General features: G+C 61.4%; 45 protein-coding genes and 1 riboswitch (2 of these 46 only partly in view). Of the genes, 33 read left to right on the top strand and 12 right to left on the bottom strand.

Translation table 11 applies throughout. The annotated features are described in order from the left end of the window. The 3 genes from BLO97_RS07875 to aceE form a co-directional block, all read right to left on the bottom strand. Positions 1 to 163, bottom strand: the 5' end (the start) of a protein-coding gene (locus BLO97_RS07875; RefSeq protein WP_092345497.1) for an alkaline phosphatase D family protein. The gene continues 1229 nt to the left of window position 1, outside the view; the window shows 163 of its 1392 coding nt (coding positions 1–163); its start codon is at positions 161 to 163; its stop codon lies off the left edge, out of view. A 396-nt stretch (positions 164 to 559) separates the two neighbouring features. After that, the gene (gene aceF, locus BLO97_RS07880) at positions 560 to 2200 is read right to left on the bottom strand and encodes a dihydrolipoyllysine-residue acetyltransferase (RefSeq protein WP_092146698.1); all 1641 of its coding nucleotides are present in this window, start codon (positions 2198 to 2200) and stop codon (positions 560 to 562) included. Positions 2201 to 2211: 11 nt separating this feature from the next. After that, positions 2212 to 4857: a pyruvate dehydrogenase (acetyl-transferring), homodimeric type gene (gene aceE, locus BLO97_RS07885; RefSeq protein ID WP_072340037.1), complete on the bottom strand. Its 2646-nt coding sequence runs from the start codon at positions 4855 to 4857 to the stop codon at positions 2212 to 2214. A 382-nt stretch (positions 4858 to 5239) separates the two neighbouring features. On the opposite strand from aceE, the gene glnE reads away from it, so the two are divergent. The 11 genes from glnE to BLO97_RS07940 all read left to right on the top strand — a co-directional run bounded on the left by glnE (position 5240) and on the right by BLO97_RS07940 (position 19914). Next, on the top strand, positions 5240 to 8191 hold the full coding sequence (gene glnE / locus BLO97_RS07890) for a bifunctional [glutamate--ammonia ligase]-adenylyl-L-tyrosine phosphorylase/[glutamate--ammonia-ligase] adenylyltransferase (protein WP_092146696.1): 2952 nt from the start codon (positions 5240 to 5242) through the stop codon (positions 8189 to 8191). A 187-nt stretch (positions 8192 to 8378) separates the two neighbouring features. Beyond that, positions 8379 to 9413 carry a lipopolysaccharide heptosyltransferase II gene (waaF, locus tag BLO97_RS07895; protein ID WP_072340041.1) on the top strand — a complete coding sequence of 345 codons (1035 nt, stop codon included), beginning with the start codon at positions 8379 to 8381 and terminating at the stop codon, positions 9411 to 9413. A 1-nt stretch (position 9414) separates the two neighbouring features. Then, a complete protein-coding gene (waaC, locus tag BLO97_RS07900) occupies positions 9415 to 10473 on the top strand; it encodes a lipopolysaccharide heptosyltransferase I (protein ID WP_063323228.1) in 1059 nt (352 codons plus the stop codon). Then, the gene (locus BLO97_RS07905) at positions 10473 to 11597 is read left to right on the top strand and encodes a glycosyltransferase family 4 protein (protein ID WP_092345499.1); all 1125 of its coding nucleotides are present in this window, start codon (positions 10473 to 10475) and stop codon (positions 11595 to 11597) included. Before waaC ends, BLO97_RS07905 begins: the two co-directional genes overlap by 1 nt. Next, on the top strand, positions 11594 to 12400 hold the full coding sequence (gene rfaP / locus BLO97_RS07910) for a lipopolysaccharide core heptose(I) kinase RfaP (protein ID WP_092345501.1): 807 nt from the start codon (positions 11594 to 11596) through the stop codon (positions 12398 to 12400). The genes BLO97_RS07905 and rfaP overlap by 4 nt, the downstream gene beginning before the upstream one ends. Further along, a complete protein-coding gene (locus BLO97_RS07915; RefSeq protein WP_092146689.1) occupies positions 12400 to 13134 on the top strand; it encodes a lipopolysaccharide kinase InaA family protein in 735 nt (244 codons plus the stop codon). Before rfaP ends, BLO97_RS07915 begins: the two co-directional genes overlap by 1 nt. Then, a complete protein-coding gene (locus BLO97_RS07920) occupies positions 13131 to 13883 on the top strand; it encodes a lipopolysaccharide kinase InaA family protein (RefSeq protein WP_092146687.1) in 753 nt (250 codons plus the stop codon). The genes BLO97_RS07915 and BLO97_RS07920 overlap by 4 nt, the downstream gene beginning before the upstream one ends. Further along, positions 13883 to 15343: a lipopolysaccharide kinase InaA family protein gene (locus tag BLO97_RS07925; RefSeq protein WP_092345503.1), complete on the top strand. Its 1461-nt coding sequence runs from the start codon at positions 13883 to 13885 to the stop codon at positions 15341 to 15343. The genes BLO97_RS07920 and BLO97_RS07925 overlap by 1 nt, the downstream gene beginning before the upstream one ends. 644 nt (positions 15344 to 15987) lie before the next feature. Next, on the top strand, positions 15988 to 17736 hold the full coding sequence (locus BLO97_RS07930; protein WP_053181410.1) for a carbamoyltransferase family protein: 1749 nt from the start codon (positions 15988 to 15990) through the stop codon (positions 17734 to 17736). Next, positions 17729 to 18631 (top strand): glycosyltransferase family 2 protein, encoded by a 903-nt coding sequence (locus BLO97_RS07935; protein WP_092146683.1) that lies wholly within the window; start codon positions 17729 to 17731, stop codon positions 18629 to 18631. The genes BLO97_RS07930 and BLO97_RS07935 overlap by 8 nt, the downstream gene beginning before the upstream one ends. Continuing rightward, on the top strand, positions 18628 to 19914 hold the full coding sequence (locus BLO97_RS07940) for a glycosyltransferase family protein (protein WP_092345504.1): 1287 nt from the start codon (positions 18628 to 18630) through the stop codon (positions 19912 to 19914). The genes BLO97_RS07935 and BLO97_RS07940 overlap by 4 nt, the downstream gene beginning before the upstream one ends. Positions 19915 to 19931: 17 nt before the next feature. On the opposite strand, the gene BLO97_RS07945 is transcribed toward BLO97_RS07940, so the two are convergent. Beyond that, the gene (locus BLO97_RS07945; protein ID WP_092345505.1) at positions 19932 to 20564 is read right to left on the bottom strand and encodes a BUD32 family EKC/KEOPS complex subunit; all 633 of its coding nucleotides are present in this window, start codon (positions 20562 to 20564) and stop codon (positions 19932 to 19934) included. Positions 20565 to 20784: 220 nt separating this feature from the next. Between BLO97_RS07945 and BLO97_RS07950 the strand changes: the two genes are divergently transcribed. The 7 genes from BLO97_RS07950 to hldE all read left to right on the top strand — a co-directional run bounded on the left by BLO97_RS07950 (position 20785) and on the right by hldE (position 29577). Next, positions 20785 to 21891 carry a capsular polysaccharide export protein, LipB/KpsS family gene (locus tag BLO97_RS07950; RefSeq protein ID WP_092146679.1) on the top strand — a complete coding sequence of 369 codons (1107 nt, stop codon included), beginning with the start codon at positions 20785 to 20787 and terminating at the stop codon, positions 21889 to 21891. A 12-nt stretch (positions 21892 to 21903) separates the two neighbouring features. Next, positions 21904 to 23088, top strand: a complete 1185-nt coding sequence (locus tag BLO97_RS07955; RefSeq protein WP_139197659.1) for an O-antigen ligase family protein — start codon at positions 21904 to 21906, stop codon at positions 23086 to 23088. 133 nt (positions 23089 to 23221) lie between these two features. Beyond that, positions 23222 to 25012 carry a lipid A export permease/ATP-binding protein MsbA gene (msbA, locus tag BLO97_RS07960; protein WP_092222392.1) on the top strand — a complete coding sequence of 597 codons (1791 nt, stop codon included), beginning with the start codon at positions 23222 to 23224 and terminating at the stop codon, positions 25010 to 25012. Next, positions 25012 to 25908: a GNAT family N-acetyltransferase gene (locus tag BLO97_RS07965; RefSeq protein WP_092222551.1), complete on the top strand. Its 897-nt coding sequence runs from the start codon at positions 25012 to 25014 to the stop codon at positions 25906 to 25908. The genes msbA and BLO97_RS07965 overlap by 1 nt, the downstream gene beginning before the upstream one ends. A gap of 16 nt (positions 25909 to 25924) precedes the next feature. Continuing rightward, the gene (locus BLO97_RS07970; protein ID WP_092345509.1) at positions 25925 to 27340 is read left to right on the top strand and encodes a PIG-L deacetylase family protein; all 1416 of its coding nucleotides are present in this window, start codon (positions 25925 to 25927) and stop codon (positions 27338 to 27340) included. 121 nt (positions 27341 to 27461) lie between these two features. Then, positions 27462 to 28070: an adenylyl-sulfate kinase gene (cysC, locus tag BLO97_RS07975; protein WP_063323215.1), complete on the top strand. Its 609-nt coding sequence runs from the start codon at positions 27462 to 27464 to the stop codon at positions 28068 to 28070. 85 nt (positions 28071 to 28155) lie between these two features. Next, positions 28156 to 29577, top strand: coding sequence for a bifunctional D-glycero-beta-D-manno-heptose-7-phosphate kinase/D-glycero-beta-D-manno-heptose 1-phosphate adenylyltransferase HldE (gene hldE / locus BLO97_RS07980; protein ID WP_063323214.1), 1422 nt, complete (start codon positions 28156 to 28158; stop codon positions 29575 to 29577). 184 nt (positions 29578 to 29761) lie between these two features. Here hldE and BLO97_RS07985 read toward each other — a convergent pair whose 3' ends face one another. The 4 genes from BLO97_RS07985 to BLO97_RS08000 all read right to left on the bottom strand — a co-directional run bounded on the left by BLO97_RS07985 (position 29762) and on the right by BLO97_RS08000 (position 33300). After that, positions 29762 to 30727 (bottom strand): metal ABC transporter ATPase, encoded by a 966-nt coding sequence (locus BLO97_RS07985; protein WP_092222397.1) that lies wholly within the window; start codon positions 30725 to 30727, stop codon positions 29762 to 29764. 34 nt (positions 30728 to 30761) lie between these two features. After that, positions 30762 to 31574 (bottom strand): aldo/keto reductase, encoded by an 813-nt coding sequence (locus BLO97_RS07990; RefSeq protein ID WP_092146667.1) that lies wholly within the window; start codon positions 31572 to 31574, stop codon positions 30762 to 30764. Further along, a complete protein-coding gene (locus BLO97_RS07995; RefSeq protein ID WP_092146665.1) occupies positions 31571 to 32746 on the bottom strand; it encodes an NAD(P)/FAD-dependent oxidoreductase in 1176 nt (391 codons plus the stop codon). Before BLO97_RS07995 ends, BLO97_RS07990 begins: the two co-directional genes overlap by 4 nt. 221 nt (positions 32747 to 32967) lie before the next feature. Next, positions 32968 to 33300, bottom strand: coding sequence for a DMT family transporter (locus BLO97_RS08000; protein ID WP_046065574.1), 333 nt, complete (start codon positions 33298 to 33300; stop codon positions 32968 to 32970). Between the two features lie 103 nt (positions 33301 to 33403). Here BLO97_RS08000 and BLO97_RS08005 point away from each other — a divergent pair, with 103 nt between their 5' ends. Both BLO97_RS08005 and waaA read left to right on the top strand, forming a co-directional pair. After that, positions 33404 to 34294 carry a LysR family transcriptional regulator gene (locus BLO97_RS08005; RefSeq protein ID WP_092146663.1) on the top strand — a complete coding sequence of 297 codons (891 nt, stop codon included), beginning with the start codon at positions 33404 to 33406 and terminating at the stop codon, positions 34292 to 34294. A gap of 22 nt (positions 34295 to 34316) precedes the next feature. Next, positions 34317 to 35591, top strand: coding sequence for a lipid IV(A) 3-deoxy-D-manno-octulosonic acid transferase (gene waaA, locus BLO97_RS08010; protein ID WP_092222399.1), 1275 nt, complete (start codon positions 34317 to 34319; stop codon positions 35589 to 35591). Positions 35592 to 35784: 193 nt separating this feature from the next. On the opposite strand, the gene BLO97_RS08015 is transcribed toward waaA, so the two are convergent. Then, positions 35785 to 37224: a TolC family outer membrane protein gene (locus tag BLO97_RS08015; RefSeq protein WP_092146659.1), complete on the bottom strand. Its 1440-nt coding sequence runs from the start codon at positions 37222 to 37224 to the stop codon at positions 35785 to 35787. A gap of 154 nt (positions 37225 to 37378) precedes the next feature. Further along, positions 37379 to 37484: riboswitch (TPP riboswitch) on the top strand. 175 nt (positions 37485 to 37659) lie between these two features. Here BLO97_RS08015 and thiC point away from each other — a divergent pair. Then, on the top strand, positions 37660 to 39549 hold the full coding sequence (thiC, locus tag BLO97_RS08020) for a phosphomethylpyrimidine synthase ThiC (RefSeq protein WP_092222401.1): 1890 nt from the start codon (positions 37660 to 37662) through the stop codon (positions 39547 to 39549). Positions 39550 to 39763: 214 nt separating this feature from the next. Next, the gene (gene cytX, locus BLO97_RS08025; protein WP_092146655.1) at positions 39764 to 41056 is read left to right on the top strand and encodes a putative hydroxymethylpyrimidine transporter CytX; all 1293 of its coding nucleotides are present in this window, start codon (positions 39764 to 39766) and stop codon (positions 41054 to 41056) included. Here the strand turns inward: cytX and BLO97_RS08030 are convergent. Further along, a complete protein-coding gene (locus BLO97_RS08030) occupies positions 41025 to 41771 on the bottom strand; it encodes a DUF3298 domain-containing protein (RefSeq protein WP_072340089.1) in 747 nt (248 codons plus the stop codon). The two genes, cytX and BLO97_RS08030, sit on opposite strands and share 32 nt — an antisense overlap. Before the next feature lie 214 nt (positions 41772 to 41985). Between BLO97_RS08030 and BLO97_RS08035 the strand changes: the two genes are divergently transcribed. The 10 genes from BLO97_RS08035 (at position 41986) to BLO97_RS08085 (ending at position 52766) form a co-directional block, all read left to right on the top strand. Then, a complete protein-coding gene (locus tag BLO97_RS08035; protein WP_092146653.1) occupies positions 41986 to 42603 on the top strand; it encodes an NUDIX domain-containing protein in 618 nt (205 codons plus the stop codon). After that, entirely contained in the window at positions 42594 to 43046 is a 453-nt protein-coding gene (locus tag BLO97_RS08040; protein WP_003186471.1) for a DUF1249 domain-containing protein, read from the top strand. The genes BLO97_RS08035 and BLO97_RS08040 overlap by 10 nt, the downstream gene beginning before the upstream one ends. 123 nt (positions 43047 to 43169) lie before the next feature. Further along, positions 43170 to 43985 (top strand): 3',5'-cyclic-AMP phosphodiesterase, encoded by an 816-nt coding sequence (gene cpdA, locus BLO97_RS08045; RefSeq protein WP_092146649.1) that lies wholly within the window; start codon positions 43170 to 43172, stop codon positions 43983 to 43985. 696 nt (positions 43986 to 44681) lie between these two features. Further along, entirely contained in the window at positions 44682 to 45041 is a 360-nt protein-coding gene (locus BLO97_RS08050) for a DUF6124 family protein (protein ID WP_092222411.1), read from the top strand. 510 nt (positions 45042 to 45551) lie between these two features. Next, positions 45552 to 46160 (top strand): YqiA/YcfP family alpha/beta fold hydrolase, encoded by a 609-nt coding sequence (locus BLO97_RS08060; protein ID WP_092222413.1) that lies wholly within the window; start codon positions 45552 to 45554, stop codon positions 46158 to 46160. A gap of 41 nt (positions 46161 to 46201) precedes the next feature. Beyond that, entirely contained in the window at positions 46202 to 48106 is a 1905-nt protein-coding gene (parE, locus tag BLO97_RS08065) for a DNA topoisomerase IV subunit B (RefSeq protein ID WP_063323201.1), read from the top strand. Continuing rightward, on the top strand, positions 48106 to 49092 hold the full coding sequence (locus BLO97_RS08070; protein ID WP_092150863.1) for an esterase-like activity of phytase family protein: 987 nt from the start codon (positions 48106 to 48108) through the stop codon (positions 49090 to 49092). The genes parE and BLO97_RS08070 overlap by 1 nt, the downstream gene beginning before the upstream one ends. Then, positions 49089 to 49607 carry a retropepsin-like aspartic protease family protein gene (locus BLO97_RS08075; RefSeq protein WP_092150866.1) on the top strand — a complete coding sequence of 173 codons (519 nt, stop codon included), beginning with the start codon at positions 49089 to 49091 and terminating at the stop codon, positions 49605 to 49607. The genes BLO97_RS08070 and BLO97_RS08075 overlap by 4 nt, the downstream gene beginning before the upstream one ends. A 10-nt stretch (positions 49608 to 49617) precedes the next feature. Continuing rightward, a complete protein-coding gene (gene parC / locus BLO97_RS08080; RefSeq protein ID WP_072340109.1) occupies positions 49618 to 51882 on the top strand; it encodes a DNA topoisomerase IV subunit A in 2265 nt (754 codons plus the stop codon). A 179-nt stretch (positions 51883 to 52061) separates the two neighbouring features. Beyond that, a complete protein-coding gene (locus BLO97_RS08085) occupies positions 52062 to 52766 on the top strand; it encodes a PqiC family protein (protein WP_063323197.1) in 705 nt (234 codons plus the stop codon). A gap of 394 nt (positions 52767 to 53160) precedes the next feature. Here the strand turns inward: BLO97_RS08085 and BLO97_RS08095 are convergent, their stop codons facing one another. Then, positions 53161 to 54675: an AhpA/YtjB family protein gene (locus tag BLO97_RS08095; protein ID WP_063323196.1), complete on the bottom strand. Its 1515-nt coding sequence runs from the start codon at positions 54673 to 54675 to the stop codon at positions 53161 to 53163. Positions 54676 to 54808: 133 nt separating this feature from the next. On the opposite strand from BLO97_RS08095, the gene serB reads away from it, so the two are divergent. Then, entirely contained in the window at positions 54809 to 56023 is a 1215-nt protein-coding gene (gene serB / locus BLO97_RS08100) for a phosphoserine phosphatase SerB (protein ID WP_003197189.1), read from the top strand. 190 nt (positions 56024 to 56213) lie between these two features. Here the strand turns inward: serB and BLO97_RS08105 are convergent, their stop codons facing one another. Continuing rightward, positions 56214 to 57671, bottom strand: the 3' portion of a protein-coding gene (locus BLO97_RS08105) for a molecular chaperone (protein ID WP_092345513.1). Its footprint extends 300 nt past the window's final position; 1458 of the gene's 1758 nt are visible here — the last part of the coding sequence; its start codon lies off the right edge, out of view; it ends in the stop codon at positions 56214 to 56216.

Here is a 57671-nt window from a genome sequence, read left to right on the forward strand (position 1 = left end):
CCTTCAATTGGACAAAATGCCCTTTCGACCAGCGTGTATCGCCTTGGCGCCGATGGCGAATACCGGCGAATACCCGGTTGTTGTCGCGATCGCCGCGCAGGAATATCCGGGCGTGGTCGGTTGTCGTGTGGCCGACAATGGGGCCAACGGTAGGTTTGAACATATTCGAATCCATTCGAAGTTTCAGCAGTGGGGGCAAACATCAAGTTGCCTTGAGGCTCCGATGCTAAAGCTCGATGCAGGATAAATATTGATCGAGGAGAGGGCGCAAGTTGTGGGTAATGACTAACAGGGGGTGTAGTCATTTCAAGCTTGCGAGGTAGGAAAGTTGCCGCGCTGCCTGATTTTCCGCCATCGCGAGCAAGCTCGCTCCCACAAAGGACTTGTGTTGTCCCTGTGGGAGCAAGCTCGCGATGAGGCCGGGACATCCAGCATCCAGGCAGCCTGTCTGGAATTCCAGGCAAAAAAAGCCCCGCCAAACGGGCGGGGTTGAGGTACGAGCGTGGCGCTCGGAAAACAGTGCTCCGAATGGCCCTCCCCAAGGGAGGGCCGTGCGGTGTTACAGCAGGATGGTGCGGATGTCGCCCAGCAGGTCGCTCAGACGCTTGGTGAAGCGTGCAGCGGCGGCGCCGTTGATCACACGGTGATCGTAGGACAGCGACAGTGGCAGCATCAGTTTCGGCTGGAAGGCCTTGCCGTCCCAGACAGGCTGGATGGTGGCCTTGGAAACACCCAGGATCGCCACTTCCGGCGCGTTGACGATCGGCGTGAAGCCGGTGCCGCCAATGTGGCCGAGGCTGGAGATGGTGAAGCAGGCGCCTTGCATGTCGTCGGCGGTGAGCTTCTTGTTCCGGGCTTTTTCGGCCAGGGCAGCGGCTTCGGCAGCCAGCTGCAAGAGGCTCTTCTGGTCGACGTTGCGGATGACCGGTACCAGCAGGCCTTCCGGGGTGTCGACGGCAAAGCCGATGTGCACGTATTTCTTGCGGATCACAGCCTTGCCACTCGGGGCCAGGGAGGCGTTGAAGTCCGGCAGTTCCTTGAGCAGGTGCGCACAGGCCTTGAGCAGCAGGGGCAGTACGGTCAGCTTCACGCCGGCCTTTTCCGCCACGGCTTTCTGCGCAACGCGGAAAGCTTCCAGCTCGGTGATGTCGGCCTGGTCGAACTGAGTCACGTGCGGGATGTTCAGCCAGCTGCGATGCAGGCTCGACGCGCCGATCTGCATCAGGCGAGTCATGGCCACTTCTTCGGTTTCGCCGAAGCGGCTGAAGTCCACCGCCGGGATCGGCGGGATACCCGCGCCACCGCTGGCGCCTTCGGCCGGTGCGTTCTTGGCCTTCTGCATCATGGCCTTGACGTAGGCTTGCACGTCTTCTTTCAGCACACGACCGTGAGGGCCGCTTGGGCCGACGGCGGACAGCTCGACACCGAACTCACGGGCCAGCTGACGCACCGCAGGGCCGGCGTGCACCTTGGCACCGCTTGGGGCTGGTGCGGCGGCCGGGGCGGGCGCGGCTTCGGCCTTGGCGGCAGGTGCGGCAGCAGCCGGAGCCGGAGCGGCTTCGGTCTTGGCAGCGGGTGCCGCGGCCTGGGCTGGCGCGGCCGGAGCGGCGGCGCCGGCTACTTTCAACTTCAGGATCAGGTCACCGGTGCCGACTTCGTCTTCCAGCTTGATCTCGACGCTTTCCACCACACCGGCGGCCGGCGACGGGATTTCCATGCTGGCCTTGTCGGATTCCAGGGTGATCAGCGACTGGTCGGCTTCGACCGTGTCGCCGGCCTTGACCAACACTTCGATGATCTTGGCCTTGCCCGACGAACCGATGTCCGGAACGTGAATGTCCTGGACCGTGGCCGCCGCAGGCGCAGCAGCCGGAGCGGGAGCCGCCTCGGCAGCCGGTGCCGCGGCGGGCTTTTCAGCCGCCGCCGGGGCCGCTGCAGGCGCTGCCGCTTCAGGTGCCGCAGCGGCGCCCTCGACTTCCAGCTCCAGCAGTTCGTCGCCTTCTTTCAGGCGATCGCCCAGCTTCACTTTCAGGCTCTTGATCACACCGGCCTTCGGCGCAGGCACTTCCATGCTGGCCTTGTCCGATTCAAGTGTCAGGATGCTCTGGTCGGCTTCGATACGGTCGCCGACCTTCACAAACAGTTCAATTACTTCACCTTCACCGCTGCCGATGTCAGGTACGCGAATGAGTTCGCTCACGAAAATTCTCCTCAGCAGTCCAGTGGGTTGCGTTTTTCTGGATCGATGCCGAACTTGGCGATGGCTTCGGCCACCACTTTAGGTTCGATATCGCCACGGTCAGCCAGGGCTTCCAGGGCTGCCAACACAACGAACTTACGGTCGACTTCGAAGAAGTGACGCAGCTTCTTGCGGCTGTCGCTACGGCCGAAACCGTCGGTGCCCAGCACTTTGAATTCCTTGGAAGGAACCCACTGGCGGATCTGCTCGGCGAACAGCTTCATGTAGTCGGTAGACGCGATGACCGGACCTTTGCGGCCGTTCAGGCATTCTTCGACGTAGCTCAGCTTTGGCTTCTGGCCTGGGTGCAGGCGGTTGCTGCGCTCTACGGCCAGGCCGTCGCGACGCAGTTCGTTGAAGCTGGTGACGCTCCAGACGTCGGCGCCGACGTTGAACTCTTCACGCAGGATCTTCGCTGCCTCACGCACTTCGCGCAGGATGGTGCCCGAGCCCATCAACTGGACGTGGTGCGCCGCTTCGCGGGTGTCTTCTTCGAGCAGGTACATGCCCTTGACGATGCCTGCCTCGACACCGGCCGGCATGGCTGGCTGCTGGTAGGACTCGTTCATTACGGTGATGTAGTAGAAGACGTCCTGTTGTTCTTCGGTCATCTTCTTCATGCCGTCCTGGATGATCACCGCCAGCTCGTAGCCATAGGTCGGATCATAGGTGCGGCAGTTCGGGATGGTCCCGGCCAGCATGTGGCTATGGCCGTCTTCGTGCTGCAGGCCTTCACCGTTCAGCGTGGTCCGGCCTGCGGTACCGCCGATCAGGAAGCCGCGGGTACGGCTGTCGCCGGCCGCCCAGGCCAGGTCGCCGATACGCTGGAAGCCGAACATCGAGTAGAAGATGTAGAACGGCAGCATCGGCTGGTTGTGGCTGGAGTACGAAGTACCGGCGGCGATGAAGGAGCTCATGGCACCTGCTTCGTTGATGCCTTCTTCGAGGATCTGGCCCTTCTTGTCTTCGCGGTAGAACATCACCTGGTCTTTATCGACTGGCTCGTAGAGCTGGCCAACGGACGAGTAGATGCCCAACTGGCGGAACATGCCTTCCATACCGAAGGTACGGGCTTCGTCCGGGATGATCGGAACGATGCGCTGGCCGATTTCCTTGTCCTTGACCAGTTGCGCGAGGATCCGCACGAAGGCCATGGTGGTGGAAATTTCACGGTCGCCCGAGCCGTCCAGGATCGCCTTGAGGGTCTCCAGTGGTGGGGTCGGAACGCTGAAGCTCTTGGCGCGACGCTGCGGCACGAAACCGCCCAGTGCGGCACGGCGCTCGGCCAGGTAACGGGCTTCGGCGCTGCCTTCTTCAGGCTTGAAGAACGGCAGGTTTTCCAGCTCGCTGTCCTTGACCGGAATGTCGAAGCGGTCGCGGAACAACTTCAGGCTGTCGACATCGACTTTCTTGGTGTTGTGCGCGGTGTTCTTCGCTTCGCCGGCGCCAGTGCCATAACCCTTGATGGTCTTGGCCAGGATGACGGTTGGTTGTTCCTTGTGGTTGACCGCTTCGTGGTACGCCGCATAGACCTTGTACGGGTCGTGGCCGCCACGGTTGAGTTTCCAGATCTCGTCGTCGGACAAGTCGGCAACCATCGCCTTGAGTTCAGGCGTGTTGAAGAAGTGCTCACGGACGAACGCGCCGTCCTTGGCCTTGTAGTTCTGGTACTCGCCGTCGATGACTTCGTCCATGCGACGTTGCAGGATGCCGTCGACGTCCTTGGCCAGCAGTGGGTCCCAGAAACGGCCCCAGATGACTTTGTTGACGTTCCACTGGGCGCCACGGAACACGCCTTCGAGTTCCTGGATGATCTTGCCGTTGCCGCGAACCGGGCCGTCGAGGCGCTGCAGGTTGCAGTTGATGACGAAGATCAGGTTGTCCAGCTTCTCGCGGCCGGCCAGGGAAATCGCGCCCAGGGATTCTGGCTCGTCGCACTCGCCGTCACCCATGAAGCACCAGACTTTCTGCTTGCCTGGCTGGATGAAGCCACGGGCTTCCAGGTACTTCATGAAGCGTGCCTGGTAGATCGCCTGGATCGGGCCCAGGCCCATGGAAACGGTCGGGAACTGCCAGAAGTCCGGCATCAGCCAAGGGTGCGGGTACGAAGACAGGCCGTTGCCGTCCACTTCCTGGCGGAAGTTGTTCATCTGGTCTTCGGAGATGCGGCCTTCCATGAACGCACGGGCGTAGACGCCTGGCGATGCGTGGCCCTGGAAGTAGATCAGGTCGCCGCCGTGTTCGTCGGTCGGGGCCTGGAAGAAGTAGTTGAAGCCGATGTCATACAGCGTCGCGCTGGAGGCGAAGCTGGAGATGTGACCGCCCAGGTCAGAATCTTTCAGGTTGGTACGCATGACCATGGCCAACGCGTTCCAGCGTACCAGCGAGCGAATGCGGCGTTCCATGAACAGGTCGCCAGGCATGCGTGCTTCGTGGGTAACGGGGATCGTGTTGCGGTACGGCGTGGTGATGGCATAGGGCAGTTGCGAACCGCTGCGGGTTGCGAGTTCGCCCATACGGGTCATCAGATAATGAGCACGGTCTTCGCCTTCTTTGTCGAGAACCGATTCCAGGGCGTCCAGCCATTCCTGGGTTTCGACGGGATCGAGGTCTTGCATGGCTTGCTCCAGGGCGGAAAGGCTACCAGAATCGGTTGCCTGAGTTTGCGACTGGCCTTGTGGGCAGACGATATAAATTCTTGGATTGCCGAAGGTTGTTTCGGCGGCGTGTAGTTTTACTACAAATCGTCGACCGTTTCAGCCTTTCGAATGTATAGACGAGTAGTAAAACTACACATGAGCGGCTTATGGCCCCTCGTTTCGTTGTGAGAATAATCGTTACTGTTGGTCATTAGCCAACTCGTACAGGTAAAAACTTGATGCCGGCTGCCAATAAAATCAGATTTTCAGCTATTTATCATCTTTGTTCGACAGTCGATCAGGTAGTGTATTTGGAAAAAACACTACATCCAGCCTCTCCCGCGCCGATCAAGGATAGACCATGAGCCTGCCCTCGCTTGTCCCAATATCGGAAACGGTGCCGGCCATTCTCCAGTCATTGGTCAGTCGTGCCGAGCAGTCGTTCCGTGCGGTGGTCGCCTTGCTCGACGACGACCACGGGCTGTCGGCCTGGACCCCGCAGCGCTGGGAGGCGTTCAACCGTATTGCCGCCGCCAGCGACTTTGTCATCGAGCAGAGTCTCCGCGACCCGGTAATGCTGCTGGAGCTGGTGCGCAGCGGCGAGCTGGACCGCAGCCTGGCGTCCGGTGAAATGTGCGCGCAGATCGGTGCCGCCGTGCGGGCCGCCGAGACTGAAGAAGAACTGGGCCGCGTCCTGCGCCGCCAGCGAACCCGCCAGCAGGTACGGATCATCTGGCGTGACCTGACCCGCCAGGCCGACCTGGTCCAGACCTGCCGCGACCTCTCGGACATGGCCGACACCTGCATCGACCAGGCCTATCGATGGTTGTACCAGCGCCTCAGCCAGCAATTCGGCACACCCACCGGACGGCGCAGCGGCGAGCCGCAGCAGATGGTCATCCTGGGCATGGGCAAGCTGGGTGCCGTGGAGCTGAACCTGTCGTCGGACATCGATCTGATCTTCGCCTACCCCGAGGGCGGCGAAACCGTTGGCGTCAAGCGACCACTGGATAACCAGGAGTTTTTCATTCGTGTCGGCCAGCGCCTGATCAAGGCCCTGGACCCGATGACCGTCGACGGTTTTGTGTTCCGCGTCGACATGCGCCTGCGCCCCTATGGCTCAGCCGGTGCCCTGGTGCTGAGTTTCAATGCCCTGGAGCAGTATTACCAGGACCAGGGCCGCGACTGGGAACGCTACGCCATGATCAAGGCGCGTGTGGTGGCGGGCGACCAGGTGGCCGGTGCCCAGTTGCTCGACATGCTGCGCCCGTTCGTCTATCGCCGTTACCTGGATTTTTCCGCCATCGAAGCGTTGCGCACCATGAAGCAGCTGATCCAGCAGGAGGTGCGGCGCAAGGGCATGGCCGACAACATCAAGCTGGGCTCGGGCGGCATTCGTGAGGTGGAGTTCATTGCCCAGGCGTTCCAACTGATCCATGGCGGCCGCGACCTGAGCTTGCAGCAGCGTCCGCTGCTCAAGGTGCTGGGGACACTCGAAGGCCAGGGCTATCTGCCGGCCAAGGTGATCGACGAGCTGCGCCAAGGCTATGAATTCCTGCGTTATACCGAACATGCGATCCAGGCCATCGCCGATCGCCAGACCCAGATGTTGCCGGACAACCCGCAGGACCAGGCGCGCATTGCGTTCATGCTGGGTTTTGCCGACTGGTCGGCCTTTCACGAGCAATTGATGTACTGGCGAGGGCGTGTGGCCTGGCATTTCGGCCAGGTCATCGCCGACCCGGATGAAGAGGCGGGTGGCGAGAGCGAAGTCGTGGTGGGCGGTGAATGGTTGCCGTTGTGGGAAGACAGCCAGGATGAAGAGGCGGCGTGTCGTCAGTTGGAGGAGGGTGGCTTCGTCGATGCACCTAAAGCCCTCAAGGCCTTGGCCGCCCTGCGCGGCAGCCCGCAACTGCGCGCCATGCAGCGCCTGGGACGCGAGCGTCTGGATGCCTTCATTCCACGCCTGCTGGCCCAAGCCGTGGAACATGCCGATCCAGACCTGGTGCTGGAGCGGGTGCTGCCCTTGGTCGAAGCGGTAGCCCGCCGCTCGGCCTACCTGGTGTTGTTGACGGAAAACCCTGGCGCCCTGCGCCGTTTGCTGACGTTGTGCGCGGCGAGCCCGTGGATTGCTGAACAAATCACCCGTTTCCCCTTGCTGCTCGATGAATTGCTCAATGAGGGCCGGCTGTTCAAGCCGCCCTTGGCGCCGGAGTTGGCGGCAGAGTTGCGTGAGCGCCTGACGCGCATCCCTGAGGATGACCTTGAGCAACAAATGGAGGCGCTTCGGCATTTCAAGCTGGCGCACCGCCTGCGGGTGGCCGCCTCGGAAATCGCCGGCAGCCTGCCGCTGATGAAAGTCAGCGATTACCTGACCTGGCTGGCCGAGGCGATTCTCGAACAAGTGTTGGCCCTGGCCTGGCGCCAGACGGCCGCCAAGCACGGCGTGCCTTTGCGCACCGATGGCAGTCTGTGCGATCCGGGCTTCATTATTGTCGGTTATGGGAAAGTCGGCGGCCTGGAATTGGGACATGGTTCCGACCTGGACCTGGTGTTCATCCACGATGGCGATCCGCACGCGGAAACCGACGGTCCCAAACCCATCGATGGTGCGCAGTTCTTCACCCGGCTCGGCCAGCGGATCATTCATCTGCTGACCGCGCAGACCAACTCCGGGCAGTTGTATGAAGTGGATATGCGCCTGCGGCCATCCGGGGCGTCGGGGTTGCTGGTCAGTTCGCTCGGGGCGTTTGCCCGTTACCAGGAGAATGAAGCCTGGACCTGGGAGCATCAGGCGTTGGTGCGGGCGCGGGTGCTGGTGGGCAGCCAGGACGTGGGCCAGGCGTTCGAGAAGGTCCGCGGCCAGGTGCTGGGGCGCAAGCGTGACTTGCCGACGCTGCGCCAGGAGGTCAGCGAAATGCGCGCCAAGATGCGCGACAACCTGGGCAGCAAGGTCACCGCCGCCGGAACCGCGCCAAATGCCTTCGAGGCCACGGCGCCCTTCGACCTCAAGCAGGATGCCGGAGGTATCGTCGATATTGAATTTATGGTGCAATACGCGGCTCTGGCGTGGTCCGAGGAACACCCATCGCTGGTGCGCTACACCGATAACATCCGCATTCTGGACGGGTTGCAGGAAGTCGGGCTGATGTCGGCCGAAGATGCCACGCTGTTGCGCGAAGCCTACAAAGCCTATCGCTCCGCCGCTCACCGCCAGGCCTTGCAGAAAGATGCCGGGGTGATCGCAGGCGACCAGTTCGTGGAGGAGCGTCGGCAGGTGCTGCGGATCTGGCGGGAGCTGGGGCTGAGCTGAAGCTTAAAACGTGGGAGCGGGCTTGCTCGCGAAAGCGGAGTGTCAGTCAACTGGGATGTTGAATGTGCCGGCCTCTTCGCGAGCAAGCCTGCTCCCACAGTAGATTGCCGGTTTTTTCGCGACCTGAGCCACAGTGATTCTCGAGGCGGGGAGGCGTAGGCCTCCCCGTAGCGTTTTTGGAAACTACATGAATATTCTGATCGTTGGGCCCAGCTGGGTCGGTGACATGGTGATGGCGCAGACACTGTTCCAGTGCCTGAAACAGCGTCATCCGCAGTGCGAAATCGACGTCCTGGCCCCCGAGTGGAGCCGGCCGATCCTTGAGCGTATGCCCGAGGTACGCAAGGCCTTGAGCTTCCCGCTCGGCCACGGCGTGCTGGAGCTGGCGACCCGTCGGCGCATTGGCAAATCCCTGGCCGGTCAGTACGACCAGGCGATTGTGTTGCCCAATTCGTTGAAATCGGCACTGGTGCCGTTTTTCGCGGGCATCCCCAAGCGCACCGGCTGGCGTGGCGAGTTTCGCTACGGCCTGCTCAACGACGTGCGCACCCTGGACAAAGAGCGCTACCCGCTGATGATCGAGCGCTTCATGGCCTTGGCCTACGAGCCTGGGACCGAGTTGCCCAAGCCGTATCCACGACCGAGCCTGCAGATCGACCCGCTCACCCGCGAAGCGGCGCTGGCCAAGTTCGGCCTGAGCCTGGACCGACCGGTATTGGCCCTGTGTCCGGGGGCCGAGTTCGGTGAGTCCAAGCGCTGGCCGGCCGAGCATTACGCCCAGGTTGCCGAGGCGAAGATTCGCGAAGGCTGGCAGGTCTGGCTGTTCGGCTCGAAAAAAGATCATCCGGTGGGCGAGGACATCCGCTCACGGCTGATCCCGGGCCTTCGGGAAGAGTCGGTAAACCTCAGCGGCGACACGTCCCTGGCCGAGGCCATCGACCTGTTGTCCTGCGCCGATTCGGTGGTCTCCAACGACTCCGGCCTGATGCACGTGGCCGCGGCCCTGAATCGCCCATTGGTGGCGGTCTACGGTTCCACCTCGCCGGGCTTTACGCCACCGTTGGCCGACCAGGTCGAAGTCGTGCGGCTGGGTATCGAGTGCAGTCCGTGCTTCGACCGCACCTGTCGCTTCGGTCATTACAATTGCCTGCGCCAGCTCATGCCATCGTCGGTGAACGAGGCCCTGGAGCGTTTGCAGGGCACACCCGTGGAGGTTCGGTAACTTGCGGGTATTGCTGATCAAGACCTCTTCGCTGGGGGATGTGGTCCACACCCTGCCGGCGCTGACCGACGCGGCGCGGGCGATTCCCGGCATCAAGTTCGATTGGGTGGTGGAAGAAGGCTTTGCCGAAATCCCCACCTGGCACCCGGCCGTGGGCAAAGTCGTTCCGGTAGCGATCCGTCGCTGGCGCAAGAACCTCTGGCAAACCATCAAGAGTGGCGAATGGCGACGCTTCAAGCAGAGCGTGCGGGCCGAAAAGTACGACCTGGTCATCGACGCCCAAGGCCTGCTGAAAAGCGCCTGGCTGACTCGCTACGTCAAGGCTCCGGTGGCCGGTCTGGATAAAAATTCGGCGCGTGAACCCCTGGCGGCGCGCTTTTATTCCCGGCGCCTGGCGGTGGCCCGTGGTCAGCATGCGGTCGAGCGCGTACGGCAGCTGTTTGCCCTGGCGCTGGGGTATGACTTGCCGCAGACGCTGGGTAACTATGGCCTCAACGTCGATCGATTGGTGGAATTGCCACGCCCCTATCCCTACGTGGTGTTCCTGCACGGCACGACCTGGGAGTCCAAGCATTGGCCCGAACTTTACTGGCGCCAGCTCACCGAGCGCATGGGGCAGTTCGGCGTGGTGGTAAAACTGCCGTGGGGCAACCCCGCCGAAAAGGCCCGGGCCGAACGCATCGCCAACGGGTTGCGCAACGCCCTGGTGCTGCCGAAGCTGAACCTCGGCGGCATGGGCAAGGTGCTTGCCGGTGCCCAGGCCTGTGTGGCCGTGGACACCGGTCTCGGTCATCTGGCTGCGGCCCTGGACGTACCGACCATTTCGTTGCTTGGCCCGACCAATCCGGTGCTGACCGGCGCCTACGGCAAGGGCCAGATCCATCTCGCCAGCGATTTCCCCTGTGCGCCTTGCATGCAAAAGCAGTGCACTTACCCACCCACCGCCGAAGATGCCCGGCGGTTTGACCTGAAACGCGAGCAGCCCCTGTGCTTCACGCGTCTGAACCCCGAGCGTGTTGCCAGCCACCTGAGCACGTTATTGGCTGAGGAGTCGCGCTGATGCAATTGGCTTTTGTCCTTTATAAGTACTTCCCCTTCGGTGGCCTGCAGCGTGACTTCATGCGCATCGCCCTGGAGTGCCAGCGACGCGGTCACCAGATCCGCGTCTACACGCTGATTTGGGAAGGTGACGTGCCGCCCGGCTTCGAGGTGCTGGTCGCGCCGGTCAAGGCGCTGTTCAACCATCGTCGTAACGAGAAGCTCAGTGCGTGGATGGAGGCCGACCTGGCCAAGCGCCCGGTGGACCGTTTGATCGGCTTCAACAAAATGCCCGGCCTGGACGTGTACTACGCTGCCGACGGCTGCTTCGAAGACAAAGCGCAGAACCTGCGCAATTCGCTGTACCGGCGCTGGGGCCGCTACCGGCATTTCGCCGAGTACGAGCGGGCGGTGTTCGCCAAGGATGCCAAGACCGACGTGCTGATGATTTCCGAAGTCCAGCAGCCACTGTTCATCAAGCACTACGGCACACCGCTTGAGCGCTTTCACCTGCTGCCGCCGGGCATCGCCCAGGACCGGCGTCGGCCCGCCGACGCCGACGAGATCCGCGCGGCGTTCCGGGCCGAATTCGAACTGGCCGATGACGACCTGCTGCTGGTGCAGATCGGTTCCGGGTTCAAGACCAAGGGCGTGGATCGCAGCCTCAAGGCCCTGGCCGCGCTGCCCGCCGAATTGAGAAAACGCACCCGGTTGTTTGTAATCGGCCAGGACGACCCCAAGGTATTCCAACTGCAGAGCGCCGCACTGGGGCTCGGTGATAATGTGCGGTTCCTCAAGGGGCGCAGCGACATCCCGCGTTTCCTGCTGGGTGCCGACCTGTTGATCCATCCGGCGTACAACGAGAACACCGGCACCGTACTGCTCGAAGCGCTGGTGGCCGGATTGCCGGTGCTGGTCAGCGCGGTGTGTGGGTACGCCCATTACATCGCCGAGGCCGACAGTGGCCTGGTGCTGGACGAGCCGTTCGAACAAGCCCAGCTCACCGAGTATCTGGGCCGCATGTTGAACGATGCCGATGCCCGGACGGCCTGGAGCCGCAACGGTCTGGCCTTCGCCGAGACGGCCGACCTCTACAGCATGCCGCAGCACGCGGCCGATGTGATTTTGGCGGAGCACGCACAATGAAGTTGATGCTGGCCGAACCGTTCAAGAGCCTTTGGGCCGGGCGCGATGCGTTCACCGAAGTCGAAGCGCTCAAGGGCGAGGTCTATCGTGAACTGGAAGCCCGGCGCACCTTGCGCACGGAGGTGGACGGTCGCGGCTTTTTCGTGAAGATCCACCGTGGCATCGGTTGGGGCGAGATCTTCAAGAACTTGTTCACCGCCAAGCTGCCGGTCCTCGGGGCAGGGCAGGAGTGGAAGGCTATCCAGCGTTTGCAGGAGGCTGGCGTGCCGACCATGACCGCTGTCGCCTACGGCGAGAAGGGCAGCAATCCGGCGGACCAGCACTCGTTCATCGTCACCGAAGAGCTGGCGCCGACCGTCAGCCTCGAAGACTTCAGCATCGACTGGGTCAAGCAGCCGCCGCCACCGGCACTCAAGCATGCCCTGATCGCCGAAGTGGCGCGCATGACCGGCATGATGCACCGCGCCGGGGTCAACCATCGCGACTGCTATATCTGCCACTTCCTGCTGCACACCGACAAGCCGGTGACGCCTGCCGACTTCAAGCTTTCGGTGATCGACCTGCACCGTGCCCAGACCCGTCCAGCCATTACCGCTCGCTGGCGCAACAAGGACCTGGCGGCGCTGTATTTCTCGGCGCTGGACATTGGCCTGACCCGGCGCGACAAATTGCGTTTTCTCAAGGGCTATTTCCAGCAGCCGTTGCGCCGGATCCTCGCTGAAGAGGCGTCGCTGCTGGCCTGGCTCGAAGGCAAGGCCAACAAGCTGTATGCCCGCAAGCAGCGATACGGGGACGCGCTCTGATGTCAGGTTGGACACTGGAGCCGGCCTACGCCGACCTGGCGCAGGATTTCGGCAGCCTCGAGGCGGTCTTCGCGTTGCAAGGGGAGCGTTTGACCCGTGATCCGTTGTCAGAGGTGATCCGGGTGCAGCGCAACGGTGTGAATTACTACGTCAAGCGCTACGTCGGGGCGGGCAAGGGCTTGCGCCGTTACCTGGGCAGGCCGCGGGTCAAGTCCGAATGGCAGAACCTCAAGCGCTTCGCCAAGTGGGGCATCCCTACCGCCGAAATCGTCGCCTGGGGCCTGGAGCGAAACGGCGCGGCCTATGCCCGTGGCGCGATGATCACCCGCGAACTGCCGCATACAGAAGACCTCTCGGCGCTGGCCGAGCGTTGCGATCCGAGGCTGGCCGACCGCGCCTGGGTTGAAGGCGTGAGCCGGCAACTGGCCGGTTACACACGGACCATGCACGAGCAGCGCTTCACCCATAATGATCTGAAATGGCGCAACCTGCTGGTCGATGACCAGGCGAAGCTGTTCCTGATCGACTGCCCGAACGGCGACTTCTGGCGCGGCTTCTGGCTCAAGTACCGCATCACCAAGGATTTGGCGTGCCTGGACAAAGTGGCCAAGTATCACTTGTCGGCCACGCAGCGCCTGCGGTTCTACCTGCAATACCGCCAGCGCGACCGGCTCAATGCGTGCGACAAGAAACGCATCCGTCACGTGGTGAGATTTTTCGAGGGGCGTGAATGACTGATTTTCTGGCCGCTGAAGACCGGGCGTTGTTGCAACGTCATGGCCTGGACAGCTTCGAGGCCTTGTGGGCGCGGCAACTGGACGCGGTGGACGTTCCCAACACCTTGGGTGACGGCTGGAGCAGTGTGTTCCGGCTGGACCTGGAGGGGCAGGGCTATTACCTCAAGCGCCAGAGCAATTACCTGACCCGGACCTTGTCCCACCCGTTTGGCGAGCCGAGTTTTTCCCGGGAGTTTCGCAACATCAGCCGATATCGCCAGTTGGGGATTCCGGCCCTGCAAGCGGTGTTCTATGGTCAGCGCAAGGTGAATGGCGAGGTGCGAGCGGTCTTGCTGACCCGAGCCCTGGACGGCTGGGATGACCTGGATTCACTGCTGCGGCGCTGGTCGACCCTGACGGCGGCGCAACGCACCACCATTTTGAAAGCCTGCGGCCAGTTGGCGCGGCGTCTGCACGGCATGCATCAGGTGCACGGTTGTTTCTATCCAAAACACATCTTTCTGCAAGCCAGCGATAGCGGTTACCAGGCGCAATTGATTGATCTGGAAAAGACCCGGCCACTGCTGTTCGGCCTGCGAGATCGGATCAAGGACCTGGAGCCGTTGCTGCGTCGCGCCTCGATCTGGAGTCACGACGAGGTGCGCCAATTGCTGTCTGTTTATCTGGACCAGCCGCTCGACGGAGCGCTGGTCGATAACTGGATGACCCGCCTGACCATCCGGCGCAGCCACAAGGAAGCCCGTTGATGCACTTGTCCGAACTGAAGAACGCCGGCCGCAGTCCCAGCCTGCCCCTGAGCCTGGAGCTGGCCGATGCCGCCGGTCCGGCGAAGTTGCAGCTGCTTTCGCTGTTGCGGGTGTTGCCGGGGCAGCGTTACGTTGGCGCGGGCGTCTGGCGCGGCCGGCCGGTGCTGGCCAAGTTGTTGGTGGGCAGCAAGGCCGCCCGGCATTTTCAACGGGAACTGCAAGGCGTGCGCCTGCTGGCGGAGCAAGGGTTGACGACGCCGCTGTTGCTCGCCGATGGCCTGAAAGAGGGTGAAGGCGGCTGGTTGTTGTTCCAATTGCTCGAAGGCGCCGAGAGCCTGGGGGATGCCTGGAAACAGGTCGAGCACCTGCCATTGCTGGCTGACGAGCAAACGGCGGTATTGGCCGAAGCCCTGGGCGCTATCGCGCAATTGCACAGCAAAGGCCTATGGCAGGAAGACTTGCACCTGGACAATCTGCTGCGGCACGACGGCAAGCTCTACTTGATCGACGGCGCCGGCATCCGTGCTGAAACCCCAGGTCAACCGCTGTCGCGGCAGAAAGTCCTGGAGAACCTGGGAGTGTTTTTCGCTCAGCTTCCCAAAGCCCTCCAGCCGTTCAATGAAGAGCTGTTGGTGCATTACCTGCTAGGCAACGCCGAACACGCGCTGCCCATGGAAGCGCTGCAAAAACAGATCGACAAGGTGCAAGCCTGGCGCCTGAAGGATTTCCTCGCGAAAGTCGGGCGCGAGTGCAGCCTGTTCAGCGTGCAACGCGGGGCGTTTGGCCTGCGGGCGATCCGCCGTGATGAAGAAGCGGCCATGACACCGGTGCTAGAGCAGGCCGATGCATTGCTCGACCAGGGACACCTATTCAAGACCGGCGGCGCGGCCAGTGTCGGCAAAGTCGAGGTGAACGGTCGCACCTTGGTGATCAAGCGCTACAACATCAAGAACTTCGCCCATTGGCTCAAGCGCTTCTGGCGCCCGAGTCGCGCCTGGCATTCCTGGCGCGAAGGCCATCGCCTGGCCTTTCTCGGCATCGCCACGCCCAAGCCCCTGGCTCTGCTGGAAAAGCGTTTCCTGTGGCTGCGTCGCGGTGCTTACCTGGTCACCGAACACCTGACAGGGCCGGACATCATCGAATGCTTCGGCCCTTATGTGCAAAACGGTGACGCCCCCGAGACGGAATTGCTGGCGCTGGATCGCTTGTTCGCGGACCTCATCCGCGAACGCATCAGTCACGGCGACTTCAAGGGCCACAACCTGTTCTGGCAGCAAGACCGCTGGGCGTTGATCGACCTCGACTCGATGTGCCAACACCGCACCCACGCCAGCTTCGCCCAGGCCTACGCCCGTGATCGCGCGCGGTTCATGCGTAATTGGCCGCAGGACAGTGCGTTGTATCGGATGATTGATGGGCGGTTGCCGAAGGACGTCGATACCGCGCCATCTGTCTTGTAACCGGTCACCGTGGCGAGGGAGCTTGCTCCCGCTGGGCTGCGCAGCAGCCCCAAAACCATTCAGCGCGGTGTGCCAGGAAAAAATAGACGGTAGGTCTTGCGGCTGCTGCGCAGCCGAGCGGGAGCAAGCTCCCTCGCCACGGACCGCGTACACCTTCAGGCCGAGAAAGGGGCGGATTCGGGTTTGAAATGGACTGCCGCTATCGGCTATCGCGAGCAAGCTCGCTCCCACAGGTTTTTGTATCGTCTGCAAACATTGTGAGCATCCGCAAACCATGCGGGAGCGAGCTTGCTCGCGATAGCGGTGGTTCAGCTACAGGGATGCTGACCGCACTACGGGGAGGAAGGTTTGGGGGGAGGGGTATTTGCGCTCCAGAAAGCGAAAAGCCCCGATGAAACTCACCGAGGCTTAGACGCCGACCGGGATCTCCCAGTCCATTTGCGTGAAGCCTATGTTGGTGGCCATGGACTGTCAATGAACGCCCGAGCGGCAAAACCCACAAGCTCCCCACTCACCGCTAGAGGCTTAATGCCGCTTTTAAGCTATAATCCCGCCCTTTAGCTGCCCCGTGCCCTGGGCTCGCGGCACATCAATTGTTCGCGGCGCTTGTCGCCCGTATGCAGACATTAAGAGGCTAGACCCCTGTGGCATTGACGATTCTTGGCCTGTCCGGCGCCCTTAGCCATGATCCTTCCGCTGCGTTGTACATTGACGGCAAGCTGATCGCAGCGGCCGAGGAAGAGCGCTTCGTACGCGATAAACATGCAAAGAACCGCATGCCCTACGAGTCGGCGAAGTTCTGCCTGGAGCAGGCCGGTATCAAGCCTTCCGACGTCGATGTAGTGGCGATCCCGTTCGCCCCGATCAGCCTGTTCGGCGAGGCGCGCTGGCACTACGCCAAGCGCTACTGGTACGCCCCGGACCGGGCCCTCGACGCGATCCTGATGGGCAACCGTCGCTACAAGCGCTATCGCCGCAAGATCGTCTGGTGCCTGGAGCAACTGGGCTTCGATCCGAAGAAAATCAAGATCGAGCCGGTCGAGCATCACCTGGCTCACGCCTCCAGTGCCTACCACTGTTCGGGCTTCCAGGAGAAAACCGCGATCCTGGGCATCGACGGCAAGGGCGAATACGCCACGACCTTCTTTGGCTACGGCGAAAACGGCAAGATCCACAAGATCAAGGAATTCTTCGACCCGGACTCCCTGGGCGGCCTGTACGGCGCGATCACCGAGTTCCTCGGCTTTGAAATGCTCGACGGCGAGTTCAAGGTCATGGGCATGGCGCCCTATGGCGATGCCAGCAAGTACGATTTCTCGCGTCTGGCCTCGTTCGAAAACGGCGAACTGGTGATCAACACCGACTACGCCAACGTGATCGGCCTGCGTCGCTATAAAGAGAAGGGCAAGGGTTTTTACTTCTCGCCGAAGCTGATCGAATGGCTCGGCCCGAAACGCGAAGGCGACATCGCCGACGAGCCGTACATTCACTACGCGGCGAGCATGCAAGCGCTGTTCGAGAAGCTCGCGCTCCAGATGATCGACCACTACCTGGGCGACGTGCTCAAGGAAACCGGCAAGCTGGCCTTCGCGGGTGGCTGCGCGTTGAACGTCAAGTTGAACCAGAAAATCATCGCCCGTGACGACGTCAAGGAGCTGTTCGTGCAACCGGCTTCCGGCGACGCCGGTACTGCTGTGGGTGCTGCGGCTTATGTGTCCCACGCCCGTGGCGTACCCGTAGAGAAGATGGAACACGTCTACCTCGGCCCGGCCTACAGCAACGAAGATGTGATCGCTGCATGCGCCCGTCATCCGAGCAAGCCTGCGTGGCGCAAGATCGACAACACCCCCGAGCGCATCGCCAGGATCATGGTCGACGGCAACCCGGTGGCCTGGTTCCAGGGGCGCATGGAGTTTGGCCCGCGGGCCTTGGGCGGTCGTTCGATCATCGGTTGCCCAAGTGCCAGCGGCGTGGCCGATCGCATCAACGAACAGATCAAGTTCCGCGAGCGCTGGAGGCCTTTCTGCCCGTCGATGCTCGACACCGTTGCGCCGCAGATGATCAAGGTCGACCACCCGGCGCCGTTCATGACGTTCACCTTCGAAGTGGCCGAAGAATGGAAAACCCGCGTGCCGGAAGTCGTCCATGAAGACGGCACGTCTCGGGCCCAGGTGCTCAAGCGCGAATACAACCCGCGCTACTACGACATGATGAAGGCCCTGGAAGTCCTGACCGGCAACGGCGTGTCGCTGAACACTTCGCTCAACCGTCGTGGCGAACCGATGATCTGCTCGCCCACCGACGCGCTGAACATGTTCTTCGGTTCCGACCTGCAGTACCTGATCATGGAAGACATCCTGGTGGTCAAAGATGGCGTGGACGCTTATGACTGAGACGTTGATCAGCGTTGTCATCCCTGCTTATAACTACGCCAAGACATTGCCGCGTGCGGTGAACTCTGTTGTGGCGCAGCTGGGAGATGCTCCAGCTGAACTGCTGGTGATCGATGACGGTTCAACTGACGCGACGCCACAAGTGCTGGAACAGCTCCAGGCTGAACATGCGAATTGCTTTCGAGTTCTGCGTAAACCCAATGGTGGTCTATCTTCGGTTCGTAATCGCGGGATCGAGGAGGCACGAGGGCCATACATAATCTTCCTGGATGCCGATGATGAGATGGCTCCAGGCGCGCTGGCTGCGGTGGCCCAACATATCGCCAGTCATCCCGAGAGCCGTTTTATCATTGGTGGGCACTGGTCGGTGTTTGCCGATGGCCGTCGGGTCCAGCATCGCGTAAAACCCTTGCCTGCCACACCGCGCGAACGTGTGCGTGGCTACTTGCTGGACAAGACGGTGACGCTGTCCAACGGTGCCTGCGTGATGCATCGCGATGTGTTTGCGCCGGGCAATTACCCCGAGCACTTGCGTAACGTCGAAGATATCCCGGTGTTTGCCCAGGTGTTGGCGCGTTTCCCGTGCAGCGTTCTCGATCAGCCGCTGGCGTTGATCTATAAGCATGATGACAGTATGCGGCACGACCTCAAGCAAAGCCTGGCGGCGGGCATTGGGATGGTTGACGAGGTGTTTTCCCCTGCGCGCTTACCTGAACTGCAGGACTTGCGCCAGGCTTTCATGGCTCAGCGCTGCCTGTCGTTGTTCCGTGATTGCTACACCGCTGGCGACTATGTCAACGCCAGGGCTTTTTATGTTCAAGCTGTGCGCACCGATATTCGTTCTCTCACGCGTTGGCCCTATACCCGCAAGGCCATTCGGTTGTTGTTCAAATGAGTGCGCCGTTGTCCGGCGAAGGAGTGCTCCAGGTTGATGGATGCTGGGCGCAAAAGGCACGGGAGCTGGATCGTTATCGTTGGAAGTTGCTACGCGAGCGTCATGGTCGCTTTGGCAGCCTGCTGCGCCTGGTTCGTGATGTGCTCGTCGATGTTGCTGTCGGGATACGCGCCAAAGCGTGCTTGAGTGGTTCGGTCGACCCCATGCACTGTGAGGTGCTGTTGCTGCATTCGGCCCCCAAGTCCATGGCATTGCAGCGCAAGAATATTTTGATCGAGGCCCTGCGCGAGCGCGGACACCATCTGAAGGAAGCCGCTTTACGCTCGCCGTCAGATGCTTGCGCGCAGCGAATGCTTGTGGCACCTGCGCAGTCTGTACCGCTGCGATATCTGGTATACGCGGCCCATGCCCAGTGGTTAGTGATGACCTATCAGCCCAAGGTGTTGATCAACGAGCGCAACGGAAGTCTCCATGCGCCATTTCTGCGCCTGGCATTGGCTGAGCGTGGCGCTCGACTGCTGCATCTGGCCCACGCCGCGACGCTGGAGTCTTCTCGGCGGCTGGCGATGAACGACTTTGATTTCTACGGCGTCTTTGGGCGCAGTTCGCTCGTTGCCTTGCAAGAGCGAACCTTGCGGTTTGGGGAGTCGACAGTCGTGCTGGTCGGGTCCTACCTGGTCGATGAAACCTATGATCTGCCTGTCGCCGACCCGGCGCTCCGAACGGTGTTGGTTTTGGGGGTTGGTCCTGATCGGGAGAAAGACTCGGGCTACCAGAACACCTATCAGCTATTGTGCGATTGGGCCGAACGCAATCCGCACTATCGCGTACTGTTCAAGCGTCACCCGCGTAGCAAGGCGCAATTCTGGAGCGCTGCTGCCGAGCGATTGGCCAACGTAGAACTGCTGGATATCACGTGCTCGCTGGCCCAGGCGCTGGCCCAGGCCAGCGTTGTGATCAATATCATGTCCAATGCCGGTATCGAGGCAGGGTTGGCGGGCCGGCCGGTGATCCATGTGAACGCGGGCAGTGATCAGGACATTTTTTCCCATTCGCTTTTTTTTGGACCTCAAGTTCGTGATGAACCTGAATTGTCCCGTCAGTTGCAGGCGCTTGAGTGCGACTACCAGGGGCATGTGGCCCGAGCCCGCCATTTCGCCGATTATCACTTGGTGTACGGTTCTCAGGGATTGGCGAAAACCGTTCAACTAGTCGATAACCTGTTGCACGACGTAGAGCCTGTGCGGGACTTCGAGACCTTCAGGCTGCCTGCAGTCGGTTGACCTCGGGGGTAGATGGCTTAAGCGTTGAGCGCCAGCCTCACTTCCAGTTCATTGCACAGGTGTTGGTGGGTCATGTAGTGCTCCAGGAACTGGTTGTCCTTGAGTAGCCAATCGCGCTCCTGCCGATAGCGCAACATATGCTTGAAATTGCGCAGGCGCAGGCCTTTGCGAAGCGGCTTGCGGTAGGTGCGCAGATCAGCAATGTCGATCAGTCCCAACGTGTTTTGCGGCGTCAATACGACGTTGCCCAGGTGCGCGGAGCGAAAGTAGATGCCGTTCTGATGCAACCGTGCAACGAACTCTCCCAATCGCGCCTGAAGATCCTCATTAGTATCCACGTTCAGCAGTTGACGCAGGGTGTAGCCAGGCAGTGGAGTGTAATGGACGGCATCGCACTTGATGCTGGGGATGCGATAAACCTGGAGAATTTCCGGGCACTCGATGCCGCGTTCGCGCAGCGTTCGGCAGTTATCGGCGAAGCGCTTGGCGTAAGGAGCCCAGAGCGCGGAGGTCAGCAGGCGTTTGCGACGAAACAGCTTGAGTATCGAGCCATCAGTCAGGCGCAGGACTTTATCCCCTTTACCATCGGCTTCGAGAACCTCGGCACCTTCGCGCAGGCTGAGATAACGTGCATGGTCGAGCGTTTGCATCAGTGCTCCAAAAACTGGCCCGATGGATGAGCCGCAGGCTATGTTACCGCAGTGTGCATGCTGCAAAAACAGCTGTGGTATAGTCGCGCCACATTTCAAAGGATCCCGGCGCTGTCCATGGGGTCGCCTGGACTCTGTCACAGAGTGTTGGTTCTGATCCATGTTGCTATTCGCCATGCGTCGGCTGGCGTGTAGGTGCTGCCTATCTTCTGGACACTCCATGACGACAATGCTGTTCATTTCCTTGGCCGCTCATCAAGGCCTTTATTTCAATCGGTTGCTCAACGAAACAGAACTACAAGGCAAAGTAGTTACCCCTTCACAGATGCCTTGGTTCGGGGCGCTCCAGATATCCAGGATCCTTTCTCGCATCGACTGGGAGAGCTTGATCGAAGAGAAATGCGAGGAGCGTCGCGTCAAGAACAAGAGCAATGGTCGGCTTTACCGCCTATTGCTACGTCTTGAACTTTTTGGGATGGCACTGCGGGCCCAGGCTTTGCTCAATCGTGAGCGTCCTGATGCATTGGTATTCTGGAATGGTTCCCATCGCTATTGCCGATTGCTGACGGCGCTGGCCCCGTCGAGTTGCAAGACGTTCTTTTTCGAGAATGGCCTGTTGCCCGATACCACGACGGTGGACCCCAAGGGCGTGAATTACCTGAATGCGGTTCCGCGTGAGGCCGATTTTTACCTCAACTATCCTTACCTCGTGCCTGAAAACCAGGCCGCACCAGTGCTGATCCCCCGTCCGCCTCGTACCACTGGCCCGGCACCCATTGCGCTGCCGCAGCAGTTCGTCTTTGTTCCGTTTCAAGATGACCGAGATAGCCAGGTTCGGCTGTTTTCTCCCTGGATCAGCAACATGCGCGAGATGTTTGCCTTGGGCGAACGACTGGCTAAAGAGACGGGGCTGACAGTGGTGTTCAAGGAGCATCCGTCCAGTCGAGAGACGTATCCAGAACTGCATGAGCGTACCGGTGATCGTGTGCTGTTCGCCAACGGCAACTCTACCCAGCAATTGATTGAGTCCAGTCTTTTTGTGATGACGATCAATTCGACGGTTGGCCTGGAAAGCCTGCTCCTGGGCAGGCCCGTGCTTACCTTGGGCCAAGCGTTTTTCAACATAGAGGGGCTGGTGATGCATGCCGACACCGCTGAACAGGCGGTGGAATTGGCGCGTGCATTCCCGCGATGGCCGCTTGACGAGCAATTAAGACGTAACTTCCTGCACTACCTTAGCGAGCACTATTGCATTAAGGGGGGCTGGAAGAACGCAGATAAAGCTCAGTTGCAACGAGTTGCCGATCGAATGCTGGGGAAAAGTTAAGTGCTGTCAGAAATGAAAAGGTTTATTAGCAAGGATGTCCTGGCGGTGTGGGCATCCATCGGGCTCCTCATTTTGTTATGTGGCCCGTGGGTACTGCCGAGCAACAAACTTTATCACCAGATGTTGATTGTGCTGCTCTGGCTGCCCGCCTTGCTGGCGCTGGTTCATCGGGATTTTCGCCTGTTACTCAAACAGCCGGAGTGCATTTTTTTCCTCTTGTTCGTTGCCTGGACGTTCCTGGTATTGGCGGTCGAGGGGGGCGATAACGTGTTCGGCAAGGTCAAGGTGACATTCTATGTAGCCTTGACCCTGACAGGCGTGTTGCTGGCGGCACAGAACCGCCAATGGCGGCTAGAGTCCATGTTGTTGTACGCATCGATTATCGGTGGTGTTTTTGCGGCCGCTTCTTGGGTGTATTTTTATGGTCTATCCGCGCGGTCTTTGCACTCCCGGGTGATCGCCATCGGCTTATGGAACACCGCGATCATGGCGGCGCACGCGGTGGGCGCCTTGGCAATCATGGGCGCGTTCACACTGCGAACCAGGCGCTTCCCTCCTGTTGTGATGGCGTTGCTGCTGATCCCAGCGATCGGATATGCGCTGTTTCTGGGCTTCAGCCAAACGCGTGGTGTTTGGATCGGCTTGGTCGTCTGTTTTTTCGTTATGGCCGTAGCGCGACCGTCACGCCTGGGAAGCGGCCTGATCCTTCTGGGGGCGTTGGGAGTGGCGTGCATTGCTCTATTCAAACCCGAGATTCTATTGCAGCGTGGCGTCTCTTACCGTCCCGAGCTATGGCGAGGTGGTATTCAGTTGATTCTGGACCACTGGGTAACGGGGTTGGGATTCAATGAGTACCTGATTCCGGTCCCTGAAATAGCGAGGTCCTTCAAGCATCCCCATAACCTCTTTCTGGATACCGGAGTGCGTCTCGGGGTGCCTGGCCTGCTGTTGTTCGGCTGGCTGTGGCTGGCGGCTGGCTGGCGCGGCTGGATTTCGCGAGCCCAGCCGCTGGGTCAAGTGTTGCTGGCACTCTGGGTTTTTTCCGGAGCGTCGTTGCTGACCGATGGCATCGGTCTCTGGCTCAAACCGAACGCCGATTGGTTGATCACTTGGCTGCCGATTGCTTTGAGTATTGTGTTGGCCGCTCGGGGGAGCGCTGAAACCGAACGCTCCACCCAGAGCGTTTCTGTTTCCTGATGCTTATGACGCGAAAGCGAATTGCTATCGCTGTGCTGCCCAGTCGTTCAGTCCTGACTGCGCCGGTGTTGTAATTCGTTCGCTGTTACAATCTACATCTTGTCTCTTTTTTCAAACGTCCGAGGCGCACCGAATGGCCAATTCCGACCAGCAGTCGAGCATGACGATTTACCTGCGGTTGCTGAAATACGTGCTCCCGTACTGGGGTGCTTTCGCCATCAGTATTATCGGTTTCGTGCTGTTCGCATCCAGCCAGCCGATGCTGGCAGACATGCTCAAGCATTTCCTCGACGCGTTGCAGAAGCCCAATGACACTCAGTTCATGGGCGTTTCGCTGGTACTCGGCGTGCCGTTGCTGATCGTGCTCATTGCCGTCTACCAAGGCATAGGCTCATTCCTGGGCAATTACTACCTGGCCAAGGTTGCCCGTGGCGTTGTCCACGACCTGCGTTGCGCCCTCTTCGACAACCTCCTGACCCTGCCCAACCGTTACTTTGACAACCATAACTCCGGCCATCTGATATCCCGTATTACCTATAACGTGACCATGGTCACCGGTGCCGCCACCGATGCGATCAAGGTGGTGATCCGTGAGGGCCTGACGGTGGTGTTCCTGTTCGGTTATTTGCTGTACAGCAACTGGAAGATGACGCTGGTATTGCTGGCGATTCTGCCGGTTATTGCCATTCTGGTGAGTAGCGCGAGCAAGAAATTTCGTAAACAGAGCAAGAAAATCCAGGTGGCGATGGGCGATGTGACCCACGTGGCCTCGGAGACGATCCAGGGCTACCGTGTGGTTCGCAGCTTTGGCGGTGAAAGTTACGAAATCGAACGGTTTCACAAGGCCAGTGCCGATAACATGAACCGCAGCCTGGGTATGACCCGGACCCAGTCGATCTATACGCCGATGTTGCAGTTGGTGATCTACATCGGCATGGCCGTGTTGATGTACCTGGTGCTTTACCTTCGCGGCGACGCTTCTGCCGGCGAATTGGTTGCTTATATCACCGCCGCCGGTTTGTTACCCAAGCCCATCCGTCAGTTGTCGGAAGTCAGCGCCACCATCCAGAAAGGGTTGGCCGCAGCAGATAGCATTTTCGAGCAGCTCGACGAGGAACCGGAAGTCGATACGGGGACCAAGGAGATGGCTCGTGTCAACGGGCGTCTGGAAGTGCGTAACCTGAGCTTTCAGTATCCGGGTACCGAGAAGATCGTGCTCGATGACATTTCCTTTACGGCCGAAGAAGGTCAGATGATTGCTCTGGTGGGGCGTTCGGGCAGCGGAAAGTCGACCTTGGCCAACCTGATCCCGCGTTTCTATCACCATGACCAGGGCCAGATCCTGCTCGATGGTGTGGACGTCGAGCAATACAAGCTTACCAACCTGCGGCGCCACATTGCCCTCGTGACCCAGCAGGTCACTCTGTTCAACGACAGCGTCACTAATAACATCGCTTATGGTGACCTTGCCGATGCGCCGTTCGAATCTGTGCGCAAGGCGGCCGAAGATGCCTACGCCGCCGAGTTCATCGAACAGATGCCTCAGGGGTACGACACGCTGGTGGGCGAAAACGGCGTCCTGCTTTCCGGAGGGCAGCGTCAGCGTCTGGCGATAGCCCGTGCGCTGCTCAAGAACGCACCGTTGTTGATTCTGGATGAGGCGACCTCGGCCCTTGATACCGAGTCCGAGCGCCACATCCAGGCAGCTTTGGATCAAGTGATAAAAGGGCGCACCACGCTGGTGATTGCTCACCGCTTGTCGACTATCGAGAAGGCCGACTTGATCCTGTTGATGGACAAGGGGCGCATCGTCGAGCGCGGTACTCATGCCGAGTTGCTGGCACTCAATGGCTTCTATGCCCGGTTGCACGAGAAAGATTTCGTCGAAGGTGCCGAAGAGGCAGCGAAGGAGTCCTTCGTTTGATTTTGAGTTACTGGCGGTCTTGGCGAGAAAGTGGTTGGACCCCCATTGATGCTGTGGCTTACGCCCAGGCCTGGCAACAGTTTGGCGGCAGTGTGGCAACTCATCCCAATGTGGTCGAGCGCCTGGCCGGGCTTGTAGGTATTCCGGTGCGTTACCTGGGGTGGTTCGTTGACGGGCAATTGTGTGCTGCGATCCCGACCTGGGGACGTCATGTGGCCTTATCCAAGGATGTGCTCAAGCGTGAAGGCAAGCGTGGCATGCTCGATCTTGGCAATGCCGAGGTCATCCTGCCGGTTGCCGAAGACGCTCGGATTCGTGTACGACATCGCATGCGCTATGTGTCCGAGCTCAATGCCCGGAACATGACCGGCCTTGTTGAGCAGCCTGAAGGTTTGGCGCTGGCCCGTGAACCCGAGGAATACAGTAAGAAGTTTCGTTACAACCAACGTCGCGAGCAGCGTTTGTTGGAGGATGCGGGTGGCAGTATCCGGCCTATGCTGGAGCTGAGCGCCAGCGAACAGGCGGCCATCTATGCAGACCTGTTCCAACGCCGCTGGAACTTCGAAGCCCCGGGCAAAAAACATCTGGCTGACGTGTTCGGCCTGATGCGAGAGTTCATGACCGGGTCCTTGATTTACCTGAACGACGAGCCGGTGGCTATTCAGATCCTGTACCGGGTCGAGGCACCCAAGTGGACCAGCCTTGAATACATCAACGGCGGCGTCGACCCGCAGAGTCGCGAGTTCAGTCCTGGCAGCGTGCTCAGTTTCGTCAATACCCAAACCGCTTGGGAGCAGGCCCGCGCCCTGGGCAAGCCGCTGCGTTATTCGTTCGGCCGTGCCGATCGCGAATACAAGGATCGCTGGTGTCACCGGGTTCCGGTCTATCAGGTTTGAGCGAGGGTAAACAGCCATGAGCGGACGCAAACAGCAATTGCTCAAACGCCATCGTCAACGCAAACGCCTGATACTGATTGGCATGTTGCTGGTGGCGTCGGCACTGGGTTTTTTTGTGTCGTGGTGGGCGTCGCCGCTTTTCCTGCTGTTGGGCTGGGTCGCCCACGAGGCCTGGTTTTGCGATCATCTGTTCTATGCTCCGGACGACGACTATCGTTATGACTTCCCTGCAGGCACGCTGCAGTTTTCTGCCATTTTGAACGATGGCCTCTTGCAGGTGGCGGGCGCGTTCAGCGCGGGGCAGACCCTGATTCTGCAAGTGCGGGTCAAAAGCCATTGGTTGGGGCGTTTTTTCGATCCTCAGGTATGGATCGGTGACGATCGCCAGGATCTGGAGCGTGGTGCCGCGGGGGAACGTTTCCTCAATCTGTCCGGACAGGATTCGCTACTGGCAAGCGGCGCCCTGAGAGTGCACGGCCGTTTTTGCAGCCTGGCGTCACAGGCGACCCTTCATGTCCTGAGCAACCCGGACTTTGGCCAGCAACGTTTGCTTATCATTGCTCCTCATGCCGATGATGCCGAACTCGCGGCTTTTGGTCTCTATAGTCGGGCGAGCGATGTGGCCATTGTCACGCTCACCCAGGGTGAAATCGAAGCCGATAACTATCGCGATATGGGCCTGGACATGGCTCAAGCCGCTCGTCTGAAGGGCCGCCTGCGTAGCTGGGACAGCCTGGCGGTACCGCTGTGGGGCGGGGTGGGGCAGCAGCAGTGTGTGCAATTGGGCTACTACTGCCTTCAGTTAGGGGCAATGGCGCAACAACCGGAGCGAAGCTTCGGCTCTCTGGAGTCGGGCGATAGTGATACTCGGGACGTGCGCCGGTTCAACGCCCTGAGTCTGCCCGGTGACGTTGACGGCCAGCCCAGTTGGCGCAACCTGGTGGCCGATCTGGTAGGACTGCTTGAGCATCACCGACCGGACGCGGTAGTGACACCTCATCCCGAACTGGATCCTCACAGCGACCATGTTGCCGCTACTCGCGCCTTGATGGAGGCAATTGAACTCAGTACCTGGCGCCCACGTACCCTGCTGCTGTATGCCAACCACCTGCACGATAACGACCGTTGGCCAATGGGTCCGGCAGGCTATGGTATCGCCTTGCCGCCAGCCATCGAGCCGTTGCCGGCCGATGGCCTATGGAGTCCGCTGCTGGATGCACCAACCCGTATGGACAAGGCGATGGCCTTAGGCATGCAGCACGATTTGCAGGGTCGTCCACCCTTCAAAAGACAGCTGCGGCGAATGATCCAGCGGTTGTTGGCCGGGCGTCGCTGGCCTCGTACCGGGGAGGATGAGTTTTTCCGCAAGGCGGTTCGTCGACATGAGCTTTTCTGGACGCGCCCACTGGATGTGTCGCCAAAGGATGATTAGCGAACCGTCGACATGCGGTGTTCAGCCTATGCTTTGCTCTGGGCAATAAGTCGGTATGCGCGCGATGCAGCGCGGAGGCCGGTAAACCCCCAGGATTTCGATTTCAGGGAGAGACTCGGTTATGGACAGGACGACAAAGATATCGACATCACGGCCGGCTATCGGGCCTTCTGCGTTGACAGTCTCAGCGCAGGCCCGGGCGGCGATCAAATCCCAGCGACCGCGATGTATTTGGCTGACCGGTTTGTCCGGCGCGGGAAAGTCAACATTGGCCAATGCGTTGGAAGTACGCTTGCACGAGCTAGGCCTCCACACCTGCCTCCTTGACGGGGACAACCTGCGCCAGGGGTTATGCAGTGACTTGGGCATGAGTCCCGAGGCGCGCAAGGAAAACATCCGACGAATCGGTGAGGTGGCGCGATTGATGGTCGATGCTGGACTGATCGTCATTGTCGCGGCCATTTCCCCGTTTCGGGCTGACCGTGAGGCCGCACGGCAATTGTTCGCCCCGGACACTTTTCTCGAAGTCTATGTGAGCACGCCTTTTGACGTGTGTGCCAAACGAGATCCAAAAGGACTGTATCGGGAGGCGCGCGCGGGTAGGCTCAAGAATTTCACCGGGCTCGACAGTCCATACGAAGTGCCGCTGACACCCGCTTGCGAAATCGACACCGACAAGCTGGAGCTGGGCCAGGCCTGCGACCGGCTGTGGGCGCTATTGCACGACTAACGCATCCCGTCACCGCCATAGAAGAGCCTTGCGCCAACCCTGTGCTAATATCCCCGCCCTGTTCATTTTGTATGTGGGATGCTCCATGAAGTTGTCCATGCCGCGATTCGATCAAGCCCCTGTATTGGTGGTCGGCGATGTCATGCTCGACCGCTACTGGCATGGCGGTACCTCACGAATTTCCCCTGAGGCGCCGGTACCGGTGGTCAAGGTCGAGCATATCGAGGATCGTCCCGGTGGTGCCGCCAACGTTGCCTTGAACATCGCCGCCCTCGGCGCGCCGGCTTCCCTGGTGGGCGTGACCGGCGACGACGAGGCTGCCGACAGCTTGACCAACAGCCTCAAGGGCGCGGGCGTACGTGCGATATTCCAGCGTGTTGCGCACCAGCCGACCATCGTCAAGCTGCGGGTCATGAGTCGTCACCAGCAACTGTTGCGCATCGATTTCGAAGAGCCGTTCGCCACCGACCCCCTGGCCCTTGGTGCCGAGGTCGACAGCCTGCTCGAAGGCGTCAAGGTCCTGGTGTTGTCGGACTACGGCAAAGGCGCGTTGAAAAACCACCAGGCGCTGATCCAGGCCGCGCGTGCCCGTGGCATTCCGGTCCTGGCCGATCCCAAGGGCAAGGATTTTTCCATCTACCGTGGCGCCAGTCTGATCACGCCGAATCTCAGCGAATTCGAAACCATCGTTGGCGGTTGTGTCGATGAGCACGAACTGGTGAGCAAAGGCGCCCAGCTGATGCAAGACCTCGATCTCGGCGCCTTGCTGGTGACCCGTGGCGAGCATGGCATGACCCTGCTGCGCCCCGATCACCCGGCGTTGCACCTGCCGGCCCGTGCCCGTGAAGTGTTCGACGTGACGGGGGCCGGCGACACCGTGATCTCCACCCTGGCCGCCGCCATCGCCGCAGGGGAAGAACTGCCCCATGCGGTAGCCCTGGCGAACCTGGCGGCCGGCATCGTTGTTGGAAAACTGGGTACGGCGGCGATCAGCGCCCCGGAACTGCGCCGCGCCATCCAGCGCGAGGAAGGCTCCGAGCGCGGTGTGCTGGGCCTGGAGCAACTGTTGCTGGCCGTTGACGACGCCCGTGCCCACAACGAAAGAATCGTTTTCACCAACGGTTGCTTCGACATCCTGCACGCAGGCCACGTGACCTACCTCGAGCAGGCCAGGGCCCAAGGTGATCGTCTGATCGTCGCGGTCAATGACGACGCCTCCGTCAGCCGCCTCAAAGGGCCGGGGCGGCCGATCAACAGCGTCGACCGACGCATGGCGGTCCTGGCCGGCCTGGGCGCGGTGGATTGGGTGATCAGTTTCAGCGAGGGCACGCCGGAAAACCTGCTGCGCGAAGTCAAGCCGGACGTGCTGGTCAAGGGCGGTGACTACGGGATCGACCAGGTTGTGGGCGCGGACATTGTCACCGCCTACGGCGGCACAGTGAAGGTGTTGGGGCTGGTGGAAAACAGCTCGACGACGGCGATTGTGGAGAAGATCCGCAACAACTGAGTTTGGCGATTCAATTGGCGACGAAAAGACTTTGTGGCGAGGGGATTTATCCCCGTTGGGGTGCGAAGCGCCCCCATTCAAAGCTATCTGACATACCGCGTTGTCAGGCTTTGGGGGCTGCTGCGCAGCCCAGCGGGGATAAATCCCCTCGCCACAGGTTAGGTTCGACTAGTTGTTCTTTGTCTTAACGAACTACCTTGCGCGGCACGATCTTCTTGAGCAATTGCCGGGCCTTGCCCTTGAGTCGAGTCAGGCCTGACTCCTTGCCCGGTGGCGTCAGCCCTTGTTGGCGCAGCCAGTCCTTCCAGCGAATCCGCTCGTCTCGCACCAGCCAGCCGTCCTGCTTGGCAAAGCTCTCCGCCAGGTACAGCCCACGCGTGCTGGCCGGGTATAGCTGGTCCTTTTTCAAGGTGTACAGCTCGGGCATGGGTTGGCCGTCCTGTAGCGGCATCAAGTAGAGATCAGGTCGCTTGCGGTCCAGGCGCGCCACCAACTGGTCGCCCTCCAAACGCTCATCGACGTGAAACAGGCTCAGGGACTTGGCTTCCTTGGGCACATCCAGGCGCAAGTCATAGATCAATTGCAGCGATGCCGTCGGCAGATGCACGTAGGCCCGTGGTCGCTCGATCAGTTGCAGGTTGGCGCTGCGCACCGGGCGGGCGGAGCCCGAGAGGGGTGTCAGCCGAAACGGCAAGGCTTCGCGGTAATGCAGGGCCGTGGCGTAGGGGGCCGGCAGCCAGGTGTCGTTGAAACGCCCGCCAAGCCAGCCTTCCGGGGTTTCCAGCAGGCATTCTTCGGCAATTTCGCTGATGGCGGTAAGCAGTGGCAGGTTCAACTCGTGGGCTGGGACGTAGCCGGAAATCAGCTTGAGCACCACATCGCCGCGATCCTGCCGGCGCTGGCGCACCAGTACCCAATAGTCGCGGTTCTGCCAATGCAGGGTCAGGCGCACAGAAACGCCCAGGTTTGCCAACTCCAAGGAAAAGCGTTCGGTATCGGCCACGGCTACCGGGCGGCGGCGCTGCAAGGTCTGGGCGAAATTCAGCGGCATGCCGACGCTCTGGTAAGTCAGGCCTTCGGGTGTCGCTTCGACGAACAGGGGCAGGGTCTTGAAGTTGCTGGGATTCTTTCTGATGAGCGTACGCGGCATGTCGGCTCCTTCCTTAAGGCCGCGTAGGGCGGCGTCAGTTTTTACGCAGGACCTTGGCTACGGTCGCGACGTTGTGGGCGAGGTGCAGCGGATTGATGGTGCCGACAATAGCACTGGCGACCCCAGGATGCTCAAACAACAGTTCGAAGCTGGCGCGAACCGGGTCTACCCCGGGGCTCAGGCAAACGTGGCCGCTGGCCAGGGCCTTTTTCACCAGGATCGCTTTGCCGTGTTCGCTGGCGTAGTCAATGACAGCCTTTTCGTTTCGTTCGTTCAGATTGTAGGTGACCATCGCACAATCGCCTTGCTCCAAGGCTTTCAAGCCACCGTCGACGGTCTTGCCGGAAAAACCGAAGCCGCCGATCTTGCCCTCGCGCTTGAGCGCCGCCAGGGTCGGGTAGACCTCGCTGTCGTTGAGGATCGCCAGGTCGTTGCCGTCGGAGTGCACGAGCACCAGGTCGATATAATCGGTTTCCAGGCGCTTGAGGCTGCGCTCCACCGAAAATCGGGTATGGGCGGCGCTGAAGTCATGGCGTGACTGGCCGTCGCTGAATTCTTCGCCGACCTTGCTGACGATCACCCAGTCCTGGCGTTGGCCGCGCAGCAGCGGGCCGAGGCGTTCTTCGCTCAGGCCATAGGCCGGCGCGGTGTCGATCAGGTTGATACCCAGGTCGCGCGCCAGTTTGAGCAACCTGCGTGCTTCGTCGTCATCGGGGATCTGAAAGCCGTTGGGGTATTTGACGCCTTGGTCGCGACCAAGCTTGACGGTCCCCAGGCCCAGGGGGGAGACCCGCGGGCCGTCATGGCCCAGGGGGCGATAGAGGTCATGCAGGGTCGGTTGGCTCATGGCAGCAGTTGCTCCCAGGCAGGGACGCCCATCGGCGGCTTCGGCAGGTCCGGCAGTGGGGCCGGGTGGCTTGGCTGGATGCCATCGCGCTGCAAGGCATCGACCACCCGATCGGCGAAGTCCGGGGCCAGGGCCAGTTTGGTCGGCCAGCCCACCAGCAGGCGATCCTGCTCGGCGAGGAAGGCGTTGTCCGGGCGGGTCAGGCCCGACTGCAACGGTTCGGCGCGGTCCACCCGCAGCGTGGCCCATTGCGCAGTGCTCAGGTCAATCCAAGGCAACAACTGGCCGAGTTCTTTCTGGGCGGCGGCGATCTGTGCGGCAGGCTCGCGGGTCACGCCATCGCCTTCGGCCAGATCGCCACCCACGTACCAGACCCATTGGCCATCGGCCGCCGGATGAGTGGTCACGGTGACGCGCGGCTTCGGGCCGCCGCCCAGGCAATGGGCGTAGAGCGGCTTGAGGCTGGGCCCCTTGACCAGGACCATGTGCAACGGTCGGCGCTGCATGGCTGGCTGGTCCAGGCCCAAGGCGTCGAGCAGGTCGGCGGTGCCGCCCCCGGCGCTGAGGACAATGCGTTGCGCGCGAATCTCGCGGCCATCGACCTTGAGTCCGATCAGCTCGCCACCTTCGCGCAGCGGTTCGATGTGTTGCCCGGCCAGCAAGCTGTCGCCGGCCAGTTCCGCCAGGCGTGCGATCACGCTCGGCACGTCCACCACCAGCTCGGCCAGGCGATAGACCTTGCCCTTGAAGCGTTTGTCTTGCAGGGCCGGCGGCAACTGGTCGCCCTTGACCTGGTCGACCCGCCCGCGCACGGCCTTGCTGGCAAAGAAACTGGTGAGGTTGCCGGCCAGGGTGCCGGGGGACCAGAGGTAATGGGCGTCGGACAGCATGCGCACGCCGGACAGGTCCAGCTCACCTTCACCTTTCAGGGCTTCGCGCCAGCGACGCGGCATGTCGGCAATGGCTTCCGAGGCACCGGTCAGGGCGCCATGCAAGGCGTACTTGGCGCCGCCATGGATGATGCCCTGGGATTTGACACTCTGCCCGCCGCCGAGGCTGGCGCTTTCCACCAGCACGGTCGAAAAACCCTGGCGCCGCAGGCGTGCATTCAGCCAGAGGCCGGCGACGCCTGCGCCGACAATCAGAATGTCGGTGGAAATAACGGATGGCATGAGCGACCTCAGTGTTCAAGACGAGGGCGCAGTATACAGACTCGGTGCAGAGGGAATTTGTTGACGATCAACATCGGCAGCGTGCAGGGAAAGCTTTTGTGGCGAGGGAGCTTGCTCCCGCTGGGTTGCGCAGCAACCCCATTTTTATGGGCGCTTCGCACCCAAGCGGGAGCAAGCTCCCTCGCCACAGAGGTGTTCCAGCTCAAATGATCAGTGTGTTTTCAGTGCCCGGCCGTCTTGGAAAACAGCTGGATCACCACCACCCCCAGCACGATCAACGCCATCCCCAGCATCGCCGGCACGTCCAGTTTCTGCCCATAGATGAACAACGCCGCGACACTGACCATGACGATCCCCAGCCCGGCCCAGACCGCATAGGCCACGCCCACCGGTACGGTGCGCACCACCAGCGTCAGCATCCAGAACGCGGTGGCGTAGCCGACGATGACCAGCAGCAAAGGCAGGGGTGTGCTCAGGCCCTTGATCGCTTTCATCGAAACGGTGGCGATCACTTCGGCGCAGATGGCGATGGCCAGGTAGTAGTAGGCGTTCATAGGCGGTTCCTCTTCGACGGTTGCGTCTTTCGATGGGGCCATTCTAGAGATAGGTCAGATGCGGTAAAGTCATTACCTATCTGTAATCAAGATAGGTTGAGCCATGAACGTTCAGTGGAACCTGGAGCAATTGCGGCTGTTCGTCGGGGTCGCCGAGAAGCGTTCGTTTTCCGCCGTGGCCCGGGATCAGCGCAAAGCCCAATCGGCCATCAGCAGTGCGATTGCGTTGCTGGAGACGGATTTGGGCGTGAACCTGTTCGAGCGCAGCAGCGGCCGTCAGCCCAGGCTCACCGACGCTGGCGCAGCCTTGCTCGAAGAGGCCAGGGAAGTGCTGCGTCAGTGCGAGCGTCTCAATGGCCGGGCCCTGGCCCTGATGCGCGGGCAGGAAGCGTCGCTGCGCCTGGCCCAGGACGAAGCCATGCCCTATCAACCGGTCATCGACAGCCTGGCGGCCCTGGCCGAGCAATTTCCTACCCTCGAAGTGCAATTGGCCAGCGCCGCCCAGGGCGACGTGGCGCGCAAACTGGTGGAGCGGCGCGCCGACCTCGGCTTGCTGTTCTATCACGACCAGATCCCCGAGGCCTTGGAGCGCCGGGTGCTGGGCAGCGTCGAGATGGTGACGGTGTGCGGCAGGGGCCACCCACTGGCGAACCATGATTATGTGACCTGTCGGGAAATGGCTCGGCACCGCCAGTTGTTGATGGCCACCCAGTCCAGCGTCTATCCCGGCAGTGAACAGGCCAGCCCGCAGGTCTGGCGAGCCGACAGTTTCTATGTGTTGGCCGAATGGCTGAGGAGCGGCCTGGGCTGGGCCTGGTTGCCTCGGCATGTGGTGCAATACCCGGCCTACCTGGGCGACATGGTCGAGCTCAGCAGCGAATGGACCCCGCCGGCCCTGGTGGTGGAACTGGTCTGGCGCCGCGATGAACCCCTGGGCCCGGCCGCGCGTTGGCTGGCGGAACGTTTTGCCGTGCAGTTGCAGGCGATTGGCTGAAAAACCGATAAACTCCGCCGCCATGAACAGAACTCTCTATAGCGCATTGTTTTACCTGGGGCTGCCACTGGTAGCGATTCGGCTGTGGTTGCGGGCCCGCAAGGCGCCGGCTTATGCCCGGCGCATTGGCGAGCGGTTCTCCTGGGGGCTGCCGGTCATGCTGCCGGGGGGCATCTGGGTCCACGCGGTGTCGGTGGGTGAGAGCATCGCCGCCGCGCCCATGATCCGCGCCTTGCTGCAACGTTATCCACAGTTGCCGATCACCGTCACCTGCATGACGCCCACCGGTTCGGAGCGGATCCGGGCGTTGTTCGCCAACGAGCCGCGCATCCAGCATTGCTATTTGCCTTACGACTTGCCCTGCGCCGCCAAGCGTTTTCTCGACCGGGTCCGGCCGTCCCTGGCGGTGATCATGGAAACCGAGCTGTGGCCCAATCATATTCACCAATGCGCCAGGCGCGGCATTCCCGTGGCCCTGGCCAATGCGCGGTTGTCGGAGCGTTCGGCCCGGGGTTATGCACGCTTTCCCAAGCTTACCCGGCCGATGCTCGCCGAGATGAGCCTGTTCGCCGTCCAGACCGACGCCGAAGCCGAGCGTTTCCGTCAGTTGGGCGCCCGGGTAGAAACCGTCGAGGTCACCGGCTCGATCAAGTTCGACCTGACCATCGACCCGCAACTGCTGGAAAACGCCAGCGCCTTGCGCCGCCAGTGGCAAGCCACGGAGCGTCCGGTGTGGATCGCCGCCAGTACCCATGAAGGCGAGGACGAAGTGGTGCTGGCTGCCCACCGTCGGTTGCTCGACAGCTACCCCAATGCGTTGCTGATCCTGGTGCCACGTCATCCCGAGCGATTTGATGCCGTGCACCAGCTGTGCGAAAGCGAAGGCTTCGCCACGGTCCGGCGTTCCAGTGCGCAACCCGTCACTGCCCAGGCCTCGGTGCTGCTGGGCGACACCATGGGTGAGCTGCTGTTTCTCTACGCATTGGCCGACAGTGCGTTTGTGGGTGGCAGCCTGGTGCCCAACGGCGGGCACAATCTGCTCGAACCGGCGGCGCTGGCAAAACCGGTACTCAGCGGGCCGCACCTGTTCAACTTCCTCGAAATCGCCGCGCAACTGCGCGCCGCCGGTGCGCTGGCGGAAGTGGAAGATGCCGAAAGCCTGGCCCTGGCGGTGCAGCGCCTGTTCGAACTGCCCCGCGATGCCCAGCGCATGGCCGAGGCGGGGTTGAAGGTGATGCGCAGCAACCAGGGGGCGTTGCAGCGGTTGCTGGCGGGGTTGGGGCGGTTGCTCGACTGATCACGAGCAGCCCACCTTTTTTGAACTCGGAGCACGCTTTTGTGGCGAGGGGATTTATCCCCGTTGGGGTGCGAAGCACCCCATTCTCAAACGACTGACACACCGCGCTGTCAGGTTTTAGGGCTGCTGCGCAGCCCAGCGGGGATAAATCCCCTCACCACAAAAGCTTATTGCCACACACTATCTCTCTACGTTACTGCGCTGGCCGCGAGCGCAACTGCTGCGCCGCTGCCTGGGCCAGGTCCGGCGGCAGGAAGTCGCGGTCCGGGTTGTAGTCGGGCTTGAGATAGCGCGACAGGTCTTGCAGGTCCGCCGGGCTCAACGTCCCAGCCGCCTGCTTGAGGCGCAGGTTGTCGAGAATGTAGTCGTAGCGGGCGTTGTTGTAGTTGCGCACCGAGGTGTACAACTGACGCTGGGCGTCGAGCACGTCGACGATGTTGCGGGTGCCCACCTGGTAGCCGATTTCCGTGGCTTCCACCGCGCTCTGGTTGGAGATGATCGACTGGCGCCGGGCCTGGACCTGCTCCACGTCGGTGTTCACTGCACGGTGCAGGTTACGGGTGTTTTCCACCACCTGCCGGCGCAGGGCTTCGCGTTGCTGCTCGGTCTGGGTGAGTTGCGAGTAGGACTCGCGCACCTGGGAGCTGGTCAGCCCGCCGCTGTAGAGCGGGATACTCAGCTGCAAACCGATGGTGCGTTGCTCGGCATCGCCGCCGTAGCGCTGTCCGGTCGGGTTCGGGTTGGTGAAACCGAGGCCGTCGTTGTCACCTTTTCTGTACTGGGCTATCGCATCGAGGGTCGGCGCATGACCGGCCTTGCGCTGGCGCAGCGTATCCTCGGCGGCGGTCACGGCGTAGTTGCTGGCCAGTAAATTCAGGTTCTGCTTGGCTGCCGTATCTACCCAGGCCTTGGCATCGTTTGGTGCCGGCGGCAGGATTGGCAAGGTGTGGACGATACCTTGGAGCGAGTTGTACTGGCGGTTGGTCAACGTGATCAAGGCTTCAAAGGCGTCGTCGACCTGGCGCTGGGCGAGGATCCGATTGGCGCGGGCGGTGTCGTAGCTGGCCTGGGATTGCAGCACGTCGGTCTTGTCCGACAGGCCCACGTCGAAGCGCTCGTTGGACTGGTCGAGTTGACGCTTGAATGCCGCTTCCTCGGCCTTGGTCGAGGCCAGGTTGTCCTGGCTGCGCAGCACGTTGAAATAGCTCTCGGCGCTCTGCAGGATCATGTTCTGTTCAGTGGCCGACAGTTGCAGCGACGCTTGCTCGTCAACTGACTTGGCAGCCTGTAACTGGAACCAGCGATCGGCACGGAAAATCGGCTGGGACAGCGTGGCCTGGTAAACCGTGGAACTGCGGGTGGCGGTCATCGCCGGCTGGTCGAGCTCGGTACGGGTGTTGTTCAGGTCGGCACCGGCCGAAAGGTTCGGCAGCAACCCGGCACGCGCCTGGGGCACCACTTCCTTCTGGGCGCCGTACTGGGCGCGAGCCGCGGCCAGGTCGGCGTTGTTGTCCACCGCTTCCTGATACACGCTCACCAGATCGGTTCTGGTGGTCAAGGGTGCTTCGGCAGCCCAGGCCATTCCATTGGACGCACAAGACACGGCAAGGGCCAGTGAGAGTTTGCGCAGCATGAGGCGTTCCCTACTTCTCAGATGATTGCGCACAAGAGGCGCGGCGTAGCGAGTGTAGTTGCGCCTGCGCGCCGCAACAATCCTGTATATGCGCCATTCATCACGCCTTTTGCCCTGGCGATGGCGTTCTCTCGTGGTTGTGTCTAGACTGGCCGGGTTCTTGTCGGGGTGCCTTGCTATGAGGCTGAGATCGAATAATTTCGGATCCCGTTGAACCTGATCAGGTTAGCGCCTGCGTAGGGAACAAGATTTCTCGTCACCCGGCGAGTCCTCTTGTGCTTCGTCCGGGATGTTGTTCGACCATCGACTTTCGATTTTCGAACATGCTCGAGCAGCAAGCACAGCGTCCGCACTTTCGTGCAGGGACGCGTCCATTCGTTACAGGTTCGCTCCGACAAAAATCCACTGCCTGGATGTGTGTCTGGAGAGCCCGTGATGACGACAAAATCAAAAAACGCGACCAACCTCAGCGATTCGGCCAAGGTCGATGAGCAATCGGTCCAGCCCTTTACCCGCTCGCAAAAAATCTATGTCCAGGGCAGCCGCCCGGATATCCGCGTGCCCATGCGCGAAATCAGCCTTGACGTGACCCCCACCGACTTCGGCGGCGAAATCAACGCGCCGGTCGTGGTGTACGACACCTCGGGCCCCTACACCGACCCGAACGTGATCATCGACGTGCGCAAAGGCCTGGCCGACGTGCGCTCTTCGTGGATCGAAGCCCGTGGCGACACCGAGCGTCTTGCCGGCCTGAGCTCCAACTTCGGCCAGGAACGCCTGGCTGATCCCGAGCTGACCAAACTGCGTTTCGCCCACGTGAACAACCCGCGTCGCGCCAAGCCGGGTGCCAACGTCAGCCAGATGCACTACGCGCGCAAAGGCATCATCACCGCCGAGATGGAATACGTCGCCATCCGCGAAAACATGAAGCTGGAAGTCGCCCGCGCCGCCGGCCTGCTGGACCAGCAACACGCCGGCCACAGCTTCGGTGCCAGCGTGCCGAAAGTCATCACCCCGGAATTCGTCCGCGATGAAATCGCCCGTGGCCGCGCGATCATCCCGGCCAACATCAACCACACCGAACTGGAACCGATGATCATCGGCCGTAACTTCCTGGTGAAGATCAACGGCAACATCGGCAACAGCGCGCTGGGTTCGTCCATCGAAGAAGAAGTGGCGAAGCTGACCTGGGGCATCCGCTGGGGTTCGGACACGGTCATGGACCTGTCCACCGGCAAGCACATCCATGAAACCCGCGAGTGGATCATCCGCAACTCGCCCGTGCCGATCGGTACCGTGCCGATCTACCAGGCCCTGGAAAAAGTCGGCGGCGTGGCCGAAGACCTGACCTGGGAGCTGTTCCGCGACACGCTGATCGAACAGGCCGAGCAGGGCGTCGACTACTTCACCATCCACGCCGGCGTGTTGCTGCGCTATGTGCCGATGACCGCCAAGCGCGTCACCGGTATCGTCAGCCGTGGTGGTTCGATCATGGCCAAGTGGTGCCTGGCGCACCACAAAGAGAACTTCCTCTACACCCACTTCGAAGACATCTGCGAAATCATGAAGGCCTACGACGTCAGCTTCTCGCTGGGCGATGGCCTGCGTCCGGGCTCGATTGCCGACGCCAACGACGAAGCGCAGTTCGGTGAGCTGGAAACCCTCGGCGAGCTGACCAAGATTGCCTGGAAGCACGACGTGCAATGCATGATCGAAGGCCCCGGCCACGTGCCGATGCAGTTGATCAAAGAGAACATGGACAAGCAGCTCGAGTGCTGCGACGAGGCGCCGTTCTACACCCTCGGCCCACTGACCACCGACATCGCGCCGGGCTACGACCACATCACCTCCGGCATCGGTGCGGCGATGATCGGTTGGTTCGGTTGCGCCATGCTCTGCTACGTCACGCCGAAGGAACACCTGGGCCTGCCGAACAAGGATGACGTGAAGACGGGGATCATCACCTACAAGATCGCCGCCCACGCAGCCGACCTTGCCAAGGGTCACCCGGGCGCGCAGATCCGTGACAACGCCTTGAGCAAGGCGCGCTTCGAGTTCCGTTGGGAAGACCAGTTCAACCTCGGCCTGGACCCGGATACCGCCCGTTCGTACCACGACGAAACCCTGCCGAAGGACTCGGCCAAGGTGGCGCATTTCTGCTCGATGTGCGGGCCGAAATTCTGCTCGATGAAAATCACCCAGGAAGTGCGCGAGTACGCGGCCAACCAACGCATCGAGGCGGTGGACGTGGACGTTGCCCAGGGCTTGGCGGAACAGGCCGAGCGGTTCAAGCAGGAAGGAAGCCAGCTTTACAAGAAAGTGTGATCCGGGCGGTGCTTGCAAAAGCACCGCTCACCCTGTGTGGCGAGGGAGCTTGCTCCCGCTCGGCTGCGAAGCAGCCGCAAAACCTGCACCGCGATTCTGACTGACAGGACGCGGCGTTTGGTATTGGGTCTGCTTCGCAGACCAGCGGGAGCAAGCTCCCTCGCCACAAGGGGGGATCTGCGACCCAAAACAATAATCTCCCTTGAGAATCTCTGTGAACATCCAACCCAGCACCTACTCCCCAGACACCGCGGTCCCCCTGGACAAACGTGTCTTCGGCGCCCGCGATCTGTTTTCCCTGTGGTTCTCCCTGGGCATCGGCCTGATGGTCTTGCAGGTCGGCGCCTTGCTCGCGCCGGGCCTGGGCCTGAGCGGTTCGTTGCTGGCGATTTTCCTCGGCACGTTGGTGGGCGTCCTGTTGCTGGCGGCCGTCGGCGTGATCGGCAGCGACACCGGCCTGTCGGCCATGGCGGCCCTCAAGCTCAGCCTCGGCGGCAAGGGCGCGAGCGTGCCGGCGGTGTTGAACCTGCTGCAGTTGATCGGCTGGGGCTCGTTCGAAATCATCGTCATGCGTGATGCCGCCAGCCTGCTCGGTGCCCGAGCCTTCAGCGAAGGCAGCCTGGGCTCCAACCCACTGCTGTGGACGCTGTTCTTCGGCGCCCTGGCGACCCTGCTTGCGGTCAGCGGGCCGCTGACGTTCGTGCGTAAAGTCCTGCGCAAGTGGGGCATTTGGCTGCTGCTGGCGGCGTGCATCTGGTTGACCTGGAACCTGTTCGCCAAGGCTGACCTGGCGGCGTTGTGGGCCCAGGCAGGCGATGGCTCGATGCCGTTGGCGGTGGGGTTTGATATCGCCATTGCGATGCCGTTGTCCTGGCTGCCGCTGATCGCCGACTACTCGCGCTTCGGCAAACGTGCCAGGAATGTCTTCGGCGGTACTGCCGTGGGATTCTTCATCGGTAACTTCTGGCTGATGAGCCTGGGCGTGGCCTACACCTTGGCGTTCGCGCCGAGCGGTGAAGTCAACGCGTTGCTATTGGCCTTGGCTGGCGCCGGGCTGGGCATTCCGTTGCTGCTGATTCTGCTGGATGAGTCGGAAAACGCCTTCGCCGACATCCACTCGGCGGCAGTGTCTAGCGGCATGTTGTCGGGGCTGAAGGTCGAGCACCTGGCCTTGGCGATTGGCGTGCTCTGTACCTTGATCGCCTGCTTCGCGCCGTTGGCGCAGTACCAGAACTTCCTGTTGCTGATCGGCTCGGTGTTCGCACCGCTGTTCGGCGTGGTGCTGGTGGATCACTTCATCCTGCGCAAGCGCAGCAGCCAAGTGGTATCAGCCGCATTGCGCTGGCCGGCCCTGTTGGCCTGGTTGGGTGGGGTGAGCACTTATCACTTGCTGGCCAACTTCCATCCAGACATCGGCGCAACCCTGCCTTCGCTGATTCTGGCAGGGTTGCTGCAACTGTTGCTGGGCCGGGCTTTCAGCTACGGCCGGGGAACAGCTCGGGCTTGAGGATGCCATTGAGGCGTGGGTAAGCGATCTTCAATTCGATGTGGCCCAGGGCGTACGGGGCGATGGTGCTCACTTCGTACTTGAGGATCACCCCGCCGTAGGTCAGCGCCACGTGTGGGGTTTTCTGGAAGGACCACTGTTTCAGGAACTCGGGTTCCTGATCCAGCTTGGTGCTGATCAGCCAACTGTTGTGGGCGACCTGGGCGGCTTTCCAGAAGGCTTCCTCCTGGCCCGGCAGCAGCATGTCCGACAGCGTCAGAACCTTGTGTTGCTGGCGCGAATAGTTGATGAAGCCGCGGCCCGGCGTGCCGTGGGCGCCGCCGGTGTCCAGGTAGCTGGACAGTTCGATGATCACCAGGCCGTCATGTTGCTCACGTACCTTGGCCTGCAAATAGCTGCTGTTGCGGGGCGCGGCGCTGCGCAGGAACTGCTCGCGATAGGCGGCAAGCGTCGGTGCAACCGGGGCGTCCGGGGTGGTGCGGGTCATTTGCAGCAGGCGTTTTTCGACGATGCCGTCCAGGGCCGGCTCGGTGGGAAAGTGCAGGGTATCGATGTTCACCAACGGGCAGTCGGCACTGGCGCATCCTTGTTGCAGTTGCTCCGACGCATCGCGGGTGGTTTCCAGCGGTGCGCGGTAATTGGGTTGGAACAGGCTTTGGCAAGCGCCCAGGGTCAGGGCAATGGCGGCCACGGAGGCAGTTTTGAAAAGCGACATGGGCGTCCTTCATGGAACAGGGAAAGGCGAAAAGTTACCCGCTTCGACTGCCAGCAGGACAATCAGTTCGCCACTAAGCTCATTAGAGTTCTTTCACCTTCTGCCGTCCATCCCGATGAGTGGAAAGGGGCTGCATCAAAGGGTACGGGCGCGTTAGGATGGCGCGAAGCCGAGGTTGGAACCTCGTATTGATCCATTGCACACGAGGATTGTCATGACCGATTTCGCCAACGCCGCACCGAGCACCGTGGACATTGTCAAGCGCGAGAGCTGCTTCCAGGGTTTCTACAAACTCGATCGTGTGCACTTGCGTCACGAATTGTTTGCCGGTGGCATGAGCCGCGAAATCAGCCGTGAATTGTTCGTGCGCCATGACGCGGTGTGCGTGTTGCCCTACGACCCGCAGCGCGATGAAGTGGTGTTGATCGAGCAGTTTCGCGTCGGCGCCATGGACAAGGTCGCCAACCCTTGGCTGGTGGAGTTGGTGGCCGGCCTGATCGACAAGGACGAACAACCGGAAGAAGTTGCTCATCGTGAAGCGCAGGAGGAAGCTGGGCTTGCCTTCGCTGCGCTTTGGCCGATGACCAAGTATTTTCCATCCCCGGGCGGCAGCGATGAATTCGTCCATTTGTACCTGGGGCGTTGCGACAGCACGGGGGCGGGCGGGCTGCATGGCCTGGAGGAAGAGGCGGAAGATATCCGCGTCAAGGTCTGGTCTTTCGAAGATGCCCTGCAAGCTGTGCGCGACGGACAAATCTGCAATGCACCGAGCATCATCGCCCTGCAATGGCTGGCCTTGAACCGCGAGGAAGTGAGGGGGTTATGGTCCTGAACAAGCTGCGCGATCGCTATCGCGTCGATCTGGTGGGGTTGCAGGCCGCCTGCGAGGCCAACTACGCCCGCCTGATGCGCTTGTTGCCGGACATGCGCAACGACCCGGCGCCGCGGCGTATCGCCGTGACCCACGGCGACCAGATGCTCGGCGTGCTGGCCCTCGAAGTGCTGCAGACCTGCCCGTACACCACGACCTTGCAGGTGCGCCAGGAGCACAGCCTGCCCTGGCTACCGGTGCCGCAGCTGGAAGTCCAGGTCTATCATGATGCGCGCATGGCCGAAGTCGTCAGTGCCGAACATGCGCGACGCTTTCGCGGCATCTATCCTTATCCCAATGCGTCAATGCACCAGCCGGACGAAAAGGCCCAGTTGAACCTGTTCCTGGGTGAATGGCTGAGTCATTGCCTGGCGCTGGGCCACGAGTTCGAAGTCGTTCGGTAGTTGTCGTTCAAATACTGGACACTGGTTGTGAACCGGTTCCGGTTCGCGGGTTTCCCCTTTCGATCTTCCCCAGCATAATTGCGGCGTCATCCAACGGCGTGAGTGCGCCTGGGAGAGAGCGATTTGCCGAACGTATCCATCCTGACCACCGCTGATGCGGCGTTGCTGGTCCAGCTGTCCGACAGTCACCTGTTTGCCGAGGCCGACGGTTCGTTGCTGGGCATGAATACCCGCGACAGCCTGCGGGCGGTCGTTGACCTGGTGCTCGAGCAGCAGCCGAAGATCGATTTGATGCTGGCCACGGGGGATTTGTCCCAGGACGGAACGCTGGAGTCCTATCAGGCGTTTCGGCAGATGAGCGGGCGAATCGATGCGCCGGCGCGCTGGATTCCGGGTAACCATGATGAGCCGCAGGTCATGCTTGAAGCGGCGGTCAAGAGCACGCTGCTCGAACCGGTGGTGGATATTGGCAACTGGCGCGTCACTCTGTTGGATTCCGCCGTGCCGGGTTCGGTGCCGGGGTTTTTGGCTGAGGAGCAGTTGATTCTGTTGGCCAATGCGTTGAGTGAGGCGCCGGAGCGGCATCATCTGGTGTGTCTGCATCATCATCCGGTGTCGATTGGGTGTGTGTGGATGGAGCCTATCGGGTTGCGTAATCCTGAGGCGTTGTTTGCGGTGTTGGATCGGTTTCCCCAGGTGCGCGCTGTTCTGTGGGGGCATGTGCATCAGGAGGTTGACCGGGTGCGCGAGGGGGTTCGTTTGTTGGCTTCGCCTTCGACTTGTATTCAGTTTGAGCCGGGGAGTGAGGATTTTGCGGTGGGCTCGCAGGCGCCGGGGTATCGGTGGTTGCGGCTTTGGCCGGATGGGCGGTTGGAGACGGGGGTTGAGCGGGTGGTTGGGTTTGCTTTTACCCCGGACTATGAGTCCGACGGTTACTGAGGTTTGATTGAGTACATATCCATTTCTGCGGTAACGGCCACTTAAGGTTCCGCCCTTACGGCGTCTCACTTTTGAGAAGCGCAAAAGTAAGCAAAACGCTTTTGCCCCACCACTTGGTGCCTCGCTAGGGCTCGGCATGCCCTCACTCCGGCATTGCTCCGTGGGCCCGCCGCGAAGGGCCATCCATGGCCCAGCGCGGCTATCCCGGCATCCATGCCGGGATGCCCACTCCACAATGCCTACGTTCGGCCATCGTGGTTAACGGGGCGCCGAGATCAACGTCCGCCGCGAGGCGGCCTTATAGCCGGCCTGGTTCTTGATGGGGACCGCGTTTCCCCCGTGGGAGCGAGCCTGCTCGCGAAGGCGGCGGTACATTCAGCATTGATGCAAGCAGACCCACCGCTATCGCGAGCAAGCTCGGCTCCCACAGGGATCGGCGGTGGACACTGATCTTATAAACGACCAAAAAACTGTGTGGGAGCGAGCTTGCTCGCGATGGCGGCCTGACAGCCGACCAGGGGTTGTGGGAATGGTCGGACGCCCTTCCTGGTTCAAGCAGATTTTTCCGACGAGCCCTGGCGGTTGCCGGGTGGGAAGGGCTGTCGCTAACCTTTTCCTGTCGCTGAAAATTCAGCGGCCAGGCCTGGAAACCTGAAAAAAAAAGGAGCTTTATTTCAATCCTAATGGAGCGCCAACATGTCTGAAGATAACTCTGGGCCAACAAAAAACGATTCCATTTCTCCCGAAGCCAGCCAGATTCCCCCGATACTTGATGAAGCCGCCAAGCGCGTTATCGACCACTATCTCGACCCCAAACCTCAAGCCAAAAAGAAAAAGCCCTCAGGTCAACTGTTCACCGTCGTGGACGGCGTCGACACCGAAAGCCTACTGGCCAACCTCAGCGAAACCCTGGCCTCAGCCGATGCCATGGTCAGCGACCTTGCCTTCGACCTGAAAGGCTCGCGACGCCATGTTGCCCTTGGCATTCAGCAACTGATCGAGCTGGGCGCCTTGTTGGCGAATCGGATGCTGGACAACGTCAATACACAACCCTGACCGCACCGCGCGCAAAAGCGAGCAAGCTTCCACTGGAGAAACGCGATTACCCTAAGCCAGGTCGGCTCTCAGGCCGCCTCGCGGAGGACGTTGATCTCGGCGCCCCGTTAACCACGCTGGCCGAACGCAGGCATTGTGGAGTGGGCATCCCGGCATGGATGCCGGGATAGCTGCGCTGGGCCATGGATGGCCCTTCGCAGCGGGCCCACGGAGCAATGCCGGAGTGAGGGCACACCGAGCCTAGGCGAGGTGCCGAGTGGTGGGGCAGAAGCGCTTTGGTTACTTTCGCGCTTTTCGAAAGTGACCCGCCGTCAGGGCGGAACCCTAAGTGGCCGTTACCGCAGAAATGGATATGTACCCAATCCAGCTGAAGGGGGCCGCTTCGCGCCCCAGCGGGGATAAATCCCCTTGCCACAGGGTTTTGTGTTGTCTTGGATGCACAGTTCACCCCCAAACCCCCACAAACTCCCTGTAAACTCCGGCCTTTGCCCCACACCCAGGGAGTCGGCAATGTCGGGTTCTATCCTTTATATCCACGGCTTCAACAGCGCCCCTGCGTCGACCAAAGCCAGTCAGCTGATCAAAGTAATGGCGCAATTGGGCCTGAGCGACCGCCTACAAGTCCCAGCCCTGCACCACCACCCCCGCCAAGCCATCGGTCAGCTGGAACAGGCGATTGCACAACTGGGCCGACCGCTGCTGGTCGGCAGCTCGCTCGGCGGCTACTATGCGACTCACTTGGCCGAACGCCACGGCCTCAAGGCGCTGCTGATCAACCCTGCCGTCAGCCCGCATCGGATGTTTGACGGTTACCTGGGCACGCAGAAGAATTTGTACACCGACGAAACCTGGGAATTGACCCACGACCACGTCACGGCCCTGGCCGAACTGGACGTGCCGGCGCCCCAGGATCCGCAGCGGTTTCAGGTGTGGTTGCAAACCGGGGACGAAACGCTGGATTATCGCCACGCCCAGCAGTATTACCGCGCCTGTGCCTTGCGTATCCAGGCCGGTGGCGACCACAGTTTCCAAGGGTTTGCCCAGCAGTTGCCGGCGCTGTTGAGTTTTGCCGGCATTGGCGCCGATTTGTACCAGGCGATCGACTTCACGTCGTTGTGAGCCATCGCCCCTTTTTCACTGAACACTGACGACGAGACCCCATGGCCACTCCCAGCGCTAGCTCTTATAACGCAGACGCCATCGAAGTCCTCTCGGGCCTCGACCCGGTGCGCAAGCGCCCCGGCATGTACACCGACACCAGTCGGCCGAACCACCTCGCCCAGGAAGTCATCGACAACAGTGTCGACGAAGCCTTGGCCGGGCACGCTCGTTCGGTGCAGGTCATCCTGCACGCCGATCACTCGCTGGAGGTCAGCGACGACGGCCGCGGCATGCCGGTGGATATTCACCCTGAAGAAGGCGTGTCGGGCGTCGAGCTGATCCTGACCAAGCTCCACGCCGGCGGCAAGTTTTCCAACAAGAACTACCAATTCTCCGGCGGTTTGCACGGGGTGGGTATTTCCGTGGTCAACGCCTTGTCGACCCAGGTACGGGTGCGGGTCAAGCGTGACGGCAACGAATACCAGATGACCTTCGCCGATGGCTACAAGGCCACCGAGCTGGAAGTGGTTGGCACCGTCGGCAAGCGCAACACCGGCACCAGCGTGTATTTCGCGCCGGACCCGAAGTATTTCGATTCACCGAAGTTTTCTGTCAGCCGCCTCAAGCACGTGCTCAAGGCCAAGGCCGTGTTGTGCCCGGGGCTTCTGGTCAGTTTCGAGGACAAGGCCACCGGCGAGAAAGTCGAATGGCATTACGAAGACGGTCTGCGCTCTTACCTGGTGGACGCGGTCAGCGGTTTCGAACGCCTGCCCGACGAGCCATTCTGCGGCAGTCTGGCCGGTAACAAGGAAGCGGTGGACTGGGCTTTGTTGTGGCTGCCCGAAGGCGGCGAAAGCGTCCAGGAAAGCTACGTCAACCTGATCCCTACGGCCCAGGGCGGCACCCACGTCAACGGCTTGCGCCAGGGCTTGCTCGATGCCATGCGCGAGTTCTGCGAGTTCCGCAACCTGCTGCCCCGTGGCGTGAAGCTGGCGCCGGAAGACGTCTGGGAACGCATCGCCTTCGTGTTGTCGATGAAGATGCAGGAGCCGCAATTCTCCGGCCAGACCAAGGAACGCCTGTCGTCCCGTGAGGCGGCGGCGTTTGTTTCCGGGGTGGTCAAGGATGCGTTCAGCCTGTGGCTCAACGCCAACCCGGAAACCGGCCTGGCCCTGGCGGAGCTGGCAATCAACAACGCCGGTCGTCGTCTCAAGGCCAGCAAGAAGGTCGAGCGCAAGCGCATCACCCAGGGGCCGGCCTTGCCGGGCAAGCTCGCCGATTGCGCCGGGCAGGACCCGATGCGTTCCGAGCTGTTCCTGGTCGAAGGTGACTCTGCCGGTGGTTCGGCCAAGCAGGCGCGGGACAAGGAGTTCCAGGCGATCCTGCCGCTACGGGGCAAGATCCTCAACACCTGGGAAGTGGACGGCAGCGAAGTGCTGGCCAGTCAGGAAGTGCATAACATCGCCGTCGCCATCGGCGTCGATCCGGGCGCCGAGGACATGAGCCAGCTGCGCTACGGCAAGATCTGCATCCTCGCCGACGCCGACTCCGACGGCCTGCACATCGCCACGTTGCTCTGCGCCTTGTTCGTCCAGCATTTCCGCCCGCTGGTGGACGCCGGTCACGTCTATGTGGCGATGCCGCCGCTGTACCGGATCGACCTGGGCAAGGAGATCTACTACGCCCTCGACGAGGCCGAGCGTGACGGCATCCTCGACCGTCTGGTGGCCGAGAAGAAGCGCGGCAAGCCACAGGTCACTCGATTCAAAGGCCTGGGCGAGATGAACCCGCCGCAACTGCGCGAAACCACCATGGACCCGAACACCCGTCGTCTGGTGCAACTGACCCTGGATGATTTCGAAGCGACGTCGGAAATGATGGACATGCTGCTGGCGAAGAAACGCGCCGGCGACCGCAAGTCCTGGCTCGAATCCAAAGGGGACCTGGCCGAGGTGTTGGCCTGATGCGCAACGGTTTCGCCCTGGCGTTGTGGCTGTGGGCGGGGGTGGTTGTCGCTGGACCGGCGCCGGAACTGAAGTTGCTGTCTGAGCACGCCGTCGATGGCATGCGCGGCGGCAATCTGTCCGGGCTGGCCTGGTGCGGCAACGAAATGTGGACGGTCTCTGATCGCGACGATGATCGGATCTACCGCCTTACACCTTCCGATGCGCGGGTCTGGCCGGCAGCCGCGGTGCAGATCGACGTGCCTGAGGTGCCCGACAGCGGTTTGCCCTGGGGTTTGCGTTCCCGGACCTGGGCGGCGTCGTTCCTGCGTGGTGGTGAGCTGGATTTCGAAGGCATCAGTTGCGACAGTGCTGGCAATCGTTATGTGGTCAGCGAGTCTCATGCCGCGGTGTTGCAAGTGTCGCCGTCGGGAGACGCCTCCTGGTTGAAAATCGCCCCGACGTTGATCCGTCAGGCCCGGGGCAGTGGCATGTTGCTGCATTTCAACGCCTTGTTCGAAGGCCTGGCGATCAACCCGGCGGGTGATCAGTTGTGGCTGGCGGCGGAGCGCGAACGTCGCGGCCTGTTGCAGATCAGGCGCCAACAGACGGTGTGGGACTGCGATGGTAATTGCGTGCTGCTGAGCGAAGCGGGGCTGGAGATGCAACCGGCGCAATTCCCCAAGGCCAAGGCGGTTTCGCGGGACTTCGCTGATCTGTCATTGTTCAATGGCAAGCTGTTTACCCTGGAACGCAACGCCTTTCAGATCTGTCGGCGTGACCAGCAGACCGCCCAGGTGGAGCGGTGCTGGTCGTTCGCTGCCGAGGCGTTGCAGGACAGTCGGCGTTATTCCCAGGAGCATGGGCTGGCCGAAGCGCTGGTCGTGGACGCCGAGGGCGCCTGGGTCGGCTTGGACAACAATGACGGTGCCCGCGCCGACGGCGAAACGCGGCCGATCATCTGGCGCTTCGCCGCGCCGGACGGTGGCTGGGGCGCCTCGCCATGAGTCAGCCGCCGGGCAAGCGTGCTGGCCGGGTGTTGATGATATTGGCCTGGTGCGCGGCGCTGTTCCTGGCAACGCGATTTTTTGCCCAATGGGAACAGCGCCAGCAAAATCCCAATGCCCAGGTGTATTCGCAAAGAGGCGAAGGGTTTATCGAGGTGAAGTTGGTCGGCAATAGGCAGGGGCATTTCGTCGCCAGCGGCCAGATCAACGGCCAACCGGTGGATTTCATGCTCGACACGGGCGCCACCGACGTGGCGATTCCGGTGGAGTTGGCCGAGCGCCTCAAGCTGGAAAAAGGTTTCGGCGTGACGTTGAGTACCGCCAACGGTTTGAGCGAGGGCTATCGCACCCGCATCGACCGGCTGCAATTGGGTGACATCGTCTTGCGCGATGTCCGTGCCCTGGTGGCGCCAGGCCTGGGTGGCACGCAAGTGCTACTGGGTATGAGCGCCCTGAACAAACTTGAATTTACCCAGCGCGACGGCACCATGCTGCTGCGCCAGACAACGAACTGATGAGGCCCGCATGAGCGACATTCTTGCAGACAGCTTAGACGGCGTAGAACGCCGATCGCTGGCTGACTTCACCGAAAATGCCTACCTCAATTACTCCATGTACGTGATCATGGACCGTGCCTTGCCGCACATCGGCGATGGTTTGAAGCCGGTTCAGCGGCGGATCATCTATGCCATGAGTGAGCTGGGGCTGGATGCTGATTCCAAGCACAAGAAATCGGCGCGTACCGTCGGTGACGTGCTCGGTAAGTTCCACCCCCACGGCGACTCGGCCTGCTATGAAGCCATGGTGCTGATGGCCCAGCCATTCAGCTATCGCTACACCCTGGTGGATGGGCAGGGCAACTGGGGTGCGCCGGACGATCCCAAGTCTTTCGCGGCCATGCGTTACACCGAGGCGCGGTTGTCGCGTTATTCCGAAGTGCTGCTCAGCGAGCTGGGCCAGGGCACCGCGGACTGGGGGCCGAATTTCGACGGCACCCTCGACGAACCCCTGGTTCTGCCAGCACGTTTGCCGAATATTCTCCTCAATGGCACCACCGGCATCGCCGTGGGCATGGCCACCGACGTGCCACCCCACAACCTGCGGGAAGTGGCCACGGCGTGCGTGCGTCTGCTGGACGAGCCGAAAGCCACGGTGGAACAGCTCTGCGAGCACATCCAGGGCCCGGACTACCCGACCGAAGCGGAAATCATCACCCCGCGCGCCGACCTGCTGAAAATCTACGAGACCGGCCGTGGTTCGGTGCGCATGCGCGCCGTGTATCACGTTGAAGACGGCGACATCATTGTCACGGCGCTGCCGCATCAGGTCTCCGGGGCCAAGGTCTTGGAACAGATTGCCGCGATGATGCAGGCAAAACCGTCGAAAGCGCCGCAAGTGGCTGACTTGCGCGACGAATCCGACCACGAAAACCCGTGCCGCATCGTGATCATTCCGGTCAACAGTCGAGTCGATCACGACGCGCTGATGCAGCACTTGTTCGCCAGCACCGACCTGGAGTCCAGCTACCGGGTCAACATCAACATCATCGGCCTGGACGGCAAGCCGCAGTTGAAAAACCTGCGGGCATTGCTGGTGGAGTGGCTGGAATTCCGGGTCAAGACCGTGCGCCGGCGCCTGCAATTCCGCCTGGACAAGGTCGAGCGTCGCCTGCACCTGTTGGACGGTTTGCTGATTGCCTACCTCAACCTGGATGAAGTGATCCACATTATCCGCACCGAGGAGCACCCCAAGGCCAGCCTGATCGAGCGTTTTGCCCTGAGCGAAATCCAGGCCGACTACATTCTCGACACTCGTCTGCGGCAGTTGGCGCGGTTGGAAGAGATGAAGCTGCGCGCCGAGCAGGATGAGTTGCTCAAGGAGCAGGCCAAGCTGCAAGCCCTGCTGGGCAGCGAAGCCAAGCTCAAGAAGCTGGTACGCACCGAACTGCTCAAGGACGCCGAAACCTACGGCGACGACCGTCGCTCACCAATCGTCGAGCGTGCCGAAGCCAAGGCGCTGAGCGAGCACGATCTTCTGCCGAACGAGAAAGTGACCGTCGTGCTGTCAGAAAAAGGTTGGGTGCGCTCCGCCAAAGGTCATGATATTGACGCGACGGGGCTTTCCTACAAGGCCGGGGACGGCTTCAAGGCCTTGGCGGCCGGGCGTTCCAACCAGTTTGCGGTATTCGTCGACTCCACCGGGCGCAGCTATTCGGTGCCAGCCCACACCCTGCCGTCGGCTCGTGGTCAGGGCGAACCGCTGACCGGTCGTTTAACGCCACCGCCGGGTGCAACTTTTGAATGCGTGCTGATGCCTGATGATGAAGGACTGTACGTAATTGCATCGGACGCGGGTTACGGGTTCGTGGTTAAGGGCGAGGATCTGCAAGCCAAGAACAAGGCGGGCAAGGCGTTGTTGAGCCTGCCGAACAACGCCAAGGTGATTGCGCCACGGCCGGTGGCCGATCGGGAGAGCAACTGGCTGGCGTCGGTCACTACCGAAGGCCGGTTGCTGGTGTTCAAGATCAGCGACCTGCCGCAGCTGGGGAAAGGCAAGGGCAACAAGATTATTGGTATTTCCGGCGAACGGGTCGCCAGCCGTGAGGAATATGTCACGGATATTGCAGTGTTGCCGGAAGGCGCCACGCTTGTGCTACAGGCAGGCAAGCGCACGCTTTCGTTGAAGGCTGACGATCTTGAGCATTACAAGGGTGAACGTGGTCGGCGGGGCAACAAGCTTCCAAGGGGATTTCAGCGAGTCGATGCGCTGCTCGTCGAAAACCTCAATTAGGCGTACTAGAGGGCTCGGTCTGCGATTAAATGCCGCAGATCGATACTTTCGCGCTGGAGTCGGCGCGCATATTCACGGATGATAGGCCCTTTCAAGCGCCGGCGTGGCCGAGCGTTCTTCATAATGACCGAGTATTTTTTCATTGTGGTAAGCCTTGTGGCTGCCACCTGGACGGAACGATGACTGCTCTGCGCCTCCCTATTTTGTGGCTCGCCGGCCTGCTTGGCCTGGCGGGCTGCAGCATGAACCAGCCGGTGTCGCTGTACCAACTGGACAGCGGAACCCCGGCCCAGCCTGCGCAAAGCACAGGCATGGCAGTATTGCTGGGGCCGGTCCTGATCGCCGACTACCTGCAACGTGAAACCTTATTGCAACGCCAACCGGACGGTAGCCTGCAGGCCGCCACTGACGGTCGTTGGGCTGGCAGCCTGTCTTCTGACATCGATCAGTTGCTGCTGCGCCAGGTCGCCGGGCATCTGGACAGCCAGCGTGTGGTGCTGGCACCCGCGACCCAAGGCTTCACCCCGGATGTACAGGTGCTGCTGTCGATTACCCGCCTGGACTCGGGTAAAGCCCAGCCGGCTGTGCTCGATGCCCAATGGCGATTGATCGACCGTCGTGGCAAGGTGCGTGAAAACCGCATCGTTCATCTGCAAGAGCAACATGCCGGCAGCACCGCGGCACAGGTCCAGGCCCAGGGCGTGCTCCTGCAACGCCTGGCCGAACAGCTGTCCGTGTCGCTCAAGCCCCTGGCCAACCAGCCACCTATTGCAGAAGTCCCACGCAAGGCCGCTCCTGCCCCGGCCAAGCCGGTAGAAAAGGACAAGGACAAGATCCCCATGGCCTTGCCGATTCGTACGGACATGGAAGTGTTCAGGTTCTGACGGTTGGACCGGATATACGACAAAGCCCGCATTGATGCGGGCTTTGTCGTTTCTGCCGGTTGGATCCCTGGGGCCTGGGCCGGCCCTATCGCGAGCAAGCTCGCACACACTGGGTCTGAGGCTTGCAGACATCTCCCTGTGGGAGCGAGCCTGCTCGCGATGGCGGCGCTGAAGGCACCAAAAAGCCCACAGACAACCACTTTCTTCAGGCTCGCGTTCAGTGGTTTGGAATAGTTTTGGGGCCGCTTCGCGGCCCAGCGGGAGCAAGCTCCCTCGCCACAGGTTTTGCAGAGATCCACTGTGGGAGCTTGCTCGCGATGGCGACGCTGAAGGCAACAAAAAAGCCCGCAGACCATCACTCATCTGCGGGCTTCGTCATTTCACGTCCTGAGCGTCAGGCCTGGCGTTCATGCATCCGCGCCAACTGCCGCTCCAGCATCGATGGATAAGGCTCCATCAAGCGTTCCACGCAGCACGCGCCTTCGGGGCTGGCGATGGGGCGGATACGGGCGCGCTGGCGGATCAGGGCGTCATCGTTGATCTTGCGCTCCACCAGCAGCAGGTTGCGGCTGTGTTGCGACAGTGCCAGGGCGTCCTGGGCGGTTTCGGTCAGCAGCAGGTCGATCTGGCTCAGGCCAAACAAGCCATCGCCCAGGGTCAGGCCCAATTGCAGTTGCAGGGTGATGCCGCTGTCGGCGACTTCGATCTGCAACTGGTGGCCCAAGGCGCGCAGCAACTCACCGCAGCAAATGGCGTTGGTCAGGTAGTCGTCACCGCTGTCTTCGGTGTGAAACAGCATCAGCGTGCTGCCATCGTTCAGGGTGTGCAGTTCGCCCTGATAGAGCGATGCGGCCTGGTCGAGGCAGTCGCGGTAGCGCTCGAGCAATTCCTTCAGGCGTGCCTGGGGCAGGCGGCGCAGTTGGTCCTGGGCGCCCAGTTGCACGGCCAGTACGGCACTGTGTTGGGGCAGGTTCGAAGCCACAGGCTTGACGACCGACCGGGGCGCCCCATCGACCGACTCGTCACGCAGCTCGGCGAAGGCGTCGTCGTCTTCCTCGTCCTCTACCGTGCGTACCACGTGGCGTGGCGCCGGTTTGGAGGTCGGCATCGGCGGGCTTTCGTCGAAACCCGGGTCGCGCAGGTTACGCACTTCGAAGCCCGGCTCGGCCTCGTCGTCCATGTAGTCGATGTCTTCAGGTTCCGGCACGGGCTCAGGCTCCGGCGCGAAGCTGGCGTGCAGTTGCCGGGCCAGGTCGCCGATTTCGTCCTGGCGCTGGGTGGCCGGCGTGTGTTCGTCGATGTCCCGCAGCCAGACGCGCAATTGCAACAGCGGCGTGGAGATGTGCCGGCCCAGGCGCAGGCTCAGGGCCAAAGCCAGCGCCAGCAGGATCGCGCTGAGGATGCCCATGCTTTGCAGGCTGATGGTCATCGGCTGCTGGAACTGGTCCATGTCCAGGCTGATGCGCAGTTGCCCGGCGGTCACGTCCTGGAAGGTGATCTTGCTCTGGTACATGCCGCCGGACTCGCCCAGCAGGCCGGGCTTGGGACGCTGGCCGGCCTCGGCGAGGATGCGGTTGTCCACGCTGTAGATGGCGGCGTGGGCCACCAGCTTGTTCTTGGTCAGGTTGTTGAGCAGCACGTTGAGGCTGAGGATGTCGTTGGACACCAGCAGCTCGGTGGCGGACGTGGCGGTCTGGGTGGTCAGGCTTTCACCCAGGGCGTCGGCCTGCTCGTGCATCGCCTGCTTGAATTGCAAACCCATCACGCAGGCATAGATGACCAGGGCCAGGGCGACCAGGATCACGTTATGGCTGGCAATGCGCAATGCAATCGGCACACGACGGTGGCGCAGTGCACGGAAGATCAGCAGGAAGAAGTTGTCGGTTTTGACTGGCGTGGGCCGGTTCACTGAGCTCGGCTCTTTGTCCGTGAAATTGACGCGCAGTATAGCGACAGCCCCATGACCGGCAAAGCACTGGCGGTGCCCGATGGTCACTGAATGTGGGTAGAATGCGGTTTTTTTCCACCTGCGGGGGTGCGCCTTGCGCGAAATCGTCCTGATAAACATCACTGGCAGCGACCGTCCGGGTCTGACTGCGGCCATTACCGGCGTTCTGGCCCAGGGTGGTGTGAACATTCTCGACATCGGTCAGGCGGTGATCCACGACACACTGTCGTTCGGCATCCTGGTTGAAATCCCGGACGCCGAACAAGGCAAGTCGGTGCTCAAGGACATCCTGTTCACCGCCTACAAGCTCGACCAGCAGGTGCGCTTCACCCCGGTGTCCGAGGACGATTACCGGCATTGGGTGGCCGGCCAGGGCAAGAAACGCCACATCGTCACTTTGTTGACCCGCAAGGTTACCGCCGAGCAATTGCAGCGCGTCAGTTCGATCACCGCCAAATATGACCTGAACATCGATCACATCGACCGACTGTCCGGGCGCATGCCGCTGGATACCCCGGACGACAAAGGCAAGGGCTGCATCGAGTTTTCGGTGCGCGGCGAGCCAGCCGACCCCCAGGCGTTGCGTGCCGAGTTCCTGAGCGTGGCCCAGGAACTGAACGTCGACATCGCCTTCCAGGAAGATTCGCTGTTCCGCCGCAACCGCCGCCTGGCGGTGTTCGACATGGACTCGACGCTGATCGAAGCTGAAGTCATCGACGAACTGGCCAAGGCGGCCGGCGTGGGCGACAAGGTCTCAGCCATTACCGAGCGGGCCATGGCTGGCGAATTGGACTTTCGCGCCAGCTTCAAGGAGCGCCTGGCGCTGCTCAAGGGCCTGGACGTCAGCGTGCTGGATTCCATTGGCGCTTCCTTGCGCCTGACCGAAGGCGCAGAGACGCTGTTCGCCGAACTCAAGCGCCTGGGCTACAAGACCGCCATCCTGTCCGGCGGCTTCACCTACTTCGCCAAGCAGTTGCAGGCCAAGCTCGGCATCGACTACGTGTTCGCCAACGAACTGGAAGTGGTGGATGGCAAAGTGACCGGCGTGGCCGTCGAGCCGATCGTCGATGCCCAGCGCAAGGCGGACCTGCTGCGTGAACTGGCTGAAAAAGAAGGCCTGCGCCTGGAGCAGACCATCGCTGTGGGTGACGGTGCCAACGACTTGCCGATGCTGGCGATAGCGGGCCTGGGCGTGGCGTTCCGCGCCAAGCCGCTGGTCAAGCAGTCGGCCAGGCAGGCGATTTCAACCCTGGGGCTGGATGGGGTGTTGTACCTGTTGGGCTTCAGGGATCGGGATGGGCAGCTCTGATTCGAGTCTGCCGCAATCTTTTGGAGGCATTCATCTGTGGCGAGGGGATTTATCCCCGCTGGGCTGCGCAGCAGCCCCCAAAAACCTAACGCCTCGTTGTGTCAGGCTGGCTGAAGTTGACTGTATTGGGGCTGCTTCGCAGCCCAGCGGGGATAAATCCCCTCACCACAAAGGGTTGTGTGTTGGCTGTTCAAAGCGATTTCCACAACGAATCAAAATTCCCTTCCTGGTCGCCGCTATCCCCGGTTTCGGTTGAGTCTTCCGAGTGATAGGAAAACTGGTTGAAACTGTGGGTGCTGGTCACCCGGCGGTCCAAGCCGGCGCGGCGTTCCTGGCCGTTGGTATTGATCAACACCCGCTGGCCCTCCTGGAAAGGCAGGCGGGGGGCGATCATGGTCGGGGGCAGGTCAATGGCACTGATCTCTGGCAGCAACAGCCCGCGCAGGTAGTGACCGTGCTCGTTTTCCCGGACCAGTTGCAGCCCGCAAGGTTGGGCATGGGGGGCGACCAGTTCGATGCCCATTTGCATGGCGCCGTTGCGCACTTGTCGGATCCAACGCACCACGGCAACGCTCCAGGCTTGGTCGCTGCTGTCCCGAATGCCGATCATTTCTCCCGCTTGCAGCTGTTCCGGTACTTCCTTGGGCCAGCCGAGGCAGTAGCCGCCGGGGCTGTGGTTGATGATCGGCAGGTCGTAGGTGGGGAAGTGATGCTGGTTGTCGGAGTGGCTGCCGTCATCATCGCTCGGGTTGACCGGGTACTCGATTTCTTCATAGGGCAGCAGGTCGCTGTCGCCGGCGGGGGCGGCGTCGAAGGCCTGGCCCCAGGTGTCGTTTGTCTTGCTTGATGAGGCTTCGAAGCGGGCCTTGCGGGTGGTGGGGCTATTCAGTATTTCGTTGAAAGAGCGCTCGCCGCCGAGGTAATAGTGCAGCGCACTCATGCCCACGCACAGTGTCAGCGTGCCATTGCCCTCGGTGCGCTGGAAACTGCGTTCCGCTGCTTCGCCCCAGGCGGCTTGCAGGTGATGCAAGGTATCGACGCTCATGCCGCCCGGTACCGGCAGGCTTTGCTCGGCAGGTTCTTCCAGGTGCGTGGCGATTGCGCGCACCAGGGGCTGTGGGTCGAAGCCCTGCAAGGTTGGCTGTTGTTCGGCTCGGAACTTGGAGCGGTAGCGTGGCCCGACATCCAGTTGCGGAGCGACCGCGAACAGGCTGGCAGTGCTGCTGGCGGGATCCAGCTTGACCCACTGGCTCCAGGCTTCGAGCACTTCGGTCAGCCGCCCGATTTGGCTCTGGCGCAGTTGATTGCTGCGTGACGCTCCCAGCAACAGGGCAACGACATAGGTCTGTTCGGGGGTCAGTTGATGAACCTGGCTGGCCAGTTCGTCACTCACGCTCAGGTGCTGCAACCGGTGCAGGCAGGCGATCCGATGCAACTGATGCAAATCGAGCCACAGCCCTTCAGGCGCGGGGCTGTATAGCTGACTGGCACGCAGCAGCGGACCATTGAGGGCATGCATCGCCCGTTGTAGCGCGGTGCTCAGCAGGCGGGCTCGGTCCTTGGTGTATTTCGACGCGATACGCGCCACGACCTGTTTGTAGCCCATCGCCAGCTGGGTTTGCAGTGCCTGGCACAGGTTGACGATCTT

It is taken from the genome of Pseudomonas sp. NFACC05-1 (genome assembly GCF_900100135.1).
Taxonomy (GTDB): Bacteria; Pseudomonadota; Gammaproteobacteria; order Pseudomonadales; family Pseudomonadaceae; genus Aquipseudomonas; species Aquipseudomonas fluorescens_Q.

Coding starts and splice junctions, on each gene's coding strand:
- aceE (WP_072340037.1), bottom strand. CDS start 4,857: ATGCAAGACCTCGATCCCGTCGAAACCCAGGAATGGCTGGACGCCCTG.
- glnE (WP_092146696.1), top strand. CDS start 5,240: ATGAGCCTGCCCTCGCTTGTCCCAATATCGGAAACGGTGCCGGCCATT.
- waaF (WP_072340041.1), top strand. CDS start 8,379: ATGAATATTCTGATCGTTGGGCCCAGCTGGGTCGGTGACATGGTGATG.
- BLO97_RS07905 (WP_092345499.1), top strand. CDS start 10,473: ATGCAATTGGCTTTTGTCCTTTATAAGTACTTCCCCTTCGGTGGCCTG.
- rfaP (WP_092345501.1), top strand. CDS start 11,594: ATGAAGTTGATGCTGGCCGAACCGTTCAAGAGCCTTTGGGCCGGGCGC.
- BLO97_RS07915 (WP_092146689.1), top strand. CDS start 12,400: ATGTCAGGTTGGACACTGGAGCCGGCCTACGCCGACCTGGCGCAGGAT.
- BLO97_RS07920 (WP_092146687.1), top strand. CDS start 13,131: ATGACTGATTTTCTGGCCGCTGAAGACCGGGCGTTGTTGCAACGTCAT.
- BLO97_RS07925 (WP_092345503.1), top strand. CDS start 13,883: ATGCACTTGTCCGAACTGAAGAACGCCGGCCGCAGTCCCAGCCTGCCC.
- BLO97_RS07935 (WP_092146683.1), top strand. CDS start 17,729: ATGACTGAGACGTTGATCAGCGTTGTCATCCCTGCTTATAACTACGCC.
- BLO97_RS07940 (WP_092345504.1), top strand. CDS start 18,628: ATGAGTGCGCCGTTGTCCGGCGAAGGAGTGCTCCAGGTTGATGGATGC.
- BLO97_RS07945 (WP_092345505.1), bottom strand. CDS start 20,564: ATGCAAACGCTCGACCATGCACGTTATCTCAGCCTGCGCGAAGGTGCC.
- BLO97_RS07950 (WP_092146679.1), top strand. CDS start 20,785: ATGACGACAATGCTGTTCATTTCCTTGGCCGCTCATCAAGGCCTTTAT.
- BLO97_RS07955 (WP_139197659.1), top strand. CDS start 21,904: ATGAAAAGGTTTATTAGCAAGGATGTCCTGGCGGTGTGGGCATCCATC.
- msbA (WP_092222392.1), top strand. CDS start 23,222: ATGGCCAATTCCGACCAGCAGTCGAGCATGACGATTTACCTGCGGTTG.
- BLO97_RS07970 (WP_092345509.1), top strand. CDS start 25,925: ATGAGCGGACGCAAACAGCAATTGCTCAAACGCCATCGTCAACGCAAA.
- cysC (WP_063323215.1), top strand. CDS start 27,462: ATGGACAGGACGACAAAGATATCGACATCACGGCCGGCTATCGGGCCT.
- hldE (WP_063323214.1), top strand. CDS start 28,156: ATGAAGTTGTCCATGCCGCGATTCGATCAAGCCCCTGTATTGGTGGTC.
- BLO97_RS07985 (WP_092222397.1), bottom strand. CDS start 30,727: ATGCCGCGTACGCTCATCAGAAAGAATCCCAGCAACTTCAAGACCCTG.
- BLO97_RS07990 (WP_092146667.1), bottom strand. CDS start 31,574: ATGAGCCAACCGACCCTGCATGACCTCTATCGCCCCCTGGGCCATGAC.
- BLO97_RS07995 (WP_092146665.1), bottom strand. CDS start 32,746: ATGCCATCCGTTATTTCCACCGACATTCTGATTGTCGGCGCAGGCGTC.
- BLO97_RS08000 (WP_046065574.1), bottom strand. CDS start 33,300: ATGAACGCCTACTACTACCTGGCCATCGCCATCTGCGCCGAAGTGATC.
- BLO97_RS08005 (WP_092146663.1), top strand. CDS start 33,404: ATGAACGTTCAGTGGAACCTGGAGCAATTGCGGCTGTTCGTCGGGGTC.
- waaA (WP_092222399.1), top strand. CDS start 34,317: ATGAACAGAACTCTCTATAGCGCATTGTTTTACCTGGGGCTGCCACTG.
- BLO97_RS08015 (WP_092146659.1), bottom strand. CDS start 37,224: ATGCTGCGCAAACTCTCACTGGCCCTTGCCGTGTCTTGTGCGTCCAAT.
- thiC (WP_092222401.1), top strand. CDS start 37,660: ATGACGACAAAATCAAAAAACGCGACCAACCTCAGCGATTCGGCCAAG.
- BLO97_RS08030 (WP_072340089.1), bottom strand. CDS start 41,771: ATGTCGCTTTTCAAAACTGCCTCCGTGGCCGCCATTGCCCTGACCCTG.
- BLO97_RS08035 (WP_092146653.1), top strand. CDS start 41,986: ATGACCGATTTCGCCAACGCCGCACCGAGCACCGTGGACATTGTCAAG.
- BLO97_RS08040 (WP_003186471.1), top strand. CDS start 42,594: ATGGTCCTGAACAAGCTGCGCGATCGCTATCGCGTCGATCTGGTGGGG.
- BLO97_RS08050 (WP_092222411.1), top strand. CDS start 44,682: ATGTCTGAAGATAACTCTGGGCCAACAAAAAACGATTCCATTTCTCCC.
- BLO97_RS08060 (WP_092222413.1), top strand. CDS start 45,552: ATGTCGGGTTCTATCCTTTATATCCACGGCTTCAACAGCGCCCCTGCG.
- parE (WP_063323201.1), top strand. CDS start 46,202: ATGGCCACTCCCAGCGCTAGCTCTTATAACGCAGACGCCATCGAAGTC.
- BLO97_RS08070 (WP_092150863.1), top strand. CDS start 48,106: ATGCGCAACGGTTTCGCCCTGGCGTTGTGGCTGTGGGCGGGGGTGGTT.
- BLO97_RS08075 (WP_092150866.1), top strand. CDS start 49,089: ATGAGTCAGCCGCCGGGCAAGCGTGCTGGCCGGGTGTTGATGATATTG.
- parC (WP_072340109.1), top strand. CDS start 49,618: ATGAGCGACATTCTTGCAGACAGCTTAGACGGCGTAGAACGCCGATCG.
- BLO97_RS08085 (WP_063323197.1), top strand. CDS start 52,062: ATGACTGCTCTGCGCCTCCCTATTTTGTGGCTCGCCGGCCTGCTTGGC.